Source organism: Dyella sp. (genome assembly GCF_036384435.1).
Classification (GTDB): domain Bacteria; phylum Pseudomonadota; class Gammaproteobacteria; order Xanthomonadales; family Rhodanobacteraceae; genus GSA-30.
Map to the genome: position 1 here is coordinate 1 of NZ_DASVMI010000094.1, position 57,671 is coordinate 57,671.

At 62.4% G+C, this 57,671-nt stretch carries 45 protein-coding genes (1 of these 45 running past the window's edge); 29 read left to right on the forward strand and 16 right to left on the reverse strand.

The features are described 5' to 3' along the window. Positions 1 to 161: 161 nt before the first annotated feature. The 4 genes from VF436_RS09150 to VF436_RS09165 all read right to left on the reverse strand — a co-directional run bounded on the left by VF436_RS09150 (position 162) and on the right by VF436_RS09165 (position 3,532). A complete protein-coding gene (locus VF436_RS09150) occupies positions 162 to 881 on the reverse strand; it encodes a TVP38/TMEM64 family protein (protein WP_330903704.1) in 720 nt (239 codons plus the stop codon). Next, positions 878 to 1,435, reverse strand: coding sequence for a nucleoside deaminase (locus VF436_RS09155; RefSeq protein WP_330903705.1), 558 nt, complete (start codon positions 1,433 to 1,435; stop codon positions 878 to 880). Before VF436_RS09155 ends, VF436_RS09150 begins: the two co-directional genes overlap by 4 nt. A 3-nt stretch (positions 1,436 to 1,438) precedes the next feature. Then, positions 1,439 to 3,211, reverse strand: coding sequence for a glutamine--tRNA ligase/YqeY domain fusion protein (locus VF436_RS09160; RefSeq protein WP_330903706.1), 1,773 nt, complete (start codon positions 3,209 to 3,211; stop codon positions 1,439 to 1,441). 78 nt (positions 3,212 to 3,289) lie between these two features. After that, positions 3,290 to 3,532, reverse strand: a complete 243-nt coding sequence (locus VF436_RS09165; RefSeq protein WP_330903707.1) for a hypothetical protein — start codon at positions 3,530 to 3,532, stop codon at positions 3,290 to 3,292. Between the two features lie 199 nt (positions 3,533 to 3,731). Between VF436_RS09165 and VF436_RS09170 the strand changes: the two genes are divergently transcribed. The 4 genes from VF436_RS09170 (at position 3,732) to msrA (ending at position 6,661) form a co-directional block, all read left to right on the forward strand. Continuing rightward, positions 3,732 to 4,001 carry a DUF2007 domain-containing protein gene (locus VF436_RS09170; RefSeq protein ID WP_330903708.1) on the forward strand — a complete coding sequence of 90 codons (270 nt, stop codon included), beginning with the start codon at positions 3,732 to 3,734 and terminating at the stop codon, positions 3,999 to 4,001. A gap of 237 nt (positions 4,002 to 4,238) precedes the next feature. Then, the gene (locus tag VF436_RS09175; protein WP_330903709.1) at positions 4,239 to 5,384 is read left to right on the forward strand and encodes a DUF3103 family protein; all 1,146 of its coding nucleotides are present in this window, start codon (positions 4,239 to 4,241) and stop codon (positions 5,382 to 5,384) included. A 32-nt stretch (positions 5,385 to 5,416) separates the two neighbouring features. Continuing rightward, positions 5,417 to 5,947 (forward strand): adenine phosphoribosyltransferase, encoded by a 531-nt coding sequence (locus VF436_RS09180; protein ID WP_330903710.1) that lies wholly within the window; start codon positions 5,417 to 5,419, stop codon positions 5,945 to 5,947. A gap of 60 nt (positions 5,948 to 6,007) precedes the next feature. Further along, positions 6,008 to 6,661, forward strand: coding sequence for a peptide-methionine (S)-S-oxide reductase MsrA (msrA, locus tag VF436_RS09185; RefSeq protein WP_330903711.1), 654 nt, complete (start codon positions 6,008 to 6,010; stop codon positions 6,659 to 6,661). 30 nt (positions 6,662 to 6,691) lie between these two features. Here the strand turns inward: msrA and oxyR are convergent, their stop codons facing one another. Beyond that, positions 6,692 to 7,633 (reverse strand): DNA-binding transcriptional regulator OxyR, encoded by a 942-nt coding sequence (oxyR, locus tag VF436_RS09190; RefSeq protein ID WP_330903712.1) that lies wholly within the window; start codon positions 7,631 to 7,633, stop codon positions 6,692 to 6,694. Between the two features lie 328 nt (positions 7,634 to 7,961). Between oxyR and VF436_RS09195 the strand changes: the two genes are divergently transcribed. From VF436_RS09195 to prmC, 4 genes are all read left to right on the forward strand, one after another. Beyond that, on the forward strand, positions 7,962 to 10,670 hold the full coding sequence (locus VF436_RS09195; protein ID WP_330903713.1) for a M1 family metallopeptidase: 2,709 nt from the start codon (positions 7,962 to 7,964) through the stop codon (positions 10,668 to 10,670). 186 nt (positions 10,671 to 10,856) lie between these two features. Beyond that, a complete protein-coding gene (locus VF436_RS09200) occupies positions 10,857 to 12,017 on the forward strand; it encodes an alginate lyase family protein (RefSeq protein ID WP_330903714.1) in 1,161 nt (386 codons plus the stop codon). A gap of 180 nt (positions 12,018 to 12,197) precedes the next feature. Continuing rightward, a complete protein-coding gene (locus VF436_RS09205; protein ID WP_330903715.1) occupies positions 12,198 to 16,334 on the forward strand; it encodes a hypothetical protein in 4,137 nt (1,378 codons plus the stop codon). Then, positions 16,331 to 17,149, forward strand: coding sequence for a peptide chain release factor N(5)-glutamine methyltransferase (gene prmC, locus VF436_RS09210; protein ID WP_330903716.1), 819 nt, complete (start codon positions 16,331 to 16,333; stop codon positions 17,147 to 17,149). The genes VF436_RS09205 and prmC overlap by 4 nt, the downstream gene beginning before the upstream one ends. Positions 17,150 to 17,372: 223 nt before the next feature. On the opposite strand, the gene VF436_RS09215 is transcribed toward prmC, so the two are convergent. Together VF436_RS09215 and dxs are read right to left on the reverse strand one after the other, a co-directional pair. Continuing rightward, complete coding sequence (locus VF436_RS09215; RefSeq protein WP_414649831.1) at positions 17,373 to 18,854, reverse strand: S10 family peptidase; 1,482 nt, start codon at positions 18,852 to 18,854, stop codon at positions 17,373 to 17,375. Positions 18,855 to 19,507: 653 nt separating this feature from the next. Further along, positions 19,508 to 21,397 (reverse strand): 1-deoxy-D-xylulose-5-phosphate synthase, encoded by a 1,890-nt coding sequence (gene dxs, locus VF436_RS09220; protein ID WP_330903718.1) that lies wholly within the window; start codon positions 21,395 to 21,397, stop codon positions 19,508 to 19,510. A gap of 147 nt (positions 21,398 to 21,544) precedes the next feature. Here dxs and VF436_RS09225 point away from each other — a divergent pair, with 147 nt between their 5' ends. Continuing rightward, positions 21,545 to 21,955, forward strand: coding sequence for a low affinity iron permease family protein (locus VF436_RS09225; protein ID WP_330903719.1), 411 nt, complete (start codon positions 21,545 to 21,547; stop codon positions 21,953 to 21,955). A 5-nt stretch (positions 21,956 to 21,960) separates the two neighbouring features. On the opposite strand, the gene VF436_RS09230 is transcribed toward VF436_RS09225, so the two are convergent. Further along, complete coding sequence (locus tag VF436_RS09230; protein ID WP_330903720.1) at positions 21,961 to 22,560, reverse strand: HNH endonuclease; 600 nt, start codon at positions 22,558 to 22,560, stop codon at positions 21,961 to 21,963. A gap of 248 nt (positions 22,561 to 22,808) precedes the next feature. Here VF436_RS09230 and VF436_RS09235 point away from each other — a divergent pair, with 248 nt between their 5' ends. Further along, positions 22,809 to 23,564: a SapC family protein gene (locus VF436_RS09235; RefSeq protein WP_330903721.1), complete on the forward strand. Its 756-nt coding sequence runs from the start codon at positions 22,809 to 22,811 to the stop codon at positions 23,562 to 23,564. Between the two features lie 75 nt (positions 23,565 to 23,639). Here the strand turns inward: VF436_RS09235 and VF436_RS09240 are convergent, their stop codons facing one another. The 3 genes from VF436_RS09240 to VF436_RS09250 form a co-directional block, all read right to left on the reverse strand. After that, positions 23,640 to 24,110, reverse strand: coding sequence for a GNAT family N-acetyltransferase (locus VF436_RS09240; protein WP_330903722.1), 471 nt, complete (start codon positions 24,108 to 24,110; stop codon positions 23,640 to 23,642). A gap of 273 nt (positions 24,111 to 24,383) precedes the next feature. Next, a complete protein-coding gene (locus VF436_RS09245; RefSeq protein WP_330903723.1) occupies positions 24,384 to 26,153 on the reverse strand; it encodes an acyl-CoA dehydrogenase C-terminal domain-containing protein in 1,770 nt (589 codons plus the stop codon). 47 nt (positions 26,154 to 26,200) lie between these two features. Then, on the reverse strand, positions 26,201 to 26,683 hold the full coding sequence (locus VF436_RS09250; RefSeq protein WP_330903724.1) for a hypothetical protein: 483 nt from the start codon (positions 26,681 to 26,683) through the stop codon (positions 26,201 to 26,203). A 181-nt stretch (positions 26,684 to 26,864) separates the two neighbouring features. Here VF436_RS09250 and VF436_RS09255 point away from each other — a divergent pair, with 181 nt between their 5' ends. The 9 genes from VF436_RS09255 (at position 26,865) to VF436_RS09295 (ending at position 35,488) form a co-directional block, all read left to right on the forward strand. Continuing rightward, positions 26,865 to 27,341: an SET domain-containing protein gene (locus tag VF436_RS09255; RefSeq protein ID WP_330903725.1), complete on the forward strand. Its 477-nt coding sequence runs from the start codon at positions 26,865 to 26,867 to the stop codon at positions 27,339 to 27,341. A gap of 257 nt (positions 27,342 to 27,598) precedes the next feature. Next, a complete protein-coding gene (locus VF436_RS09260; protein WP_330903726.1) occupies positions 27,599 to 28,114 on the forward strand; it encodes an RDD family protein in 516 nt (171 codons plus the stop codon). 11 nt (positions 28,115 to 28,125) lie between these two features. Beyond that, positions 28,126 to 28,806, forward strand: a complete 681-nt coding sequence (locus VF436_RS09265; protein WP_330903727.1) for an RDD family protein — start codon at positions 28,126 to 28,128, stop codon at positions 28,804 to 28,806. After that, entirely contained in the window at positions 28,803 to 29,780 is a 978-nt protein-coding gene (locus VF436_RS09270) for a stage II sporulation protein M (RefSeq protein WP_330903728.1), read from the forward strand. Before VF436_RS09265 ends, VF436_RS09270 begins: the two co-directional genes overlap by 4 nt. Then, entirely contained in the window at positions 29,770 to 31,329 is a 1,560-nt protein-coding gene (locus tag VF436_RS09275; RefSeq protein WP_330903729.1) for a DUF4129 domain-containing protein, read from the forward strand. The genes VF436_RS09270 and VF436_RS09275 overlap by 11 nt, the downstream gene beginning before the upstream one ends. After that, complete coding sequence (locus VF436_RS09280) at positions 31,326 to 32,435, forward strand: DUF4350 domain-containing protein (protein WP_330903730.1); 1,110 nt, start codon at positions 31,326 to 31,328, stop codon at positions 32,433 to 32,435. The genes VF436_RS09275 and VF436_RS09280 overlap by 4 nt, the downstream gene beginning before the upstream one ends. Next, the gene (locus tag VF436_RS09285) at positions 32,432 to 33,445 is read left to right on the forward strand and encodes a MoxR family ATPase (protein ID WP_330903731.1); all 1,014 of its coding nucleotides are present in this window, start codon (positions 32,432 to 32,434) and stop codon (positions 33,443 to 33,445) included. The genes VF436_RS09280 and VF436_RS09285 overlap by 4 nt, the downstream gene beginning before the upstream one ends. Beyond that, positions 33,445 to 34,752, forward strand: a complete 1,308-nt coding sequence (locus tag VF436_RS09290) for a DUF58 domain-containing protein (RefSeq protein ID WP_330903780.1) — start codon at positions 33,445 to 33,447, stop codon at positions 34,750 to 34,752. The genes VF436_RS09285 and VF436_RS09290 overlap by 1 nt, the downstream gene beginning before the upstream one ends. A 187-nt stretch (positions 34,753 to 34,939) precedes the next feature. Next, on the forward strand, positions 34,940 to 35,488 hold the full coding sequence (locus VF436_RS09295) for a type 1 glutamine amidotransferase domain-containing protein (protein WP_330903732.1): 549 nt from the start codon (positions 34,940 to 34,942) through the stop codon (positions 35,486 to 35,488). A 151-nt stretch (positions 35,489 to 35,639) separates the two neighbouring features. On the opposite strand, the gene fusA is transcribed toward VF436_RS09295, so the two are convergent. Continuing rightward, positions 35,640 to 37,682 carry an elongation factor G gene (gene fusA / locus VF436_RS09300; RefSeq protein WP_330903733.1) on the reverse strand — a complete coding sequence of 681 codons (2,043 nt, stop codon included), beginning with the start codon at positions 37,680 to 37,682 and terminating at the stop codon, positions 35,640 to 35,642. A 261-nt stretch (positions 37,683 to 37,943) separates the two neighbouring features. Between fusA and VF436_RS09305 the strand changes: the two genes are divergently transcribed. Continuing rightward, on the forward strand, positions 37,944 to 39,017 hold the full coding sequence (locus VF436_RS09305) for a hypothetical protein (RefSeq protein WP_330903734.1): 1,074 nt from the start codon (positions 37,944 to 37,946) through the stop codon (positions 39,015 to 39,017). Positions 39,018 to 39,095: 78 nt separating this feature from the next. Beyond that, positions 39,096 to 41,012: a hypothetical protein gene (locus VF436_RS09310; protein ID WP_330903735.1), complete on the forward strand. Its 1,917-nt coding sequence runs from the start codon at positions 39,096 to 39,098 to the stop codon at positions 41,010 to 41,012. A 163-nt stretch (positions 41,013 to 41,175) separates the two neighbouring features. On the opposite strand, the gene VF436_RS09315 is transcribed toward VF436_RS09310, so the two are convergent. Genes VF436_RS09315 through VF436_RS09325 form a run of 3 tightly spaced genes read right to left on the reverse strand, consistent with a single transcriptional unit; the run spans position 41,176 to position 45,440 of the window. Beyond that, entirely contained in the window at positions 41,176 to 43,467 is a 2,292-nt protein-coding gene (locus tag VF436_RS09315; RefSeq protein ID WP_330903736.1) for a xanthine dehydrogenase family protein molybdopterin-binding subunit, read from the reverse strand. Then, on the reverse strand, positions 43,464 to 44,057 hold the full coding sequence (locus VF436_RS09320) for a (2Fe-2S)-binding protein (RefSeq protein WP_330903737.1): 594 nt from the start codon (positions 44,055 to 44,057) through the stop codon (positions 43,464 to 43,466). Before VF436_RS09320 ends, VF436_RS09315 begins: the two co-directional genes overlap by 4 nt. Before the next feature lie 51 nt (positions 44,058 to 44,108). Next, positions 44,109 to 45,440: an APC family permease gene (locus VF436_RS09325; RefSeq protein WP_330903738.1), complete on the reverse strand. Its 1,332-nt coding sequence runs from the start codon at positions 45,438 to 45,440 to the stop codon at positions 44,109 to 44,111. A gap of 323 nt (positions 45,441 to 45,763) precedes the next feature. Between VF436_RS09325 and VF436_RS09330 the strand changes: the two genes are divergently transcribed. From VF436_RS09330 to VF436_RS09365, 8 genes are all read left to right on the forward strand, one after another. Then, positions 45,764 to 46,396, forward strand: a complete 633-nt coding sequence (locus VF436_RS09330) for an outer membrane protein (protein ID WP_330903739.1) — start codon at positions 45,764 to 45,766, stop codon at positions 46,394 to 46,396. Between the two features lie 288 nt (positions 46,397 to 46,684). Then, complete coding sequence (locus VF436_RS09335; protein ID WP_330903740.1) at positions 46,685 to 48,202, forward strand: fumarate hydratase; 1,518 nt, start codon at positions 46,685 to 46,687, stop codon at positions 48,200 to 48,202. Positions 48,203 to 48,485: 283 nt separating this feature from the next. Then, positions 48,486 to 51,092: a bifunctional aspartate kinase/diaminopimelate decarboxylase gene (locus VF436_RS09340; protein WP_330903741.1), complete on the forward strand. Its 2,607-nt coding sequence runs from the start codon at positions 48,486 to 48,488 to the stop codon at positions 51,090 to 51,092. A gap of 58 nt (positions 51,093 to 51,150) precedes the next feature. Then, complete coding sequence (gene murL / locus VF436_RS09345; protein ID WP_330903781.1) at positions 51,151 to 52,494, forward strand: UDP-N-acetyl-alpha-D-muramoyl-L-alanyl-L-glutamate epimerase; 1,344 nt, start codon at positions 51,151 to 51,153, stop codon at positions 52,492 to 52,494. Positions 52,495 to 52,498: 4 nt separating this feature from the next. Then, the gene (gene murD / locus VF436_RS09350; protein ID WP_330903742.1) at positions 52,499 to 53,857 is read left to right on the forward strand and encodes a UDP-N-acetylmuramoyl-L-alanine--D-glutamate ligase; all 1,359 of its coding nucleotides are present in this window, start codon (positions 52,499 to 52,501) and stop codon (positions 53,855 to 53,857) included. Positions 53,858 to 53,918: 61 nt separating this feature from the next. Further along, entirely contained in the window at positions 53,919 to 54,617 is a 699-nt protein-coding gene (locus tag VF436_RS09355) for an MgtC/SapB family protein (protein ID WP_330903743.1), read from the forward strand. 22 nt (positions 54,618 to 54,639) lie between these two features. After that, positions 54,640 to 55,401, forward strand: a complete 762-nt coding sequence (locus VF436_RS09360) for an AraC family transcriptional regulator (RefSeq protein WP_330903744.1) — start codon at positions 54,640 to 54,642, stop codon at positions 55,399 to 55,401. An 84-nt stretch (positions 55,402 to 55,485) separates the two neighbouring features. Next, positions 55,486 to 57,339, forward strand: coding sequence for a M3 family metallopeptidase (locus VF436_RS09365; protein WP_330903745.1), 1,854 nt, complete (start codon positions 55,486 to 55,488; stop codon positions 57,337 to 57,339). A 190-nt stretch (positions 57,340 to 57,529) separates the two neighbouring features. Here the strand turns inward: VF436_RS09365 and VF436_RS09370 are convergent, their stop codons facing one another. Beyond that, positions 57,530 to 57,671 carry the 3' end of a M13 family metallopeptidase gene (locus VF436_RS09370; RefSeq protein WP_330903746.1) on the reverse strand. Its footprint extends 1,937 nt past the window's final position, so only the last 142 of its 2,079 coding nucleotides appear in the window; the start codon falls outside the window, past its right edge; the stop codon is at positions 57,530 to 57,532.

The window sequence follows — 57,671 nt, forward strand, 5'->3', positions numbered from 1 at the left end:
CGTTGGGGGTAGGCGCGTGACCATCAGGATAGGGGGAGGGCGGTGGGGCGCAAGCGCGTACGTCTGAGGGGCGAGGAGACGTACGCGCACTTTGTCGCCAGCCTTGATGGGGGGCTCGGTGGCCGGTTTGGGCGCCCCCGCTACCCATCCTCCACCGACGCTTACTCGCCTCGCAAGGCGCGGCGCTGCCTCATAAGGCCTGCCACTCGCTGTATCAGTAGCGGCACCAGCGCGAGCAGTGCCAAGCCGCCAAGGGGGAGCAGTACTTCGTGGCTGAGCAGCAGGCTCGGGCCAATCTTGCCACTATGGCTGATGGCGGTGCTGAGGCCCGCGCCCACCGACGTTTCAAAGATCAACATCACCGTGCCACCCAGGAAGGTAGCGCCGATGAACAACCACAACGGACAGCGCAGCCAGGCCAGGCTGACGGTCACCAGGCCGAATGGCACGACCGGTACGAAGCGCAGGAACAGCGTATAGCTCACCGGATGGTGCGCGAAGCCGTGCTGGAGTTTCTCCACGATGGCCGGCGGATGCCGGCTGCCCGAGCCAAAGGCATAGCGGCTGGCCAAGTAGAGAATCAACGAGCCGAGCGTGACGCCGATCGACGAATACAGGGTCGCCTCGACGACACCGAATGCGAACCCGCCGGCGAAGATCACCACGATGGTGCCGGGAATGCCCGTGGCCATTGCCAGGGTCAGCAGGCCGATGTAGGCGATGCGGCTGACCCACGGAGCGCTGTCGATCTCGGCGCGCAGCTGGTCCTGGTGCGCGACCAGTTGCTCAGGATGCAATCGATCCAGCAAGCCCGAGCCGAACAGCGCGAGGCCGGCCAGCACCAGCAGGATGAGAGGCAGCGCGGCGCGCAACCGGCTCAATAGTTCGGTCCGATCTGGCCGTAATGGGCCAGCACGGCGCGCGCCTCGTTACGCAGTATGTCGCGGCGCACCGTGATGCCACGGCGTTCGAGCTCACCGACCCAATCGGCCGGCAGCGGTCCTTCGTCAAACTCGGTCAGTTCCTCCACGTCTTCAGCGCGCGCACCGATGAGTAATTCGTCAATGCCGGCCCAGACCGTGGCGCCGAAGCACTGGCAGCAAGGCTGGGCACTGGTGGCCAAGGTGTAGCGGCCACCGCCCTCGTTCAGGCGATAGCGCGACAGGCGCTGCTGCGCCGCCATGTAGGCGAGCATTTCCGCATGCGCGACCGAACAGGTCTGCGGCACTACACGATTGGCGGCAGCGGCAATCAGGCGCCCTTGCTCGTCGAATACCGCCGCGCCGAACGGACCGCCGGTGCCCGCATCGACGTTGCGTCGGGACAATGCGATGGCCAAGGTGATGCGTTCTTCATCGGTGACGTAGCGGCGCGATTCGTCGGCCACTTCGTCCAGCCACGGGGGCAAGGTCAGGTGAATCTGGATCGGTAGCATCAATCAGCCCGCCTGCCGGGCCCAGGTATCGCGCAGGGTTACCGCGCGATTGAACACCGGTGCCTCGCTGCGATGGTCGATGCGATCGGCCACGAAATAACCCAGGCGCTCGAACTGATAGCGCTGTTCCGGTGCTGCAGCGGCGGCCTCCGGTTCCACCCAGCCCTGAACTACGCGCTTGGCGTCCGGGTTAATGTGCTCGATCCAGGTCTTGCCGTCGGCTTCGTCGTCTGGGGCGGGCACGTTGAACAGGCGGTCGTACAAACGAACCTCGGCTGCGACCGCATGACGGGCACTTACCCAGTGGATGGTACCTTTGACCTTGCGATCGGCGCCGGGCATGCCCGAACGCGATTCCAGATCGAGCGTGCAGCGCAGTTCGACTACGTTGCCGTCGGCGTCCTTGACGAGCTCGTCGCACTTGACGATCCCCACGCCGCGCAGGCGCACCTCGCCTTCCGGTTTGAGACGGTGGAAGCCCTTGGGCGGCACTTCGGCGAAGTCCTCACGCTCGATCCACAGCTCGGGCGAGAACGGCACCTGGCGCGAGCCGAAGCTTTCGTCCTTGGGATGATTGGAGAACAGCAGCACTTCCTCGTGGCCGGCAGGCAGGTTGGTGATCGTCAGCTTCAGCGGATCGAGCACGGCCATGCGGCGGGGTGCGTGGGCATCGAGGTCCTCGCGCACGCAGTTCTCGAAGATGGCGTAGTCGATCACGCTGTTCTGCTTGCTGATGCCCAGGCGCTCGATCAACAGGCGGATACCCGCTGGCGTGAAACCACGGCGACGCAGGCCGCGCAGGGTATTCATGCGCGGATCGTCCCAGCCGTCGACGTGCTTTTCGGCAACCAGTTGCGCCAGCTTGCGCTTGCTGGTGATCGAGTAGCTCAGGTTCAGGCGCGAGAATTCGATCTGACGCGGCGTGGCCGGTTCGGTCTGGAACCCGGCATCGTGCAGGTGCTGCCACAACTCAGGATGGTTGGCCAGATCCACCTTGGCGACGAACCAGTCGTAAAGCGGGCGATGATCCTCGAATTCCAGCGTGCACAGCGAATGCGTGATGCCTTCCAGCGCATCGGAAAGGCAGTGCGCATAGTCATACATCGGATAGATCGGCCACGCATCACCGGTGTTCTGGTGGGCGATCTTGCGGATGCGATAGATCGCCGGGTCACGCATGTTCATGTTGCCCGAGGTCATGTCGATCTTCGCGCGAAGCGTCTTGCTGCCGTCGGCGAATTCGCCGGCGCGCATGCGCTTGAATAGCTCCAGGTTCTCGGCCACCGGGCGATCACGGTACGGCGAGTTGCGGCCGGGCTCGGTCAATGTGCCACGGTACTGGCGCATGTCTTCGGCGCTGAGATCATCCACGTACGCGTGGCCATCCTCGATCAGCTTGAGCGCGCCGCGATAGAACACTTCGAAATAGTCCGAGGCGTGGCGCAGGTCGTGCCATTCGTAGCCCAGCCAACGGACGTCGTCCTTGATGCCTTCGACGAACTCGGGGTCTTCCTTGCCCGGATTGGTGTCGTCCAGGCGCAGGTTACACCAGCCGATGAATTCGGCGGCGATACCGAAATTCAGGCAGATCGCCTTGGCGTGGCCGATGTGAAGGTAACCGTTGGGCTCGGGTGGGAATCGCGTGCGGATCGCGTGGTGCTTGCCCGTGGACAGGTCGTCGCGAATGATCTGGCGAATGAAGTCGCGCGGTTGGCTCTCGCCGGATGGCGTGGCAGTGGTTGCGGACGGTGGGGCCAGTGAAGATTCGGTCGACATCGACAAAACTCGGGTCTTGTAGCGGAAACGCCGGATTCTACCCGGTCTGGCGGATTTGACGATCCCGGCGCCGCTCGTTCATCCGATGACCCTGCCCCAAGCGCCTGGGCGGCCCTTGCCAAGTGCTATTGCCGGGCCTTGCTGCCGGCCGCCACCCCGCCCAAGAAACAAGGCGATTTGGGCTTGTGAAACCGCACTGTCCGCCTTGGCGGATGCCGCCGTGGCGGCGCGCGTGCGATCGGCATCCAGGCTCACCACGTCGGCGAGCAGGCGGTGGCGCACTGGCGCGGGTGTTGCGTGACCAAGCTCGTGCTGCCGCATGCCAGCCCATCATGAGGCATCGTGCAGCAGGCGCCCAGTCGCATCCACCGACGGCTAGGGGCGGGGAGCATGGTGGTGAAGCGCATGCGAAAGCGGGCTATATCGTCCATCAATGTTAAATTAGTACGCTATTACTTGCCTAGGCAAGTAATGGAGTGATTGCTTGCCGGCATCCGACTGACCGGTTAGCGTGCCAACCATGCGAATTGCCTACCGAGCCCAGAACCTCATCGATGCCCATCTGGTCAAGGACGCATTGGAGCGCGCCGACATACGGGCGTTCATCAGCGGCGAATACCTCATCGGTGCAGTGGGTCAACTGCCAGCGATGGACTACGTCGCGGTGATGGTGGCTGACGTACATCTACCGGCTGCCGAATCGATCGTGCGCGAGGTGGAGCTGCAGTTGGCAGAGGCGCGCGAGGCGCTCTGGACAGCCGACGGCTGCGGCCAGCCGGGCCTGTGTTGATCCTGCGCTGAAAGGCAGGTGCCCTGTCATTCCTCTTCCAGGACCCCTACGTCACAGTTGATGTAGCTGTACGAGTTGTCTGACCGGCATGCCGGGCCTGACTGATGGTCAGGCGAAGATGGCCGACCTCATCGTTGCATGCCGGCTTTGCAACCATTCGTTGAAAGCCATCATCACGCCATGCTGATCGATGGCATACGGCGCGCATGGATGCGCCGATCCACTTACGGAGGAGTCATGAAAAACAACAACAAACCCTTATCCCGTATGGCGATGGCCATTGGCCTGCTGGTTGCCATTCCTTGCTCTGTCGCCTGGTCGGCCACCTCGCCCATGACGGATATCAAGCGTGACGGCGCGCGTGATATCGCCTCGCTGCTCTCCGATGACGACTTTACTGCGACCTTGCAAGCGCAACTACGCAAGGCAGGTAGCCAGGACGGCGCCACTTTGCCTTTGCAGTCCCTGCTTGCTGGCTATAGCCAGCGCCATGGTCGCAGCGCCTTGACGAATCGGTTGCAGGGCATGGATATCAGGGCCAAGCATCTCAAGGGGCATGACGACTTGGCGGGTAGCCTTCTGGGCGTTCGCCTTTACCTGCCCAAGGGCGCCGTCTTGCCTGCGAACGCAAAAGACCTGCTGGTTGCCTATGAACCGGCCGGCAAGCAGCGAGACTGGACGGTCGTGCAGGCTTTTGACCGGGAAGGTCACCAGCATGTGCTGGATGCGCATCGTGCGCCGGATTTTCCCGTGCTTGTATTCGATATTGATGGTGCCAAAGACTTGCGTGCGGGCCTGCGTCTGGTCAACGATGGGTTGCGTGCACGAGGCCTGATGGCATCGGTAAGGCAGGAAAATCCCGTGGAGATCACTTCACTCGACATGATCGAGCTGAAGGACGATCAGGAGCCATGGGTATCCGGCAGTGCGGAGGTTTTTGCCCTGGTATCGGGTTTGGCGCCGGATCTTTCCAAACCATCCATCGAACTGGTCGACATGCCGTATCTCGACTACGACGCTACCCAGTACACACCCGGCCAGGACTTGATCTACTGGCGTAACTTCGGATTGGGGGCAGCCAATATCCAGTTGATGGAGCAGGACGATGAGGCTAATTACAAAGATATCCTCGCCGCCGTGCTGAAGGGCGTGGAGGACATACTGGGTAGCACGGTACCGGAGTATTCCTTCATTCCCAAGATTGCCGATGCCATTCTCAAGGCAACGCCCGATTCGTGGTGGTTGAACGACAATGATTACGTCGACTCGTTTTACCTGGTACGGAAAGGGCAGCATTACGTCAATCACGTGGGCGCTTCAGGCAACGCGACAGTCACCATGACACCGCTGACGCTTCCTGTGCAGGCGAACGCTACACCATAGGTATGCCGATTGGAGCCTGATACCATCCATGCATGGCTCCTGGCATCGTCTCTTTCGAAAACCTGATTCGCACGGTGCCCGACTTTCCCAAGTCGGGCGTTGTGTTTCGTGACATTACACCGCTGCTGGCCGATGCGGGCGGTTTCGCCCGCTGTATCGATGCGCTTGCCGAACCCTGGCAGGGCAGTGGCATCCAGGCCGTTTGTGGCATTGAGTCGCGCGGCTTCATCTTTGGCGCTGCATTGGCGCAAAAGCTTCACGCAGGCTTCGTCCCGCTTCGCAAGCCGAACAAATTGCCGCCGCCGGTGGTCACGGTCGAGTATGAACTCGAATACGGCACCGATCGCTTGCAGGCACGTAACGATGCGCTGCGTCCCGGCGAAAGAGTATTGCTGGTCGACGACGTGCTGGCGACCGGGGGCACGCTTGCGGCCGGTCGCCAACTGGTCGAAAAACTCGGTGGCATCGTATGCGGTGCCAGCGTGGTGATCGAACTGGCCGCCTTGCAGGGCCGTTCGCGGTGGCAGGGTGAGGTGACGCTGCACGCGCTGCTGCGTTATTGAAATTCGCGGTTGACGGTACTACATCGTTTTACTGTCGATCCCTGATTCTTGGAGGCTGCCATGCTTGGAATCGGTGCGTGGAAACAACGCATGCCACAACCGCAGGATGCATTACCTGGCCGTGAAACAGCCATTCATCCGATGCATTCGCATCACGTCACGGGGCGCTCATTGTCGCCCGACGCTTTTCCCGGCAGCGAAGTGCTGGTGGTCGGCATGGGCTGCTTCTGGGGCGCTGAGCGTAAGTTCTGGAATATCCCGGGCGTCTACACCACGTCGGTAGGTTACGCCGGTGGCTACACGCCTAATCCGACGTATCGCGAGGTGTGTTCGGGGCAGACCGGGCATTCGGAGGTGGTGCGGGTAGTCTATGATCCGGCTACGGTCAGCCTGGAGGCGTTGCTGCGCACGTTCTGGGAAAGCCACGATCCAACCCAGGGCATGCGCCAAGGTAACGATGTAGGCACCCAGTATCGCTCCGCGATCTATCTAGGCACCCCGGCGCAACTGGCCACGGCGGAGGCTTCGGCCAAGACCTATCAGGCCCAGCTTACTGGTTCAGGCTACGGTGCCATCACCACGGAAATAGCGCTGGCCGGTCCGTATTACCTGGCCGAAGACGAGCACCAGCAATACCTGTCCAAGCATCCGGATGGCTATTGTGGCCTTGGCGGTACCGGCGTGAGCTGCCCAATCGGGCTCGGCGCGGGCTGATCTGCAGCGCGAAGGCTTGATCGGAGACGATCAGGCCTTCGTGCGTTGTACGCGTGGGCTATCGACCTGTGGCTGCAGCAACTCCGGTGGCAGGCTGCGGATCACGTCGGCAAAGCGCTTGAGGAAAGTGGTCATGGACGAGCTCTTGCGCCATACCAGGGCCAGGCGGCGACTCGGGGCGTGACCGGAGAATTCCAGCAGGTGAACGTTGTCCGTGCGGGCCACCGGCGGCTTGATCGCAAGCGTGGGCAACAACGTAATACCCACGTTGGCCGCCACCATCTGACGCAGGGTCTCCAAGCTGGTCGCACGAAACCCTGATTTCTCCCCCGCGCCGGCCAGGTGACAGACCTCCAGCGCCTGATCGCGCATGCAATGCCCATCCTCCAGCAGTAACAGGCTTTCGTCCTCAAGATCGGCCAGTTTCAGGCGATGTTTTTTCTGCGCCAGCGGGTGCTCGTCCGGCACGGCGAGCACGAAAGGCTCTTCGAACAGAAATTCGCTGTGCAGGCTGTCCTCATGGAGCGGGAGCGCCAGCACGCCAGCGTCCAGAGAACCCTCGCGCAACATGCGGATGACTTGTTCGGTCTTTTCCTCGACGAGCAGGAGTTCCAAGCGAGGGAAGCGGTTACGTACCAGCGGCACCAGATGCGGCAGCAGATATGGCCCGAGGGTAGGAAAGACGCCCAGGCGCAATGAGCCCGATTCCGGATCGCGTGTGCGTTGCGCGATGGCCTTGATCTCGTCGATTTCGGAAAGTACGCCGCGCGCGCGACGCGCAATTTCGCGCCCTGTTTCAGTCAGCAACACTTTGCGCGGCGTACGCTCGACCAATGCAACGCCCAGTTCGTCCTCCAGTTTCTTGATCTGGGTGGATAGCGTGGGTTGGCTGACGAAGCTGGCCTCCGCTGCGCGGCCGAAATGGCGGTGTTCGGCGAGGGCGACAAGGTAATGCAGATCGCGCAAGTTCATGGGGCGGGCTATCTCATAGGCTTTGGCTATCATTATCATATTAACAATCAATTTGAGCAATGGTTTGGCGCAGCGTATCTTTCGCCTCGTCGGGACGCGGTCACTCTGGCAATCAGAGGCTCCGCCCGACGCGCACGCGCCACCCCTCCCCCGCCAGGGCGCGTGCACCAGAACCGGTAGCGACCCTTGTGGCGCTATCGGTTTTTTTTCAGGACGCGTCAGGCGACGCTCGCCCCCACGGTGAGCCTGGGCCCATGCCTTATGGCACTGTGTCTGAAGTCATGCTGCTCCTAGCGTGACGGCTCGTTTCAGCCCCGGACCCTACGCCATGCGACCATTCGCCCGTCCCCTCGCGCTTACCTTGCTTGCCGTCTGCTGCGGCTCGGCATTCGCCGCTTCGCACCCACAGAAGATCGCCGCCGTGACCGCTTCGGACCAGCCGCACGGCAAGCTGCCGCGCTGGGCCATGCCCGAGTCGTACCAGTTGAGTTTCAAGGTCGATCCGCGCCAACAGGATTTTTCAGGCAGTACAGTGATCAAGATCAACCTGACTCAGGCCTCCGATCATCTGTGGATGCACGGTCGCGAGCTGAAGGTCGCCAAGGTCGTCGTGACGGATGCCAAGGGCAAGAAATACAACGCAAAGTACGTGGAGGCGGCGCCCGATGAAGGATTGGTCAAGATCGAGTTCGGCACCGAGCTCAAGCCGCAAGAGCTGAGCTTGACCATCGACTACACCGCGCCGCTCAACCAGCAGTTGCAGGGACTTTACAAGGTCAGCCACGAGAACCAGCCGTATGCGATGACGCAGATGGAACCCATCAGCGCGCGTTACGCATTTCCGGGTTTCGATGAGCCTTCATTCAAGACGCCGTTCAACATCAGCCTGACCATTCCCGACGATGAAGTGGGCGTGGCCAATACGCGGCAGGTGAACGAACAGCCGGCTGGCGATGGATGGAAGACGTTGACCTTTTCACAGACCAAGCCGCTGCCGACCTATCTGGTGGCATTCGGCGTAGGTCCCTGGGATATCGTCAAAGGGCCGGACATCTCGCCCACGCAGTACCGCGATCACGTCACCGAGCTGCGTGGCGTAGCCGCCAAGGGCGAGGGACATCGCATGGAGCACGTGCTTGGTGAGACGCCCTCGATCATTCACACGCTGGAGGATTACTACGGCTTTGGTTATCCGTGGGACAAGCTCGACCTGCTCGCCGCGCCGGACTTTTCGGCCGGTGCGATGGAGAATCCAGGTTTGGTGACATTCCGCGACTGGTTGCTTTTGCTGGACAAGGATTCGGCTGCCAATTACGTCCGTGGTTCGTTCAATGTGACCGCGCATGAGCTGGCCCACCAGTGGACGGGCGACACGGTGACCATGGGCTGGTGGGATGACCTGTGGCTCAACGAGGCCTTTGCCACCTGGATGCAACAGAAGGTGACGCAGAAGGTGCATCCGGAGTATCGCGCCGATCTTGATCGCGTGCGCGGCGCCCAAGGCGCCATGAACAACGACAGCTTGGTCACGGCGCGCAAGATCCGCCAGGAAATCACCGGCAACGGTGATATCGAAACCGCTTTCGACGGCATTACCTACCAGAAGGGCGCGAGCGTCCTGGGTATGTTCGAGGGTTACGTCACCGAGCCGGTGTTCCAGCAGGGCATGCGGGCCTACATCCAGCAGCACAAGTTCGGTAACGCTACCGCCGACGACCTGATCGATGCGATTGCCAAAGCGGCGGGGAAGGGTGATGAATTCAAGGCAGCATTCCGCAGCTTCCTGAACCAGTCCGGCGTACCTTACGTGCAGACACGCCTGGCGCAGGAAGGCGGCAAGACGGTATTGCACCTGAGCCAGAGTCGTTACCTGCCGCTGGGCAGCGCCGGCGACGCTGATCGCGTATGGGGGGTACCCGTGTGCGTGCGTTATGCCAGCACGGGCGGCAGCAAGGTGCAGTGCGAGTTGCTGAGCCAGAAGGAAGGTTCCATGGTGCTGGCCGACGCGTCGAAGAACACCTGGGTCATGCCCAACGCCAACGGCTCGGGCTACTACCGTTTCGGCATGGATAAGGCGAGCCTGACCACGCTGGGCAAGCAGATCGGCAAGCTCGACGACGCCGAGCAACTGGCCTATGGCGACGCGGTCGGCGCGGCCTTCCGTCGTGGCGATCTCGATGCCGGCGACGTGCTTGTCGCACTCAAGCCCTTGACCGCCGCAAAGACTAGCGAAGTATCCACGGCACCGCTTACGCAGATTGCCTGGATCTACCAGAACGAAGCCGTCAACGACGCCCAGAGGGCGAAGGTTGTGGCCTGGGTCAAGAGCGCCTACCTGCCGCGCATGAAGCAGCTCGGTTATTCGCGCAAGGCCGGTGAGCCCGATAGCGATTCGCTGTTGCGTAGCACGCTCGCCGATACGCTGGCGCTCGACTACAAGGTGCCGGAAGTGCGTGCGGCTTTGCTCAAGCAAGGCGATGCCGCGCTCAAGACCCGCTCCGATGGCAGCCTTGATTTTGCCGCCGCGGACCAGGACCTGCTTGGCGCGTCGCTTGGCGTGGCCGTGCAGGAGCGTGGCAAGCCGGCACTCGATGCGCTGATGGCACAGTTCCCCAAGACCTCCGATCCAGCGCTTCGCAACGCCATGCTCGCTGGCTTGTCCGAGGTAAAAGACCCGGCTGATGCCGAGCGCGTGCGCAATTTTGCCCTCACCAAGGACGTCAAGGTGGGCGAGATGGCGGCGTTGTTGCGCGGCAACCGCGATACGCAGGCCAGCCGCGATGCGATTTGGAACTGGTCTGTCAGTAACTACGACAAGATCGTGGCGCGCACTGGCAGTTTTGCTGGCGGTCGCCTGCCGGCCTTGATGGGCGGTGGTGGTTGTTCACAGGCCGACGCCGATCGCCTGCAATCGTTCTTTCAGCCACGGCTCAAGCAGGTCACGGGCGCCGAGCGTGGCCTGGCGCAGACACGTGAGAATACCTTGTTGTGCGCGGCGTTGAAGGCCAAGCAGGACCCAGCGGCCATCACGCGCTGAGCAGGGTCCTGGGTTACGCAGCAGGGCGGCCTTGAGCCGCCCTGCTTTATTCGAGAGAAAATGCTGAAATGTTTGTGAGATCGTGGATGGATTTTGCCCGTCTGTTGGCGACTCCACGAGCTCATGCGGCTGCCTGGCTATCGTCGTCTTTGCGTCATTCCGGCGCGATTTCACAGGATGATCAACATGAAGCAATGGATAGTGCTCGCCCTCGCATGCATCGGCATGCAGAGCGCATCGGCCAGGGAAGGTGCGTTCACGCATCCGGGTATTTTTCTCGATAACACGCAGATCGATGCAGTGCGGCGCAATATCGCCGCCTCGCATGACGTCACCACCGCTGCGCTGAGCAAGCTGGCGCAATCGGACCTGGCCAGGCTCGACTACTTGCCGACCCCTCGTCATACCGTGGAGTGTGGTCCGTTCTCGAAGCCGGACCTGGGCTGCACCGACGAAACGCGCGATGCACAAGCGGCTTACACGCATGCGCTTCTATGGGCTTATCTCGGTGATGAGCGGCATGCGGCAAAAGCGATCGAAATCATGAATGCCTGGTCATCGACACTCACGGGTGGCCATACCTTGACCAACGCAGGTTTGCAGTCGTCCTGGGCCGCGGAGTTGTGGCCGCGTTCGGCCGAACTGGTGCGACACACCACGTCGTTATGGGCCCCCGGTGATATTGAGCGATTCGAGCGCATGTTACGCGAACAATACTTGCCCGATACACGCAAGATGTCCGCCTGCCACGTCATGAACTGGCAGGCTAGTGCGATTGAGGCCCGTATGAATATCGCCGTGTTCCTGGATGATGCTGCGCTTTTTGATGAGGCCGTTGAAGACTGGGAAGGGCGTCTTAAAAGTACGATCTACCTCGCCAGGGATGGCGCCTTGCCACAGAGCCATCCAGCCTGTCCCAAGCAGGGAGATGCATTGATAGCAGACTGGTTCGGGCAGAAGGTATTTTTTGACGGTCATGGGCAGGAGACCTGTCGCGATCTTGAGCACACGGCTTATGGCTTGGCAGCTTTTATTAATGCCGCCGAGACGGCACGTATCCAGGGCGTGGATCTGTATAGCCGTGGCGCTGATCGATTGAAGGCGGCCATGGAATATCACGCAAGACTCAAGAACGATCCGGTAGTGCCCAACAGCATCTGCGCGGGCAAGCTTGTAGGTGACCTTACCGGCACGCTTGAGGTGGGCTTCAATCATTATGCCAATCGTCTCGGGGAGTCTCTGCCGCAGACGGCCTCCTGGCTGCTGCCGCGTCGCCCGACGACGGGGCATTTCCATTACTTGTGGGAAACGTTGACTCACGCCGACACCGGAACTGGTGCCGAGTAATTGCCGACTCGCGGGGGCCATGAGCCCCCGCATCCAGTTGGCCTCCCGTGGACGACACCATGGATTTGACCGGTTAACCCCATTGTGGTCGTCGCCGCGTTCAATCTCTGTGGCGATGGTTGCCTATCTGCCATCACAAGCGTGACACTGGCTGAATAGCCTGACGGATCGGGAGGGCGCATGCGTCGTTGGTGGGGATGGTTGTTCTTGTCGTGGGTATGGATGTCGTCCGCTTTGGCGCAGGATGTCCCGAATGTATTGAAGGACTGGCAAGGGTGGGTGCTGCACGATGTGCCGGAGCACGGGTGTCCGCTGCCATCAAATACAACGAGCGATAGCGGCGCCCGGCAATGTCTCTGGCCGGGGCGATTGAACCTCGATGTCGGCAAGAGCGGGGCGACGTTCAACCTGACCGTTCATGTCGACGCAGCAGGCTGGTTATTGTTGCCCGGTGACGATCACGCCTGGCCGCAGCAGGTCAACGTCAACAACAAGCCGGCCACCGTGCTGGGCCGTGAGGGTACCCCCGGCATCTGGCTGGAACCGGGCGACTACACCGTGCATGGCAACCTGGCCTGGAGCGAGCGGCCGGCGCAGTTGGCCGTGCCGGCAAGCATCGGCCTGGTCGCGCTGAGCATCGATGGCATAGCCGTGCCGGATGCGGAGCGGGCCGGCGACCGGTTGACACTGGGCCAGGCATCCGATGATCGACGCGTTGCCGACGCGTTGTCGGTGAACGTCTATCGGCGCCTTCGCGATGGTGTGCCGATGACGTTGGAAACCCAGGTGCAGTTGCACGTATCGGGCAGCGCGCGCGAGCAGTCCATGGGGCCGGCGCTGCCTGAGGGTTTCGTTGCCACGTCGCTCAAGAGCGATTTACCAGTACATCTTGAAAACGACGGTCGCCTGCGGATCCAGTTGCGCCCAGGCGACTGGACCGTGACGCTGGCCGCCCGCGCGAGCGATGCCGTTCAACACGTGGCGATGCCCAAGGCCGGCGATCCATGGCCCGCGCGTGAAACCTGGAGTTATGCCGACGATCCAGCCTTGCGTCGAAGCCAGGCTAGCGGAGAGGGCACCGATGCCATCCAGGCAGGCGTGCCCGATGGATGGGAAAAGCTGCCGGCCTACATTCTGGACAAGGACAATGGTCTGGGTATCGAGCAAGGCGCCCGTGGCAATGAAGGCGGCAAGGGCGAAAAGCTCAGTCTGCGACGCGATATGTGGTTGGACTTCGATGGTGCCGGCTTGACCATGTCCGACTATCTCACGGGCGAACTGATGGACACGCAGCGACTCAACGTCGTGTCGCCGTGGCAGCTCCAACGGGTGCAGCAGGACGACAGTCCCCTGCTTGTGACCGAGGACGCCCAGGGGCAGCAAGGCGTGGAACTACGCGACAAGAGCCTGCAACTGGGAGCCGGCCTGCGTGTGGCTTCGTACGGTGGACGCCTGCCTGCTTCGGGGTGGAATGCGGTGTTCGAGTCTATTTCGACCAGCGTACACCTGCCGCACGGCTATTTGCTGCTGGCAGCCCCGGGCGCCGACCGCGCCTCCGGGACGTGGACCTCGCGCTGGACCTTGCTCGATCTGTTTATCGTTGCGTTGATCGCACTGTTGGCGGGTCGTTGGCTGGGCTGGATATGGACCTTGCCGGCGCTTGGATTCCTGGTGCTTTCCCAGCATCAGGCCGGTGCGCCATGCTGGACTGTGGCTGTCGCGTTGTTGCTGGCTTTGCTGTGGCGTGCCTTGCCTGGCCATGGCAAGTTGCGGCAAGCGGTGCGCATCGGTGCGTCGGCGTCCTTGTTGCTGGGCATTGCCTGGGCGATCCCGTTTGCCGCCGACCAGATGCGCTATGCCATGCATCCGCAACTGGAGTCGGCCAGCGGCAAAGCGAATGCATGGGTCTACGCTCCGGCCGATATGGATATCGCCGGCAACCAGAAACAAATGGTGCTCCCGCCTCCGCCGCCGCCCGTGCCTGCGGCTCCCATGATGGAGCCGCAGGCCGAACTGGCCCCTCCGCCCAAGCCATCCGTGAGCCAGGCCAAAGAGCGCCGCGTCGCCGATGCTGCTCCTGACGGGGCTGCGCGCAAGCTCGAAGCCGTGGTCGTCACCGGAAGTCGCATTTCATCATTCTCGGCGTCCACGTATGAATTCGATTCGCGCAGCGTGATCCAGGCCGGCGCCGGTATCCCCGCATGGGACGTTGGCAACAACTACCAGCTCAACTGGTCCGGTCCGGTGACGGTGGACCAGACCGTGCGTTTGGTGATCCTGCCATCATGGGGCGTGCGGTTGCTGCGTGTCGTGATGTTGCTGCTCCTGGCAGCATGGCTGGTGCGGGCGGTGCAATCGCTTTGGCGGTGTCCCAGGACCATGGGTGGTAACGGTGGTGCCAAAGCGGCCGCAGTTGCGATGACCGGACTTGTTGCGTTCTCACTATTGCCGCACGCGGCACATGCACAGACGTTGCCCGACCAGGACATGCTCGATGCATTGCGTGGGCGTCTGACCGAGGCACCCAAGTGCGCCCCGGCTTGCGCGGAGGTGGCGCAGGCGCAGATACAGGGCACGGGCAGACAGCTTTCGGTCGATATGGAAGTCCACGCCGGTGCGGTAGTTGGCCTGGCGTTACCGCACGCTGACGATGGTGTATTGCTGCAATCGGTGACCGTGGATGGTCACGCCGATGCGCCGCTCAGCCGTGATGACTCGGCGATCTGGCTGCGTGTCGAGCGTGGCGTGCATCGCGTCACGTTGCGTTATGACACCGGCAAGCTCGATACCGTGACGTTGCACTTTGCCGAAAAGCCGCAGCGCGTGCAGTTATCGGGCCAGGGCTGGACGGCCAGCGGCCTGGATGGCGAGCAATTGCTGGGTGACAGCCTCACGCTCAGTCACCCCGAGGATGCGACATCAGGTACCACGGCTACGCAGGCCAAGGCGCAGGCGTTTCCACCTTTTGTCATCGTGACACGCAGCTTGCGCCTGGATGTGGATTGGACGGTGCATACCTCGGTCGAGCGTGTTGCGCCGGACGATGGGGGCTTCAGCCTGGATCTGCCGCTGCTGTCGGGTGAGCATCCAAGCGGCCAGGATGTGCGCGTGCATGACGGCAAGATCGGTGTGACCTTCAACGCTGGCGAGAAAGAGGTGAGCTGGGACAGTCGCCTGGATCGCAGCCCTGTGTTGACGTTCGAGGCGCCGCCGTTGGGGCAGCGCGCCGAAGAGTGGGATATCGAGGCCGCGCCGATTCTGCATGTCCAGGCTGAAGGGCTGCCGGCTTCGCAAACTGATATCGGCCTGCGTTTCCAGCCCTTGCCGGGCGAGCACCTCAAGCTTACCGTCAGCCAACCCAAGGCCGTTGCCGGTCAGAATGTGGCCTTCGACAGCGTATCGGTGAACAGCCGTGTTGGCGAACGGGCAACGACGGTAACACTCGATTTGTCTGTGCGCAGCACGCGCGGTGGCGAGCATCTCATCATCGTGCCCCAGGGAGCCTCTCTGCTTGATGCGCATCGCGATGGGACCTCAATCAACCTGAGCATTCGCGACGGCAAGCTGGGTCTGCCGCTGTTGCCTGACCGACACGCTTACCAGATCAGCCTTCGTCTTCCATCGGGTGCTGCCGCGACGATGTCGACGCCTGCGTTCGATTTCCAGGCGCCGGTAGCCAATATCGAGACATCGCTGGAGCTGCCCGAGAATCGCTGGTTGCTATGGACCTGGGGCCCCACGGATGGCCCGGCGGTGTTGTACTGGTCGCAGTTGCTGGTGTTGTTGGTGGTGGCCTGGGCCTTGGCGCGGTACGCACCGACGCCGCTGCGATTTCATCAATGGCTGCTGCTTGGCCTTGGGTTCTCGGCGCTGGGCTGGTGGTCGTTCGCGTGGGTTGCGGCCTGGTTGATTGTGCTTGGGTTGCGCTACAAGCGCCTGGACCCGGCTGCGTGGCGTCCCTGGTTGTTCGATACGGTGCAAGTGCTTTTGCTGGTTTTCAGTGCTATCGCGCTGGTCGTGTTGGTCAGCGCGATTCCCCGCGGCATGCTCGGTACGCCCGATATGCATATCGATGGCGGTCAATCGTATACGGGGCATTTGCGCTGGACGATGGACCATACGGTTGGCGCGTTGCCGCATGCCGGTGTACTCAACGTGCCGCGTTGGGTGTACAACGCGGCCATGCTTGCGTGGTCCGTATGGTTGGCCAATGCATTGATCGGCTGGTTACGTTGGGCTTTTGCGGCATGGTCACAAGGTGGTTATTGGCGCAAACGTGTCCGGCATTCGCCCAAGCAGGAAGAAGGTACGGCATGACCGATGCAAGACAGGCCCTGGCCGAAGCATTGCCGCGTGTGGAGCGCGGCGATGCCGAATGGCTTTTGTTGCACGCACTGGGTAAACCGCGTAGCTGGTTGATCGCGCATGATCGCGATGAGTTGGACGAACAGGTGTTGCGCGATTACCGCGCCATGGTCGAGCGCCGGGCAGTCGGAGAGCCGGTTGCCTATATCACCGGTCAGAGAGGCTTTTGGTCTCTGGATCTGGAGGTCTCGCAGGCCGCATTGATTCCGCGCCCCGAGACCGAGCTGTTGGTAGAGCTGGCATTGGAGCGGTTGCCACCGGACGAGGCGCTGGCTGTGGCCGATCTGGGCACGGGTAGCGGAGCGATAGCCCTGGCTATTGCGCATGAACGCAGACAAGCGAAAGTGGTAGCTACCGATCGCAGTGTGGATGCGTTGGCCGTGGCTGAGCGCAACGCGCAGAGACTGGATCTGCGCGTGGAGTTCGCGCGCGGCGACTGGTTCGATGCGATTGCAGGACGGCGCTTTGCACTGGTAGTTTCCAATCCACCTTATATCGAAGCGGACGACCCTCACTTGCAGCAAGGCGACCTGCGGTTCGAGCCGCCTCGCGCGCTCGCATCGGGAGCGGATGGACTGGATGCAATTCGGCAGATCGTTCACGAAGCGCCCGGATATCTGGAGCCAGGCGGCTGGTTGTTGATGGAACACGGCTGGACCCAGGCAGCGGCTGTACGCGCCTTGCTCGATGCGCGCGGATTTGCCCAGGTTCAGACGTTTCGTGATCTTGAGTCGCGCGACAGGGTGACAGGCGGCAGATGGGGCTGAGCGCGCAGGTTGTTCTCGCCAATGAATGTGCGTCCACGCGAGGTGCATCGCGTTGTGGTGTGTTGTAAGAGCGAGTTCAATTGCGAAGCAAGCCGCGGCTGAACTCGCGGCTTGGCGGTTTGAAGAGCCCAATCTGCGATTGATCGCAGATTGCATCGCGAATGAGTTGGTTCCTACACGAAGGGCATCGCGGCCTGGCGCGGCACGCCGGGCCGGTGCGATTTTACTTGCCGCCGAACAGGGCGGCCGCGTCAGCCTTGAAGGCCTGTCCGCTGGCGGGGCGGCTGTAGAACATATGACCTCCCGGATAGACCGCCAGCTTCACGCGCTGGGTCTGGCCAAAGGCGGGCATCTGGTTGAGGATCAGTTGCGAGGTGTAGAACGGGCATGACAGATCGTTGTAGCCGTGCGCGATCAGTACTTTCATGTTCGGGTCGTTGGCGATTGCCTTGCGCAGGTCGGTCACCGGCTTGTCGTCGCTGTTGCCGCGGTCCCAGGCGCGATTGACCGCAAACGACAACGCCTCGTAATGCGCATCGGTCTTCCAGCCTACCTCGCGCGTGACGAAGTCGACCATCGCACTGGTGGCAGGCGCCAGTAGCGCCTCGAGGATCGGGTCGCCCGAGCGACGTTCGGCCGAGCCAGGGAAGGGGTCCCAGGCGGTGACGTTGGAGTCGTAGACGCTACCGATCTTCTTGTCTGATCGATGGATTTCGCGCAGGAAGGTATCCGTGTCTACCCGGCCGTCCATCTTTGCGACCAGTGACGGATCGAGACCGGTATAGGTGGAAACCTTCTGCACCAGACGGTTGACTGCGCCGGGGTCGGAGCGACCGGCCAGGAAGTCGGTGACGAATTCGGTACGTACATAGGTCTCGACGTCTTTCATGGCATCTGGCGTCAGGCGGCCCTGAGCTTCCAGATGCGCGGCAGTCATCGAGGGAAGGTTGATCATCCATGGCAGCGGCGATAGCGAATCATCGTCACCTATGGCGGCCGGATCGAGATACGGCGACACCATCACCAAGCCATTCACACCCACGCCCATTTTGGTCTGCAACGCATAGGCGATGCGTGGCGCGCGGTACCCGCCGTAGCTTTCGCCCATCACGTATTTGGGTGAGCGCAGACGACCATGATCGACCAACCAGTCGTACACCACGCGTGACAGATAATTGATATCCGACTCGGTGGAGTAGAAATCCTTCCGGGTGGCACTTTCGTCTTCCAACGAGCGCGAGAAACCAGTGCCAACCGGATCGATGAACACCAGATCGCTCATGCCCAGCCAGGTATTGGGATTGTCCTGTGTGATGGCAGCATCCGAGGGCGCATCGCCGTCCACGCCGAACTGGATACGTTTGGGCCCGATGGCCCCCATATTCAGATACACCGACGAGGCACCCGGCCCCCCGTTGAACGCGAACGTGACCGGCCGATGCGGGTCCTTTCCGGGCACCACATAAGCGGTGAACACAACTTCGGCGATCTTCTTGCCCTTGGCGTCACGCACGGCAAGGGTGCCGACTGTCGCGTCGTACGAAACCGTCTTGCCATCGACGCGAACCGTCTGATGGATGGTCTTGTCCGCAGGCAAGGGCGGCAGGTCTCCATCGGCTTTCTTGTCGCTTTCTTCGGCAGCGGGTTTCTTGTCGGCGGCGACGGCAGTGGTCCAGGGCGTCATGGTCACACAGGCGGCAAACATGGCCACTTGCCATACGGCCAAGCGGTATTTGGAAAGTTGGCGGGTCACGAAACTTTGTCTCTCGTAGGCGGTCAAGCAGAAGCTATACATGCGGCAAGTGCTGGGTCGCGCGACAGTGCCTGAAGGCATGGTCTGGCTGCACTGCGTGCCATGTTGCGCACTGGAGACGAGAGTTTGGCATTTTTCAGCCGACGGCAACGATGCCGTAAGATATGACGGGCGCCGTGATCCGATGCAGGCGGCCAAGCTATTCCCTGCTGAGCAAGATGCTTGGTGGTTCACTGATAAAACAACAGGTTGAGTATGACAAGGATTGTTCTTCTGGCGCTGAGTCTTCTCCTCGCAGGCTGCTATTACGGTAGCTCTCGCCCAGGTGGAATCGATGGCTATCAGGATTGCCTCGATGTAGAGCGCGGTTTCTTCAGCTTGAACAATCCCACGCAACGCGGTGGGCGCGGCCCTGCCCCCGTTGACCCCGTGCGTATCAGGCAGCGTTGCGGCAGGTCCATTCCGGGAAATTAGTGCATTGCCACGCGTCAATGCCCGGGAGAGCGATGCGCGCTCGTTGAACCGAAAGCCCCGGGGCTGTCTTAGGCCAACAGATCTCGACGATCTGCATCGCGATCACACGGGTGCCATCCTGAGCGTGCTGCTTAACCGACCGCGGCGCTGTGATTGCTCAGGTTCGGAAACCGGCCGAGAATCGCCGCGCGGATACTCGGCAGGTCCAGTCCTGCCATCGTCAGCACTTCCTCGCGGCTGCCGTGTTCAAGGTATGCATCGGGCAGGCCAAGGTGCAGGATGGGCTTGACGATGCCATGGGCGGCAAGGCATTCAGCCACGCCGCTGCCGGCGCCGCCTGCGACAGCGTTGTCTTCCAGGGTGACGAACGCGTCGTGTGTCCGGGCGAGACTGATGATCATCGCTTCATCAAGCGGTTTGACGAAGCGCATGTTCACCAGCGTGGCGTCCATTTCCGCGGCGATTTCCGCCGCTGGCGCCAGCATCGCGCCAAAGGACAGGATGACCAGGCCATGGCCGCGGCGGCGCATCTCGGCCTTGCCGATCGGCAAGGTGTCCAGTGTCTTGCTTATCGTAGCGCCCAAGCCGGTGCCGCGCGGATAGCGAATGGCAGCCGGACCGCTGTATTCGAAGCCGGTGGTGAGCATCGCGCGGCATTCATTTTCGTCGGCTGGTGCCATGATCACCATGTTCGGCAGGCAACGCAGGAACGACAGGTCGAAGCTGCCTGCATGGGTGGCGCCGTCCGGACCGACTACGCCGGCACGGTCAATGGCGAAGGTGACATCCAGGTTCTGCAACGCTACGTCGTGGATGGCCTGGTCATAAGCGCGTTGCAGGAAGGTGGAGTAAATGGCTACCACTGGCTTGGCGCCTTCACAGGCCATGCCGGCTGCAAGCGTAACGGCATGCTGTTCGGCGATGGCGACGTCGAAGTAACGCTCGGGATACTCCTTGGAAAAGCGCACCAGGCCCGATCCTTCGCGCATGGCCGGGGTAATGCCGAACAGGCGCTTGTCCGCAGCGGCCATATCGCATAACCAGTCGCTGAAGATATCGGTATAGGTGGGCTTGGCCGGACCGCTTTTCTTGACCAGGCCGGCTACCGGATCGAAAGGACCGACCGCGTGGTATTCGATCTGGGCCTGTTCAGCCGGGGCGTAACCCTTGCCCTTGGTGGTGATCACATGCAGCAACTGCGGGCCGGGCAGGTCTTTGACCGTGCGCAGTGCGGCCAGCAGTTGCGGGATATTGTGACCATCGATCGGGCCGGTGTAGTGGAAGCCCAGTTCCTCAAACAGCGTACTGGGTACGAACATGCCCTTGGCGTGCTCTTCCCAGCGCTTGAAGAAGCGACCAAACAAGGATTGCTTGGGAATGGCGCGCTTGGCGCGTTCGCGCCAGACATTGAGCGTACGGCTGGACATAGCGCGCGCCATCATTTTGGTCAGGGCGCCGACGTTCTCACTGATCGACATGCCGTTATCGTTGAACACGACCAGCATGTTCGGCTCCACGTCGCCACCGTGGTTGAGTGCCTCGAAAGCCATGCCGGCGGTCATGGCGCCATCGCCGATCACGGCCACGACCTTGCGAGGATCGCCCAGGCGCTGCGCGGCGATGGCCATGCCCAGGGCTGCCGATATCGAAGTAGACGAATGACCGACGCCAAAGGTGTCGTACTCGCTCTCTTCACGACGCGGGAAGGGGGCCAGTCCGTCCTTTTTCTTGATCGTCGTGATGCGGTCTCGCCGTCCGGTGAGGATCTTGTGCGGATAACACTGGTGGCCCACGTCCCATACCAGGCGATCATGCGGCGTTTCAAACACATGGTGCAGCGCCACGGTCAGTTCCACCACGCCCAATCCTGCGCCGAAGTGGCCGCCGGAGCTGGCGACCGCCTCGATCAGATACTGGCGTAGCTCATCGGCTACCGCGGGAAGCTCGTCATCGGCAACGCGGCGCAAGTCGGCCGGCGCATCGATGTGCGCCAGATGGGGGAAGCGGGCAAGGTCAGTCATGTTGCATATTGTTGGACCAGCGGCGAGGCGGGGCAAGGGCGGATAAGTGAAAAAGTCATGCCCATCGGCTTGTTAGGCCTGCTCTGCACGTGCCGCCGACGCCGGGCGCGGCAGGCTGGCGACCCATTTCCTGCAGGGATCAGCCCCATGAGCTCCAACAGCGCCTTCAGTCGATTTGCCGCTGCCACGGCACGCTATTCAGGTAAGCCCGCGACCTTCGTGACGGCGGCCATCCTGATTGTGATCTGGGCGGCGACCGGGCCGGTTTTTGGCTTTGGAGACACCTGGCAACTGGTGATCAACACGGGTACCACCATCGTCACGTTCCTGATGGTGTTTCTTATCCAGAACACCCAGAACCGGGATACGGCTGCCCTGCAGATCAAGCTCGACGAGTTGATTCGCAGCAGCCGGGCGCATAACGCCCTGCTCAACCTGGAAGAGCTCGACGAAAAGACCCTGGAGCGCATCCGGCGTCATTATTGCCACTTGGCCGAGGCGGCCCGGGGCGATCTGGCGCATTTCGAAGATAGTGCCCGAACGGGCGAAAACTCCTGAATGGCTCAGATCACCTGGCGGCGGTCGCGCGGCAGGTGATTGACCAGGAACTCCATCTGGTCGGCCAGGATGTTGCGATTGGACAGGATCAGGTGCTCGACCCAGCTGGGCCGGTATGGCACCGCCAGCAAGGGCATATGGGCCTGTTGCGGGGTACGGCTACCCTTTCGCAGGTTGCATGCCAGGCAGGCGCTGACCACGTTCTCCCATTCGTCCTTGCCGTGTTTGGAGATGGGCTGTACATGGTCGCGCGTCAATTCGCCACGACTGAAATGGTTGCCGCAGTACAGGCAGATGTAGCGGTCACGAGCGAACAGCGCGGTGTTGGTGAGGGCGGGAGCCGGATCGATGGCATGGTCGCGACAATGCCCGGTGCTGGCGACGATCGGATGCAGTTGCAATTGGCTGCGCTGACCCAGGTCGCGGTTGTGGCCGCCATGCACGGTCAGGCAAGGGTCGCCCAGGGTCCAAGCGACGGCCTCACGCACGTAGAGGCAGACCGCCTCCTGCCAGCTTATCCAGTCGAGAATACGGCCGGCGGCGTCCAGTGAGAGCACACGGGTCGAATGCAGGTCGGCAACCCGGTTTGGCACTTCCATCAGCATGTCGCGTCCTTCAGGCAAATCGAAAGGTCGGTTTTGCGATGTCACATTCCTTGGGAGCATAGACCATTTCGTATTGCAAAACTTATGCAAGCGGCTGATCAGCCTGGGCGATTCAGTCTGCGGCGGGGGGTTCTCCGGGCTGGCTGGGCACTGATATAGTGAGTATTCATCTGTAGACCCGACGCCGGGTTTTTGGGAGGGGAAGCCATCGGTGGCAGCCCCGGCACGGCGGGGCAGAGGTAAGTAACGTGGCTGAAGTTCTTTTCTACGAGCGTCCTGTGCCGCTCAACCGCACCCAGCACAAGGACCTGCGCATCAAGGGGCTGCAAAGCCTCAAGTTCGCCAGCAAGGTGCATTCCGTGCCGCTGACTGGCGTGGAGTTTTCGCTGGCTGCGCGTGACATGCCAATCCTGTTCGCCGGTTCGAGCATCGAGGACGCCGGTCCCATGGCCCTGCTGGGCCTGCGCCAGGCCGAGAACCTGTTCGTCGATGACAACGGCACCTGGGAAACCAACATGTACGTGCCGGCGTTCGTTCGCCGCTATCCGTTCGTGCTGGCCGAAAAGCCTGCCGGTGCGGAGACGGGCGATGATTTCACGGTATTCCTCGACGAGGCCTACGACGGTTTCGGCAATACCGAAGGCGAGCGTCTTTTCAAGGAAGACGGATCGGATACCGAAGTGCTGACCAACGCGGTCAATTTCCTGGGCGAGTTCCAGCAGCACGTGGCCCGCACGCAGTGGTTCATGGCGCAGTTGCGCAAGCACGACCTGCTTGAGCCACGCAACATCCGCCTGGACAAGGAAGGCAAGACGATCAACCTCAATGGCCTTTTCGTGGTCAACGAGAACAAGCTGCGCGAGTTGGATGAAAAGACCGCGCACGAGTTCCTGCGCGAAGGCGTGTTTGGCTGGATCTACTCGCACCTGGTGTCGCTGGCAAATATCGATCGCATGGCCCAGCGCCTGGATTTGCGTGAAGCGAAGGAAGCGACGAAGAACTGAGTGCTTCGGTTTTCGACGCGGTTTTCGAAGGGGCGACGCTTTGGTGTCGCCCCTTTTTCCTTGTGCGTGTCCATGTCAGACGGGCTTGGCCATGCGCAGCAGATCCATGCCGAATCCCATAGCCTCGTATAGCGCCCTGGCACGCTCGTTGCCCGGCAGCACGGCCAGCGTGAGCAGGTGACAGCGATGCTCGTGAGCCCAGGTGTGCGCATGGTCCAGCAGCGCGCGCGCCACGCCGCGGCCCTCATTGGCCTGCACCACCGCGAGGTCGGAGATATGGCCGTTGACCCGTCCGGTGAAAAAATCCTGCGTTTTTTGCAGGTGAATGAAGCCAACGCGCTCGCCATCCTGGTCCTCGGCGATAAACAGGTAGCTGTTGACCGGCTCGTCTTCCAGGTGGCGTAGGAGATCCTTGCGGATGCCATCAATGCATTCGTGACGCCTGCGCCAGGCGGGCAACGGGAAATCGACGAATCGGGGCACTAGCCCAAGGATGAAGTCGTCATCGTCTTCAGCCAAGCGGATCAGGAACGGTGTATCGCTCATGAGGAAGGAGGCAGCATGGAGGCCTGCCTGTTTTTACACCCAGGTTCGAATGGGTGGAAGTCCTGTCCCGTGCATGGGAGATGAGAGGGGGCGGGTGGCGGGGGCGCAGTGATGATTTACCTCGCCAGCCGGAGGGGGGGGCGCGACCGGCCCATGCGGCCTGTGGGGCTATTGCAGGCTCGCGGTATTGCGCCACCATCACCACCCATATCCCACCCCGGTCGATCGCCGTAAAGCCTGGCAAATGCCAGGCTTTACGGACGATGCCGGGTCTCACGCAATCTCAGGCAAGGTGCCGATTCCCGCTTCAATCGCCGCCTTGTGCATCAGGCAGCGCGGCAGGATGCGGCTGAAATAGAAGTTCGCCGTATCCAGTTTGGCCTGCTTGAATGCTGCCGGCTTGCCGGCAGCAGCCACGGCGCTGCGTGCCCACATGTAGGCCAGCGCGGCATAGCCGGAGTAGTACAGGTAATCCACCGCCGCAGCACCCAGTTCCTCCGGATTGCCCTGCACGCGCTGGGCAAGCTTGAGGGTCAGTTCGCCCCATTCCTTGGCGATGACCGAGAGCTGGCCGATGAACGGGCGCACGCTTTCGTCACTGGCGTGCTGTTGGCAGAAGCCGGCGATGTCGCTGAGGAAGTGCTTGAAACCCACGCCCTGCAACTGGAGGATCTTGCGGCCGAGCAGGTCGGCGGCCTGGATACCGGTAGTGCCTTCGTACAGTGTGATGATGCGTGCGTCACGGACGAACTGTTCCACGCCATTCTCAGCGATGTAACCGTGTCCGCCGTAGATCTGCAACGCTTCCTTGGTGCTCTCCTGCGCCAGTTCGGTGACCATGCCCTTGGCGATCGGAATCAGGAAGGCGACCAGCTCGCTGGCCTTATTGCGCTCGGCCTCGTCCGCCGCACGGGCTTCGATATCGGTCTGCAATGCGGTGTAGAGCAGCAGGGCGCGCGAGCCTTCCACGAAAGCACGCTGGGTCAGCAGCATGCGGCGGACATCGGGCTGCACCAGGAGGTTGTCGGCCGGCTTCTCTGGAAACCTCGCGCCGGAAAGTGCTCGCGATTGCAGGCGCTCACGGGCGTAGTTGAGGCTGTTCTGCAAAGCGCGCTCGGCCAGGGCCAGTCCTTGAACACCCACCGAGAGGCGTGCGGCATTCATCATGGTGAACATGGCCGCCAGACCTTTATGCGGGGCGCCGATCAAATAGCCTTCCGCACCGTCGAAATTCATCACGCAGGTCGCCGAACCGCGAATGCCCATTTTGTGTTCGATGGCGCCGGCTGCCACGGTGTTGCGCTTGCCCGGCGAGCCGTCGGCGTTCAAGGTGAACTTGGGCACGATGAACATCGAGATGCCGCGGCTACCAGCCGGAGCGTCGGGCAGGCGGGCTAGCACGAGGTGGATGATGTTCTCGGCCAGGTCATGCTCGCCGGCGCTAATGAAGATCTTCGTGCCGCTGATCTTGTAGCTGCCGTTCTCGCCCACCTCGGCACGCGTCTTGAGCAGGCCCAGGTCCGAACCGGCCTGCGGCTCGGTCAGGCACATGGTGCCGGTCCAGCGACCTTCGACGATGGGCTTGAGATAGGTGTCCTTCTGCGCATCGGTGCCGTGGATTTCCAAGGCGTGGCAGGCGCCTTCGGACAACAGCGGATACAGGCTCCAAGCCAGGTTGCCGGCCTGGAAAATTTCCATCGTGGCGGTACCCAGGGCATTGGGCAGAGCCTGTCCGCCGAATTCCTCGGCCTGGGTCAGGCCGGCCCAGCCGCCTTCGGCAAAGGCACGGAAGGCTTCCTTGAAGCCCTTCGGGGTGGTGACGGTCTGCGTGGCCTTGTCGTAATGGCAGCCTTCCTCATCACCCGAGGCGTTGGTCGGTGCCAGTACCTGCTCGCTCAGGCGGCCGGCTTCTTCCAGCACGGCGTCCAGCAGATCGCGCGTGTGGCCGTCGCCACCGGTCAGGGCGGTCAGCTTCGGCTCGGCACCGAGCACTTCGTAGAGGGCGAAACGCAGGTCGTCGAGCGGAGCCTTGTAGATCGTCATGGGATGGGAGTCCTCGAAAGCTTGGGTAGGTTGAGCCTGCTATCGCATCAGCGATAGGTATTGGGGATACCGGGGACCGGCGAGAACCAGTCGTTGCCGTGGAAGTTGAAGTCGCGCGCGACCTTTTCCTGTTCCGGCTTGGCATTGGCGCGCCCGGCCAGCGAATAGGCCAGCGAGCCTGCACTGCCCTTGCCGGCCAGCGTCTTGATCGCCGTGGTCATCTCGTTGGTTGGCAAGATGTTTATCTGGGTAACGTCACCCGCGAAGGAGGGTATATCCAGGTCAAAGCTGGCATGCAGGCGCACTGGCACGCCATCGCCGATCTTCAGTTCCCCGTCCAGGCTGTGGAACTCCATGCCGGCGTAGCTGTTGTTCTGGATGCGCACGGTCAATTGCCACTGGCCGTCGGGCCGGACACTCATCTCCTGGATCGTCACCGTGGGCGGGAACACGCTCTTCTTCGGCGGGCCGCAGGCGGCCAGGCCGGTGAGAAGGGCACCCAGGGCGATCAGGCGGAGGATTCGTTTCATGAAGTCGGACCTCAAACGATTGTTTGAATATAACAGACGAAGTGCCCATTGTGAGTGCTCGGGAGTGGCTGTCGGGGAGGAGAGTTCCCGCCTGCGCGCCTCTGGCGAGGAGGCACCTCCACTCATCCATCGATCTAGGGCATCATCCCCGACTTCCTTCAAGATCAAGACCAGACGCCTCATGACACGTCGTATCGTTGCTCGCCGCTCGCCCATCCATGGCAATGGCGTTTTTGCCGTTGAACCGATCGCCAAGGGCGACCTCGTCATCGAATACAAGGGCACGTTAATGTCCAACGACGAGGCCGACGAGCTTTATGGCGACGGCGGCGAGACTGGGCATACGTTCCTGTTCACGCTCAACGACGACTACATCATCGATGCCAACCGCAAGGGCAACACCGCGCGCTGGATCAACCACAGTTGCGATCCGAACTGCCAGGCGCTGATTGAGGAAAGCGACTCGGGCAATCCGCGCAAGGACAAGGTGATCATCGAGGCGATCCGCAAGATAAAGCCCGGTGAGGAGCTGACCTACGATTACGGCATCGTGCTGGACATGCCGCACACGGCCCGCCTGAAGAAGATCTGGGCCTGTCGCTGTGGCTCGCCCAAGTGCATTGGCACCATGCTCAAGCCCAAGCGCAAATCGGCCTGAGCGTGTGATCCATGGGAGCCGCGGCCAGAGAAATGGCCGCGGCGTCCGCGAGGGGGCGGTGCGGTAGAGGTTCGTGGCGGCCGTTTCCTGGATGCGTGGCCAGTCGTGGGGAGCGGCCTGTTTCCGCGCCGTGTTTCGTAGTGGCTGCCGAGGAGTTTGCGTCCGGATACACATTGTGGGGGTAGGGAACGGGGCCCTATACTCGTGTCGAAAGCCTGCCACGGGGGCTGGGCGTTATACGAAGGAAACGGGGATTCATGGAAGTCAATCCGTACGCGGCTCCGCAGACGCAGGTCGACGACCTTGCTGGGTTTTCCGCTGCCGATCTGGAGGCGCGCAAGGCGTCGCGAAGTCGCCGGTTGAGCGCGACCCTCATCGACGCCGTGATGCTTTGCGTTGTAGTGCTTTCAGTATTTTGCCTGGCCTTGATGAGCAGCTATTCGTCTGGTGCAAAGCGTGACGACCATTTCGCTCTTTTTATCCTGATCTTGCTCGTGCTGCTGCTGTTGATTGCCATCGTCAACTGCGTGCTGTTGCATAAATACGGACAGACGATGGGCAAGCGCATGCTTGGCATCAAGGTGGTACGCAGCAACGGTGATCGCGCTTCGCTCGGTCGCATCATCGGCCTGCGATTTCTGCCTGTGAGCTTGCTCGGCCGCATTCCGTTGATCGGCTTGCTGTTGACCCTGGTCGATTGCCTGATGATCTTTGGCAACGAACGCCGTTGCCTGCATGACGTGTTCGCGGACACGATCGTCATCCAGGCCTGATCGTCCGCGCCATGCTCGATACGATCCGCCAGATAGAAACGCCTGAAGGTGTTTTTCTGCGCCTGCGTGCCGCCGGCGCATTGCCGCGTGCTCTGGCGTGGCTGGTCGATCTGGTGATTCGAGTAACCGCTACCGTGGCCTTGACCAGCCCGTTGATGGTGCTGGGCGAAGGTGGTCGTGGGCTGTATTTCATCGTCGTTTTCGTCGTGACCTGGATGTACGGGGTCATATGCGAGGTGTGGTTCAACGGCCAGACGCTGGGCAAGCGCGCGCTGGATCTGCGCGTGGTCAGTGCCGACGGAGCACCGGTCACGCTGATGCCTTCTGTCGTGCGCAACTTGTTGCGTGTGGTCGACATCCTGCCGGGCCTCTACGGAGTAGGCCTGGTCGCCATGTTGATGGACCCTCACGCGCGCCGCTTCGGCGATATCATCGCGGGTACGATGGTAGTGCACACGGCCGAATTGCAACGCGGTTCGCAAGTACCGGTGATTCCGTCCGAGCCGTTGCCGCCGGGCCTGTCGCTGGAAGAACAGGCGGCAATCGTGGATTTCGCCGAGCGTTGCCCGCATCTCACACCGCAACGCCAACGTGAGCTGGCTGATTTGTTAACGCCCTTGACGGGCTTGTCCGGCGACGAGGGCGTGCGCCGGCTGGTCGCCTATGCCAATGACTTGTTGGGCCGGCCATGAAGCAAGAACGTTTCGTGGCCATGCATGCCGCCGAATGGGAACAACTGGAGGCCTGGCTGCGCCAGGCCGAACTGAAAGCGGGGCCCGCCATGCGCTCGCCGCAGGCGCTGGATTTCCCGGAGGCCTATCGAAGGCTATGCCATCACCTGTCGCTGGCCCTGGCCCGCGGCTACAGTCGTGAGGTCACCGAGCGATTGCAACGCGCGGTCGATCGCGGCCATCGACTGCTCTACCGGCCGCCCGCGCCACGCTGGCAGCGAGCCGCCGTATTTCTCATCGCCGGTTTTCCTCGTCTGGTACGCCAGGAGTGGCGCTGTATGGTGCTGGCGGCCTTGTTGCTCTACGTACCGGCAATCGTAACCTTTGTGCTGGTACTGCTGAAGCCGGATTTTGCACACACGGTATTCAGTGGCATGCAACTGGCCCAATTCGAGCAGATGTACGACCCGTCGAACGACCATATCGGTCGCACCAATGGCACCGACCTGGCGATGTTCGGCTTTTACATCATGCACAATGTAGGTACCGCTTTTCGTACCTTCGGGTCGGGCGTGATCGTGGGCATCGGCGCGGTCTACGTGCTGGCCCTCAACGGCGTGATCCTCGGTACGTTGGCTGGACATCTGGCCCATATCGGCTACGGCGCGCCATTCTGGCGTTTTGTCGTCGCTCATGCCGCCTTCGAACTGACTGCCATCGTCATTGCCGGAGGTGCCGGCCTGAGGCTGGGACTTACGCTGCTGGCCCCGGGGCGCCAAGCGCGGGGGCAGGCGATGGTCCGCGCGGGCTGGATCGGTGCCCAACTGGCCCTGGGTGCGTTTGCCATGCTGGTGGTGGCGGCCTTCATCGAAGCGTTCTGGTCTTCGGTGGCCTCTTTCCCGGACCTGCTCAAATACGGCAGCGCCGCGTTGCTGTGGATCTTCGTCGGCTACTGGCTGCTGCGAGGGGGAAGGGAGGCGGACGATGCAACTTGAACGCATCAGTGTCGTGTTGCGCCCACGCACGCCACGCGAAGCGGTAGATCTGGGCGTGGCTCTGCTACGCGTCCATGCGCGGGCGGTGTGGACGGCGTGGTTCGTGTTTACCTTGCCGGTCGCCGTGATCGCCATTGCGCTGGGCGTGCTCATCGGAGCGCCAGGCCTGGGACTGCTCATCCTGTGGTGGTTGCTGCCTTTATTCGACCGGTTGCCCTTGTTCGTGCTTTCACGCGCGGTCTTTGATCGCGCGCCGGCATGGCGGGATACGCTTGGTGGGCAACGGGCCATGCCGTGGCGTGGCACCTGGGCGTCGCTGACCTGGCGTCGCATCGATGCGCATCGCGCCCTGCGCCTGCCATTGGAATTGCTCGAGGGCCTGAGCCCTGCCCAGCGTGCGCCGCGTTGGCGTGTGCTGAGCCGACATATCGGCGGGTCGTCCTGGATGCTGACTGTCGGCCTGTTCGGGCTCGAATGGTTGCTGTTTTTCAGTGTCTTCATGCTGGCCGCGATGTTCATACCCAGCGAATTCATCGACGATCTGTTTCGCCAGCTTTTTGGCGGCAGCCATGGCTTGCCGCACGGAGCATGGCTGGCGGCATCCATCGTCGGCTATCTGGTCATGAGCGTGATGGAGCCGTGGTACATCGCATCGGGCTTCGGCATGTACCTGGCACGGCGTACCCAATTGGAAGCGTGGGACATCGACCTGACATTCCGGCGGATGCGCCAGCGCCTGGTTTCGGCTGCCCGTGTGCTGGTGTTGCTGGCGTGCCTGGGACTGGCGGTGCCTTCGGCGCATGCTGGCGCATTGACCCCTAACAAGCTCCTGGATCGGGCGGCATCCAGGCCGGATTCTTCCGTGCAGATCGAGGATGTCTTCGGTCCACTCGACCCTGCACGCGATCGTGAATTTTCGCAGGCTGCCCATGAAGCCGCGCAGGATCCCCGCTTCGGCCATCCAAGCAAGGAAATGGCATGGGTCAGGCGTGAACAGCCCAAGGCAGAAGAGAAACAGAAAAACGCCCCGCGTGTGCGCCACGCACCCGACAGCGGTGGCGTGAACATCATCGCCGGTGGCGTGAACATCGTGCTCTGGATCATGCTTGGACTGGTGATCGTGGCCCTGGTGATCTTTGCCTTGCGTCACTTTAAGGGAGTGCGGCTGAGACGCGGACCTGACAGGCTTGTCGCTCCCTTGGAAACCGTCGTCAGCGATGCAGTCATGCCTGAGCGCTTGCCCGATGACGTGGCGTCGGTCACGCGCAGGCTCTGGCAGGGAGGTCGGCATCGCGATGCACTGGCACTGTTGTATCGTGCATGTGTGGCGCAACTAGCCGCCGCCACCCAGGTGGCGATGCCCGACGACGCAACCGAGGCCGAAAGCCTGCGTCGGGCCCGTTCGCTCCAAGACAAGGAACGAAGCAGGCAGGCGGTGGCGATCGTGCGTACCTGGCAGTACGCAGCTTACGCCGATCGTTTTCCGACCGATGGTGAAGTCGATGCGTTGCTGACGGGCTGGCCTGCCCAGGCGGGCCCACTGCCATGAGTCGCGTGACCTGGATCGCGATAGCCATCGTGCTGGCCGTGATCGGGCTGGGCGCGGGTCTTTTCCTGACCACGTTCGAGCGCAAGCTCGTGGACAGTTATCAGCCTGCGCGCGGTCAAGCGCGATACAACGATCTGCTTGCACTCGAACTCGCCCTCAAGCGCCTGCGGCAACCCGTATCTTCGATTACCTCCCTCGATCCGGCCAAGGCTCCCCTGGATTCGGGCGACACCTTAGTGCTGGCGGCGGGGCTCACGCGCATCGAAGGTGGGGAAGCCCAGCGGCTTGATGATTGGGTGCGTGACGGAGGCCATCTCGTCCTGACGGTCGATGGCGGCGAGGAAGCTTCGCACACGGCGTTGTTCGATCGACTCAAGCTGCTCGAATCCAAGGATGGTGCCTTTGCATGCGATCAGATCGTCACGGCCCCCGGCGTCGATGGCAATTTTGATCTTTGCGCCAGGCATTTTTTTCCGCGTAAGGACTCTGACATCCAGGCATCGATTGGCGACAGCAAGCATGGTTATGCCTTTGTCCGTTTTGCCGTGGGTGACGGCACGGTCAGTGTTGTCGACACGTTCGACCCGTTGGAAAACGGTGCTCTGGGCCGCTCGCCGCAACAGCATTTCGTTCGCCGGCTGCTCGATCCAGGGTTCGGCCAAGGGCACTTCTATCTGCTGTACACGTACGACGGCCCGTCGTTCTGGGTTCGCCTGCTCACGCAAGGCTGGCCCGCGCTACTGGCATCGCTGATGTTGCTGCTCGCATGGGCGTTCATGCGTGGCCAGCGGTTGGGCCCGCTCATTCCCGCACCGCATGTGCAACGTCGCGCACTGCTTGAACATGTGCAAGCAGTGGGCGAATTCCTGTTTCGCCGCGACGCGGGCTACACCTTGCACGCCCTGGCGTGTCGCACCGTGCTTGCGCGCGTACGCCGCATGGACCCGATCTGCGAGTCGCTCGAGGGCGACGACCTGCATGCACGCCTTGGCGAGCGCTATCGCCTCGATCCCGCGCACGTGGCGCGGGCTTTCCAGTCACCCGCCAACGCGATTGCCTTTCGCGACAGCCTGGCCATCCTGGCCCGACTCAGGAACCGTCCATGACGATTGAAAATGCTACCGCCGCCGACCAGGTCGAAGCGGATGTCACACCCCTCCCACTCAGCGAACTGGGGGCGCGTACCATCGCTTTGCGCGAGCAAGTGGCCCGCGCCTTCATCGGTCAGGCTGAAGTCTTCGATCAGGTTCTGCTGGCCTTGCTCGCTGCTGGCCATGTGCTGATCGAGGGTGTGCCGGGCCTGGGCAAGACTCTGTTGGTTCGTGCGTTGGCCGCATCGGTCGGTTGTACCTTCGGCCGCATCCAGTTCACGCCCGACCTGATGCCGACGGATGTTACCGGCCACGCGGTCTACGATCCCAAGGCCGAGCGCTTCCAGATACGCCGTGGTCCTGTCTTTGCCAACATGTTGTTGGCCGACGAAATCAATCGCGCGCCAGCCAAGACACAGGCGGCCCTGCTCGAGTCGATGCAGGAAGGTCAGGTCACCATCGAGGGGCGCAGGTTCCCGTTACCGGCGCCGTTCATGGTAGTGGCCACGCAAAACCCGATCGAGCAGGAGGGCACCTATCCGTTGCCGGAGGCCCAGCTCGATCGCTTCCTTATCAAAGTGATCATCGGCTATCCCTCGCTGGATGATGAAAAACGCATGGTCGAGGAAGTGCTCAGTGGACGCATCGCCGCAGGCCTGGATGTGTCGCGGGTTGAACCAGTGCTCTCATTGCAAGAATTGCAGGCATTGCAGCAGGGTGTGGCCACGTTGCACGTTGATCCGGCGGTCATCGACTATGCCGTGCGCATCACGCGTGCGTCGCGCGAATGGCCCGGTGTGGTCGCCGGTGCCGGTCCGCGCGGCGCGCTGGCGCTGGTGCGCCTGGCGCGAGCCCAGGCGGTCATGGATGGCCGCGATTTTGTCACGCCTGACGATGTGCGCAGCGTCACCTTGCCGGCACTGCGTCATCGCTTGACGCTTGCGCCGGAGGCGCTGATCGAACGCCAGCGTCCCGACGATGTGTTGCGCGCCTTGTTACACAAGGTGGCGGCGCCGCGGCAATGATGCGTCCCGGCCCAGCCCTGCTGCTGCTCCTGCTTGCCTGGACCGCGCTCGGCGTAGCGGTGGGTACGGGTCAGGTGCCGCTGTCTGTCTGGTTGGCGTTTGGAGCGGCATGTCTGGTAATCGCGCTACTGGATGCTTGGTTGCTGTCCCGGCTGCCCAGCCCGGTCGTGACGCGTGAACTGCCGCCGGTTGTGCCGTTGGTGCCCGAATGGAAGGTCGGCCTGCGCGTGCATGCGGCAGGCGCGCGTGTCCAGGTTGTTGACCTGCATGATTTGCATCCTGGCGAGTGGCCGGTGCGTGGCATGCCCCGGCGCCTGCGCCTGGAGCCTCGGCGTGAAGTGAACCTGGACTACGCTGTTTCGCCGGGCGGCCGTGGACAATTTCAGTTTCCCGGTTGCCAGATACGTCTGCGTTCGCCGCTGCGTGGCTGGACACAGCAACGCATCGTGGGCCATCCCTCGGTGTTGCGTGTGTACCCGAACTTTGCGCCCCTTGCCGAAATGGCTGGCCTGAGCGTGGAGGTGGCATCGCGCAGCGTCGGCGCACGCTTGCAGCGTCGACGCGGCGATGGCACGGAGTTCCAGGAGCTGCGCGAATACCGCATCGGTGACAGCCTGCGCAAGATCGACTGGAAGGCTACAGCCCGTATGGGGCGGCCGATTTCCCGCGAATATCGTGACGAGCGAAACCAGCAGGTCATCTTGCTGCTCGATGGTGGCCGGCGCATGCTGGCCCAGGACGATCGCCTCTCGCACTTCGATCATGTACTCAACGCTTCGCTCGCGCTGGCTTACATCGCGTTGCGGCAGGGTGATGCGGTCGGCATGCTGTCGTGTAGCGGCCAGGACATGCGCTGGCTGCCGCCTCAGCAGGGCAATGGCGGCATGGACATGTTGCTCGGCGCCGGCTACGACTTGCAGGCACAGCCAGTAGCAACTGATTACGTGGGCGCGGCCAGCGCCTTGCAGTTGCACCAGCGTCGCCGCGCATTCGTCGTGCTGATCACCAATGTGCGCGATGAAGACGATGAAGAACTGCGCATGGCTGTGTCGTTGCTATCGCGCCGCCATCTCGTGCTGGTAGTGAGTTTGCGTGAAACGGCGCTCGATGAATCGATAGGTATGCTGGATGAGAGTGTCGAATCGGCTGTGCGCAGCGCGTCGGTGATGCATTACCTGGCTCAACGTCAGGCCATGCACGACAAATTGCAGCGCGAAGGCGTGGCAGTGCTGGACGTGACCTGCGGGGAACTCTCGGGCCGGCTCATCGAGCGTTACTTGGCTGCCAAGCGCGACGGGCGACTGTGAGTCCGGTTGCGGTCGCTTTTCCTGCAGGCCTTGCCATACGCGCTTTGCTCGCCTGCAGGTGGGCTACCTGACCACGCATGACCGACCGCACGTCGACGAACCTCACGTGCAACCGACGCCCTGCACACATCGTGTCCATCACCGCGGGTCCAGACTTCAACTGGTCTTTCGTCAATGGAGTTCGCACATGTCCGTCAACAAGCCCCTGGCTGGTCGCAAGGTCATCGTCTTGGCCACCGATGGTTTCGAATACAGTGAGTTGACCGAGCCCAAGCGCATGCTAGAGGAAGCGGGCGCTACCGTGGTTGTGGTCGCGCCCGATGACGCCAGCCAGATCAAGGGTTGGAAGGGCGGTGATTGGGCCGGTTCGGTCAAGGTCGATCATTCGCTCGACCAGGTGAATGCCGATGATTACCAGGGTCTGCTATTGCCGGGCGGCGTGATGAATCCGGACAAGCTGCGCATGAAGTCCGAGGCTGTCGCCTTGGTACGCGCATTCGGTGAGGCCGGCAAGCCGATCGCGGCCATCTGCCATGGCCCGTGGACTCTCGTCGACGCAGGACTGGTCAAGGGCCACAAAGTCACCTCGTGGCCCTCGCTGCGCAAGGATCTGGAAAATGCCGGTGCCACCTGGGAAGACAGGGAAGTGATTCGTGATGGCAATCTTGTGACTAGCCGCAAGCCCGATGACATCCCCGCGTTTGGAAAAGCATTGATCGAATTGTTGGCGGCCTGACTCACCGCCGCGGCCTTTGGCGCGATACACCACCACCGAGCCGCAGACGGGCGATAGGCCCGGAAGCCAAACGCTCATCGCGGCGGTCTTACGGCAAAGCCTTCAAGACCGCTGCGGTGCGTGCAAGTCATGGACCTGTGGCAATTCCAGATCACTCGTCTCCCAGGTGCGTGGGCTTCCATGCTTCGCTGAGCTGTTGCTGTACAGGCGCAGGCACGGGTTCGTAATGGCTCAAATCCAGACTGTAGCGACCTCTCCCACCGGTCATCGCCTTCAGTTCGGTCGGATAATCGACCAGTTCGGCCAATGGCGCTTGTGCCTTGATTACCAATTCGCCTCCATGCACGGTATCGGTTCCCATGATGCGTGCGCGTTTGTTTGCCAGTCCTCCGGTCACGTCACCTATATGTGCTTCAGGAATGGAGACCTCCATATCAACGATCGGCTCCAGTACCACGGGCCGGGCCTTGACGATCGCATCAAGGAAGGCCTTCCTGCCGGCGCTGATAAAGGCCACTTCTTTCGAATCCACGGGATGGTGTTTGCCGTCATAAACGGTGACGCGCAGATCCTGCAAGGGATAGCCAGCGATGACGCCGTGTTCCATCGCTTGGCGCACGCCCTTTTCGATGGCAGGCAGGAACTGGCCGGGAATCACTCCGCCTTTGACGGCATCGACGAACTCAAAGCCATGGCCGCGTCCGAGCGGTTCGACGCGCAGGAAGACTTCGCCGAACTGTCCGGCGCCGCCGGTCTGCTTCCTGTGGCGATGATGGCCCTCAGCCATCGCAGCGATGGTTTCGCGATAGGCGATGCGCGGCGGATGCGTGGACACCTCAACGTTGTAGCGATCCTTCATGCGTTGCAATGTCACGCGTAGATGCAGGTCGGACAAGCCACGGATCACCGTTTCGTTGAGCTCTTTGCGATGTTCCATGCGCAGGCAAGGATCTTCTTCGGATAAACGTTGCAGCGCATGCGAAAGCTTTTGCTCTTGCCCCTTGTGACGCGGTTCCAGGGCCAGCCCATACATGGGTTGCGGAAATGTCATCGGTGCGAGTCGCACGCTGTCTTCTTCATGTGAATCATGCAGTATCGCGTCGAAATGGATTTCCTCGATCTTGGCAATCGCAGCGATGTCTCCGGGAATCGCGTACGCCATTTCGTCATGGTTCTTGCCGCGAAGGCGGAACAAATGGCCGACCTTGAAAGGCTTGCGGCCGTTATCCACGAATAACTGCGTTTCACGGCGTATCGTTCCTTGCCAGACGCGAAAGATGCCCAGCTTGCCGACGAATGGATCGTTGATGATCTTGAACACGTCGGCCACGACATGCCGGGTCGGATCGATGGCAATCTCGATCGGCTCGCCGTGTTCATCCATGAAGGGCGGTGGATTGGCTTCCAGTGGGTTGGGTAGCAGGCGCGCGGCAATGTCCAGAAACTGCGGCACCCCCACGCCCGTCCGCGCCGAGACGAAACAGATCGGCACCAGATGTCCCTCGCGCAGGCATTGCTCGAAGGCATCGTGCAACTGCTGTGGGGTCAGGGCCTGCTCGCCGGCTTCCAGGTAGGTGCCCATGGTCGCTTCATTGATTTCCACGACTTGGTCGAGGATCTCCTGGTGAGCTTGGGCTAGTGAAGAAAAATCGGTGGCGCCGTTGGCATGGAAGAAGCAATCCAAGACTTGGCTGCCTCCATGTGCCGGTAGATTGACAGGCAGGCATTCCTGACCGAATTCGTCTCGCAGGTGTTGCACCAACGCTTGCAGATCCACGCCATCCATGTCGATGCGATTGATCACCAGCACGCGGGCCAGCTTGCGGTGGCGTGCGTGCTCCATCATGCGCCGCGTGCCGTGTTCGATGCCGCTGGCGGCGTTGACCACAACGGCAACGGTTTCCACGGCGGCGAATGCGGCCAGCGTACCTCCACGAAAGTCGTTGTAACCGGCCGTATCGATCAGGTTGATGTGGGTTTGTTCGTGGTCGATGGCAGCGATGCAGCTATCGATCGAATGGCCGCGGGCTTTTTCCTGGATATCGGTATCCGATTGCGTGCTGCCTCGCTCGACTGCCCCCTGGGTCTGGATGACTCCCGCGGCATGCAGCAAGGCTTCGAACAACGTGGTCTTGCCTGCGCTGGCATGGCCGGCAAGCGCAATATTGCGGATATTTTCCGTGTTGTACGACACGACGTCCCCTCCTCTGGCGGGGCGACGCATGCGTTCATGCCGGCATGAGCGGCTCCGCACGCGCCGCATGGCGGCTAGCGATGACGGGCCGTCATGGTCGTCCTCCGTGGTCGAGCGCGGGGGCGGTCATGGCGGGAAGGCGGCATAGGGCCGCCTGGGAAGCCTTGAGCCAGGCGAGGGCGCAGGTCAAGCTGCATTGCGGCGTAGGGAACCTGGGTGGCGCTTGCGGGTCTGTGAGGGATACGAGCCCATGACCTGCCGGTGGATGCTGGCGGGCAAGGTCTTTCCATTCAGGGTTGCAAGGGTCATCTCATCGAACCGTCGCCGCAGGTCGAACATCATCGCTGGGTCGAGGACGGGCATGCACGTGGGCTGGCGCCGTTGGATGCTTCCAGCCGGGAGTTGTTGCGCCATATGCGCTGGCGCGAAACCGCAGGGCCCGGCACGGGTCGGCGATGGGCGCTGACGGGGGTCGTGCTGTTGCACGCGCTGTTTGCCATGGTGACCTGGAAGGAAATGCAACTGCGCAGCGGGGCATCGTTCGAACGGCCGGTTCCGGCCGTTCGCGACAACGCCCTGCAAGTGCGCCTGATTGCCGCCGCGCCACGACCGATGGAGGCGGCACCCGTTACCGTGCCTGCGGCCCCGGTTCCTGTGCTGGCCCCGCGGCCCGCACCTGCACGCGAAAAGCCCTCCAGGCAGGCCCTGAAGGTGTTGATGCCATCGCCGAAGCCCAAACCGCAGGTACAGGCCGAGCCGTCAACCGCACCGGCCACGGCCGCATCCATACCGGCGCATCCGCGACTGAAGCTGTTCGACAAGACCGGACAGCCAGTGCTTGCTCCCGCAGCAGCAAGCACTGCGCCCGCACCGGACTATGTGCAACGCAAACCAGAAGGCGACAGTTCGGTGATGGAGCACCGCAATGCCCTCAAGCAACCACCGACGAGCTTGGACAAATATTTTCCGCCACCCGGCGAAAACATCGTGCAGTCGGGGGCGCGCAAGCTCGTGCAGAAAATCAGCAAGCCGCACAACGTGCGCCTGCCTGGTGGCATTCACCTCAAGTGCACTCTGCTGGGTGGGTGCCAGGACCCGCCTCCACCGCCTTCGGCCAAGGATGGCGACATGCGCCTGAGCATGGCTCCGGCTCAGCCGCTCGCCGATATCCCCGATGCGCCCAAGCCACCGGATGTGAACGAATGCATCGCGATTTATCGCGCGGGCAAGGCATTGCCCCAGGGCTGTCCCGTCGATACCCCCGCGCGCGCAGTGGACGCCCAGATGCGCCAATGGCAGCAGAAGAAGGAGCCGCACGATGCCGGACAGCCGTGATCTGGTTGCTCCGGCAGCTACACTAGTCGGATGCCGACACCGCCGTCAGACAAGACCACGAGTCCGATCCGTATTTCCATGCCTTCGCCACGCGAGGCGTCGGAGAGCGCGTCTGTCTATCGCCGACGGCGGCAAGAGCGTCCGAAGCAACGCTGGCTGCGTTTGCTGGCACTGTTCGGCGCGTTGTTCGTGCATCTGGCTTTCCTCGTCGGGGTGATCCTGGGGCCGGCGTATGAGCCGGTCGATCAGTCCGATCACGCGCCGCTGCAAGTGCGCCTGTTGCCGAAGAAGGCCGAAGAACCACCACCGCCGCCGCCGCCGCCCGTGCAGGGCACGCCGCCTCGGGAGATCGGGCCGCCGCACAAAGGCAATGCCACGGCAAAGATCCGTAGCCACCAGCCACGCAGCGCTGCGGCCAGTGCTAATGCGTCAACGCCATCGATTCCCGTGCCGGCGCTTGAGACGCCTAGCGTTGCGTTGGACAAGTCCGCTGCCGCCAAGCCTGAGAAGGTTGCCGCACCGATACCTCCGGTGACCTTGCCCAAGACAGCACCACCGCCACAGATCCAGCCGGTCAAGGTTGATGCGCCCGCACCGCAGGTGGCGCTTGACCAGCCGCCAATGCCCAAGCCGGTACCGCCGAAATTTCAGCCCGAGCCGGTGCGCAAGCCGCAGGCCGAGGGCAATCAGGCCATGCCGCCGCCTTCGCTCGCAGCGCCGGACATTCCTGCCCAGTCACCGCCAAAGGTGTCGCTGCCGATGTTCGCCACCGATCGGCCCGTGGTGCAACCCGTGCCACCCAGTGTCGGACAGGCAGCGCGCGCGGCGACGCCAGCAGCACCGCCGGTACCGGATATGCAGGCCATTCCTGTACCCGCGCAACCGTCGCCCTCGATCAACCTGCAACCATCGGACAACAACACCAAGCCCGTTGCGGTAGCCCGCACGAGACCTCAGATCGCCTCACCGTCGATCCATGTGGAAGAGCCACAACTGGACACGGTGCCTTTGCTACCGCAGGCTAAACCAAGCCTGGAGCGTCCGCAGGCTCCGCCGATGCAGGCGCCCTCGTTGAAAGGGACTGCCGCTGTCGACAAGCCTGTCATCGCGCGTCCGCAGCTCAGTCCGTCGGACGCATCGGCTGATCGCCCGGCATCGAACCAGGCTTCTACGCAAAACGACAAGACCTCGCCAGACCACGCCAGGACCCCCTCGCCATCGATCGCCGACACCAGTGCTCCGGATCGCGGCCGCGATGTGAGCACCGCGCCGGATGCATCGCCGCATGGCAGCGATGCAGGCACGCCCGGTGCTCGTGACGGCGCGAGCGACCAGGCGCACGCCGACTCCGGTAAGCGAGGGCTCAATCTCGATCTTCCTCCCGGTCAGGGCGCGGGTACGGGACGGGGGGGCAACGGCTCAGATCAGGGTGGTAGTGGCGCGGGTGAGGGGGAAGGCAAAGATGACGGCAAACTGGGGCAATACATCCAGCTCAAGCCACATGGTGACACCAATGTGATGTCCCACGGTACACCCAACATCGGTTACACGCCGACGCGCTTTGACAAGGACTGGACACCCGAAGGCGAGAGCTCGGTCGACACTGCGTTGCGGCGTGCGCGTGAAAAGACCACCGTGCGCCATACGTTCCATCTCGCGCCCGGCGTACGCGTGGAATGTGTGGTCATGCCTTTATTCCCGATGGCGCTATTCGGTTGCGGGGGAGGCGATCCGCCGCCCAAGCCAGTGGACGAGAAGGTTTACGAGAGGATGAGGCTGGCGCCAACCAATCCCCTGGTACCGCCGCGCCCGGCAGCGAGTGCTGCGATGCCGCCGGCACCCGTGCACTTGGACAATAGCGTCGAGTGCGCCAATGCCCGCGTCACCGGTGGCCCGATTCCTCCCGGCTGCCTCAACGATGCCCTTCCTCCCGCCCGCCCCAGGCCGGCTACCTCGGGAAGTTCATGGGTACCTGCGAGCGATCAGTTTCATTGAGTGAGGCCGCTCGCTACGCGAGCTGTGAGGCCGGCGGCTGTGCCGCCTGTGAAGGCTAAAGAGCAAGAGCGGCGCCGCTCGGACGCCTTTGCTTTTTCCTTTTTATTCTTCACAGCGCCGCAGGAGCGACTTCACAGCTCGCGCAGCGAGCGGCCTCACTCAACTAAAGCATCCTCAACAATTCGCGCATCAATGGCAGTCGCCTTACGCGTACCGCGCTGACGCGGAAAACGGCATTGGCCAAGGCCGGGGCGGCGGTGGGCATGGCCAGGAAGCTGGCGCCCGTGGGTGCGCGATCGTCGGCCGGCACGATGATGGTCTCGATGTTGTCTGGCAACTGCGCCATGCTCGCCAGTGCATAGTCCTTGAAGTTGTGCTGCTGCACCTGGCCGTCCTTGTAGGTGATGGCCAGATTCAGCGCGGTGGACAGGGCGTCGAGTGTGGCACCGGCTACCTGGTTTTCCAGGCCACGCGGATTGATGACCCTGCCCACGTCGACGGCACATACGACGCGCTCGATATTGAGCTTGTCGCCTTGCAGGGATGCCTCGATGGCGTGGGCTACATACGCGCCGTTGACGTACCAGCTGGCGATGCCCAGGCCGTTGACGGTGCGCAGCCAGCGCGACCAGTCGATGCGGTCGGCCACCTGCTTGAGCACATTGATCATGCGGCCGGTGTCCATGCTGCCACCGCCTTGCAAGGGAATCTCACGCGGTTCACCAAGCAGGCGCAGGCGCGTGTCCAACGGGTTTTCCTTAAGCACGTGCGCCGTTTCGTCGATGAAGCTCTCGACGGCGAATGCGTTGCTCAAGTGCGGCATGCCGCGGGCCGGACCGCGCGGCATCGACGAGGCTACACTGAACCAGTCGCTGCGGTAGTTGGGCACCAGTCCCGCTGGCACCTGATTGAGGTCAAGTTCCGAGGTCCACAGATTGGCATCGGGTACGCCACGTCCGGTCAGGGCCGAAGCCGACGCGGTGCGCTGGCTCCAGCTCAGGAATTGGCGCTTGCCATTCAACGCCGCGTTGATACGGATAACGCTGGCCGAGCGGTAGTAGTCATGCGTGAGGTCGTCATCGCGCGTCCACAGCAGGCGCACCGGCTTTTTGACCGCCTTGGCAATCATCACGGTCTCGACCACGTAGTCGTGATCAAGGCGGCGACCATATCCGCCTCCGACGCGCGGCACCTTGATCTCGATCTGCTCCGGCTTCAGACCCGTCAGGCGCTGCACGATGGCCGAGGCGCGCTGGGGTGCCTGGGTCGGTATCACCAGCATGGCGCGATCAGCGTCGATACGCACCATGCAATTCATCGGTTCGGCCGTGGCATGCGCCAGCCACGGCTGGGCATAAGTTGCCTCCAGGCGGCGCGCGGCCTTGCGGTTGGCTGCGTCGACGTCGCCATCGTTGCGCACGCGTGTGGTAGGGGCCTGGTCCTTGTTGTTGATCAGATCGTTTGCCTGTTGCTCGAAGGCGCCACTGTTTTCACCCTGGCTTGCGCCGGGTTTCCAGTGCACTTTCAGCTTGGCGCGTGCCTGCAAGGCGGTCCATGTATCCTGCGCTACGACGGCGACCGCAGGAGCAATCACCGTGTTGCCAGGTTGCTGGCCCGGTTCGGGCCTTAATGCGATGACATCGACAACTCCCTTGATCGCCTTCGCTGCCTGGGCGTCGAAGCTGTCGAGCGTACCGTCCGGCCACGGGCAGCGCACCAGCAGTGCTACCAGGGTATCGCTGATGCTCTGGTCGCCGGCAAACGGCAACTGGCCGGTGACCATCGCGTGCGCATCGACATCGCCGGCGGGCTGGCCGATCAGGCGATATTGATCTGGCGTCTTGGCGGCAACCGCCTGCGCGGGAGGAGCGATCTTCGCGGCTGCTTCAACCAGGCTGCCGTAGTCCAGGCGGCGGCCGTCCGGCGAAACGACCTGGCCGGCATCGGTGTGCAACCGCTCGGCGGCAACGCCCAACTGGCGCGCGGCCGCTTGCAATAGCAGCCAACGGGCGAGGGCGCCGGCCTGGCGCAGGTCGTTCCATGCGGCGGGAATCGAATCGCCGGTGCCACCCACCTGGCGCCCATAGGTCCAGCGGATATTGCCATTGTCGTTGCTGACGCCCAGGCCAAGACCGATCACGCTGACGTTCTTCCAGTCCGCATCGAGCTCGTCGGCAATGATGCGCGGAAGGGCTGTCGCCACGCCGGTACCCGTGTCCGGATCGCGCGCGCCGATCAGCACCTTGCCATCGGCATCGATGCGCACGAATGCACCCAGGTCGTACAGCTTGTCGCCAAGCATGGACAACGGAAACGGCGCGGCCGGACCGTCGGCGGCCGCGGCCACGTCTGTCCACGGAATTCCCACGATCAATGCGCCGGCTGTGCCGGCCAGTACCTTGAGGAAACGGCGACGCGCCACGCTGGCGTCGGGCAGGTCATGCTGATGGCTCATGCTTTGGTTCCACCCAGGTTGCCGGCGGCGCGCTTGATGGCGCGGCGCACGCGCGTCTGGCAGCCGCATCGGCACAGGTTCGGCAGTTGGTCGATATCGTCGTCGCCCGGATTGTGCTTGCGGTCGAGCAGTTCCTTGCCGGCCATGAGCCAGCCCGGTGTGCAGTAACCGCAGCCAAAGGCGTCCTCATCAATGAAAGCCTGCTGTAGCGGATGCAACTTGCCGTGCGCGTCGACCAGGCCCTCGACCGTGGTCACTTGCGCGATCTTCGCGTGCGCCGACCTGACCTTGCTGTCCTTGCCATCCTTCGCATTGGCAAGCTCCTCGATGGTCACCGCGATCGCCGAGGTGAGCTTGCCGTTGATCAGTACCAGGTCCGCGCCGTTACCACTGCCATGTTCGCCGGCGTATTTGGTGCCGGTCAGTTGCAGCACGTCGCGCAGGTACCACAGGAGTGGCATTTTCGGATCACCGGTGTGGCGAAACCGTTCACCGTTGATCTCCAGGTCGATGCCCTCGCGGACTTTTTCCGGCTTGATGCTGCCGCTGTCGCTCGGTGGCAGTGGCGCCCCCTGGGCTTGTAATGCCATCTCAGTGAATCTCCTCGACGAATCGGTTCATTTTGGCATCGAAACGAGATTTTAGGGCTCCGTGCGGCTGAACAGGCGGCGCCACACGATATACACGGGCACGCCGGCCAGCATGATGAGCACCCCTATGCCGGTATTGAATGGACTGGCGCGCAGGCTCTGCACGATCACCAGGCCGACTGTGGCGATGAACAAGATCGGCGGCCACGGATAACCTGGCACGCGGAAATCCAGCGGTGCATGGCCGCCATCGTGGCGGCGGTACCAGAACAGCGTGCCTACGCCGAACGCGCAGGCCAGCCAGTCGCCGAAGGTCGCGTATTCGAGCAGACGCTCATACGTGCCTGTCAGCACCAGCAGGCACGTCCATGTAGTGAGCAGGATCAGCGCTACGTTGGGTGTGCGGTGCCTAGGATGCAGGCGAGCCACGCTGCGGAAGAACAATCCATCCTCGCCCATCGCTTGCAGCACGCGGGAGCCGGCTACCAGCGTGATATTGCAAAAGCCCAGGGTGGAGATGGCGATGCCAATGGCAATCAGCTTGGCACCGATCGGTCCGGCCACGTGCTGCATCACGTCGGCGGCGGGGGTCTGGGTCTGAGCGAGGCCGGCGTGGCCCAGTACCGCGAGATAGGCGATGTTCACCAATGCGTACACCACGATCACCAGCACCATGCCCAGCACCAGCGCGCGTGGCAGGGTTCGCTGAGGATTGCGCACTTCTCCGGCGAGATTGTTGAGGTAGGTGAAGCCGCTGTAGGCGAACAGGACAGGCAGGGCGGCGCCCATGAAGCCGACATCGGCGCGAGCGGGGTCGGGCATCAGCGCCTGGCTGCTACCCACGCCGGCATACACCAGTCCGCAAACCACCAGCATCGCAATGGCCAGCAACTTGAGCAGCGTAAAGAGATTCTGGATCTGCGCGCCCAGGCGTAGCCCGAACAGGTTAATGCCTGAGACGACGACCAGGCCACCTATAGCCAGGGGATTGACGATGCTGGGAGGCAGGTCGAAGACCTTGGCCGTATAGGCAGCAAAGCCCATGGCGACCGTAGCGGTGGAGCCGGAATAGATCACCAGCAGCATGGTCCATCCGAACAGGAATCCGGCCATCGGACCAAAGGCATCGCGCAGGTAGACATAGCTGCCCCCGGCGCGCGGGCGACGTGCGCCGAGCTCGGCATAACAGAGCACACCCAGCAGGGTGAGCACCCCGGCACCTGTCCACATCAGCAGCAGGGCAAGCCCGGAGCTGGTGCGGGCCGCGGCGATATAGGCATTGACGAAAATGCCGCCGCCGATCATGCCGCCCACGACGATCAGGGCGGCGTCCCAAAGGCTCAGGCGACGGATATAGCCGTCGGATGTCGAAGGGTCGCTCATGGAGGTCCGCTTGATGAATGCGTCGCCGAGCATGGCGGCTGGTCAAGCGCGCGGCAAGACCTTCATGCAGGCTTTGCGGTGCAGGTCGTCCCGCGATGTTGGATGCCTGCCCGGTTGCATGCCGTCGCAGAGCGCGGCGTGCTTGCGCCAAACAGATTAAATGACAATATGCAATAGAAGAAGTTTTATTTTTAATAATCAGTGGGTTGCGACATTTTTTCGCTTGGTTTTGACCTGACGAAAATTTTACAATACGCAGGTCGCGAGCCGTTTCCCCCTCCCTCAGAGCTCGCAGGACGAAAAACAACTTCAAGGAGTTCCCCATGAATAAGTTTCTTTCTGCCGCCGTTCTGGCGGTGCTAGGCGCGGCTTCGGCCACGGCTTCGGCTGACGAGGGCAATTTCTTCGTCAATGGCAACATCGGCCAAGCCAATTGGCGTGACGGCAGCGCAGCCCGTTCGCTGTACGCCATCCCGGGCGTGGAGCGCGTCAAGCAGGACAACACTGGCCCGGCTGGCCAGTTGCGCGTTGGCTATCGCTGGCGCAGCGTCGTCGACTACGGCGTTGAACTGGGTTATGCCTACCTGGGCGAGCGCACCGTGAATTATTCCGGTGCCGACTTCTCCAACAACCTCAAGCAGAAGAGCCGTGGCTACATGCTTGGTGGCAACCTGAACTGGAACATCACTGATCAGTGGTATGTCTCTGGCCGTGCCGGCTGGTACCGCGGCCGGGCCGTGGCGCAGGAGCGTAACTACGATGCGGTTGGTCGTTCGGCAGGCACGCTGGCCAGCAACATGGCCACGGGTGAGTACATGGGCCTGGGCGCCGGTTACAATATCAACCAGCATTTCAGCGTTGGCCTGAATTACGACCGCTTCCACCTGCCGGGCCAGGGTGGGGTGGCTGCCACTACCGTCAACATGACCACGATTGGCGGGGAATTCCGCTACTGAGCGACCTCGCCTGGTACCGATCGGATGAAACGGCCGCTCTCTGCGGCCGTTTTTTTGCCTGGATCAAGCCCCGTCGTGTCGGCTGCCCGGGGCCTACGCTCGATATTGCATGCTCGCCATCAGCGCAGGGACTCGCGTTCCATCCATAGGCCGACCATGCGGTCCGCGATACGCCATGTTGCGGTTTCCCGGCCAGGTTTTGGGGTCCCCCGCCCCGATGCGGCACAATAGGCCGGTTGCGCGCCTGTCACGACGCGCTGTTGAATTCCCCGTCGAAAGCTGCCGCCAATGACTTCCATCAAGCAAGAAGACCTGATCCAGAGCGTCGCCGACGCCCTGCAATACATCAGCTACTACCATCCCGTCGACTACATCACCCATCTCGCCGCCGCCTATGAGCGCGAGGAAAGCCCCGCGGCCAAGGACGCGATGGCGCAGATCCTGATCAATTCGCGCATGGCCGCCGAAGGACATCGCCCGCTGTGCCAGGACACCGGCATCGTCACCGTATTCCTCAAGATTGGCATGCAGGTGCGCTGGGACGATGCGACGATGTCGGTTGACGACATGGTCAACGAAGGCGTGCGCCGCGCCTACAATGATCCGGACAACAAGTTGCGCGCCAGCGTGCTGGCCGATCCGGCCGGCAAGCGCACCAATACGAAGGACAACACACCGGCCGTCATCAATGTTTCCATCGTGCCCGGTGCTACTGTCGACGTGATCGTCGCGGCCAAGGGCGGTGGTTCGGAGGCCAAATCCAAGTTCGTCATGCTCAACCCGTCCGATTCGATCGTCGACTGGGTGCTCAAGACCGTGCCCACCATGGGGGCCGGCTGGTGCCCGCCCGGCATGTTGGGCATCGGTATCGGCGGCACCGCCGAGAAGGCGATGCTGCTTGCCAAGGAATCGTTGATGGAGCCGATCGACATCCAGGACCTGATTGCGCGAGGCCCGAGCAACCGTGCCGAGGAATTACGACTGGAACTGTATGAAAAGGTCAATGCACTGGGCATTGGTGCGCAAGGCCTGGGCGGCCTGACCACGGTGCTCGACATCAAGGTCAAGGATTACCCGACCCACGCTGCCAACCTGCCGGTGGCGATGATTCCCAATTGCGCTGCGACGCGCCACGCGCATTTCACGTTGGATGGCTCAGGTCCCGTGGCGCTCGATGCGCCCTTGCTGGAAGACTGGCCCAAGCTCACCTATGACGCCAGCAAGGGGCGTCGGGTGGATCTGGATACCGTTACGCGTGAAGACGTGGCCAGTTGGAAACCCGGTGAGGTGCTGCTGCTCAACGGCAAGCTGCTTACCGGTCGCGACGCCGCGCACAAGCGCATGGTGGACATGCTCAACAAGGGCGAGACACTGCCCGTCGATTTCACCAATCGCTTCATCTACTACGTCGGTCCGGTCGATCCGGTACGCGACGAAGTGGTGGGGCCGGCCGGTCCCACCACGGCTACGCGCATGGACAAATTCACCGAGCAGGTGCTGGCCCAGACCGGCCTGCTGGGCATGGTCGGCAAAGCCGAACGCGGTCCGGCGGCGATTGAGGCAATCAAGAAGCACCAATCGGTGTATCTGATGGCGGTCGGCGGCGCGGCCTATCTGGTTTCCAAGGCGATCAAGGCCTCGCGCGTGGTCGGTTTCGCCGACCTGGGCATGGAAGCGATCTACGAATTCGAGGTCAAGGACATGCCTGTCACCGTAGCCGTCGATTCGCTGGGCACCTCGGTGCACCAGACTGGTCCGCGCGAATGGCAGGCTCGGATCGGCAAGATTCCGGTAGTGGTGGCCTGACAACACAGGAGATGGGCGGTGGGGGCGTAGCGTTGCCGGATGAGGCAGCGTGTGGTTCGCGCCGACACAAGCACGCTGCGGTGTGGCGCAAGCAAGCGGACTTGCGCCCCCCGCAACCCATCTCCCGCCCTAAAAACCTGCGAAAGCATGGCAGCCTGGCGATGCGCGCCCATGTGTCGCATCGCTAAATAGCCTTCCATACGCCCGCGTCCTCCCATTGCATTCGGGTTGTCGCAGCGCAACACTGGCCGGATACCTTTTCCCCCAACCCACTCGAGAACTCGTGAACTCGCAAACCCTCGCGCCGCTTTCCGCGGACGCCCCCTGGATCGTGATGAAGTTCGGCGGCACCAGTGTCGCCACGCTCCCACGCTGGCAGAACATCCTGGAACTGGTAAGCAGCCGTCGCGCCGAGGGCGCGCGCGTGCTGATTGTCGTTTCGGCACTCTCCGGCATCACGGACGCACTCAAACAGATGTGCGCCGAGGGTGACAAGGGAAAACGCAGCGAGGCAGCCAAGACGATCGCGGCGCGCCACCACCAATTGCTCGAGCACATGCAGTTGTCCGCGCCAGATACTTTGGAGGCACGGCTGCGTGAACTGGCACGACTGGCCGAGGAGGGCCCGAGCAAGATGGGCGAGCTGGCCTGGGCGGCATTGGTGCAGGCTCATGGCGAGCTGATGTCCAGCGCGCTCGGTTCGGCGTTTCTCACGCATGGCGGCCTTACCACCGAATGGGTGGATGCGCGCGAATGCCTGGCTGCGGTGGCGCTACCCAACCAGAACGAACGCACCAAGCTGCTTTCGGCCATGGTTGAAGCGCGGCCGGACGCGGCAATCGCCGCGCGGCTGGCGATGCGCGGCGAAGTATTCATCACTCAAGGTTTCATCGCACGCGAAGCGCAAGGGCGCACTGTGCTGTTGGGACGTGGCGGTTCGGATACCTCCGCGTCGTACTTCGGCGCCCTGCTGCGCGCGCAGCGTGTGGAGATATGGACCGACGTGGCTGGCATGTTCACCGCCAATCCACGCCAGGTTCCCGGTGCACGCCTGTTGCAGCGACTCGATTACGAGGAGGCCCAGGAAATTGCCTCCACCGGCGCCAAGGTACTGCACCCGCGCTGCCTGTCTCCGTTGCGCGAGCCGCGCGTGCCGCTGCTGGTCAAGGACACTAATCGCCCCGAGCTCAGCGGCACGCATATCGGCCCGGAGCTGCGCGAGGAAGCGCCCAGCATCAAGGCGATCAGCACGCGAAAGGGCATCACGCTGGTATCGATGGAATCGGTCGGCATGTGGCAGCAAGTCGGCTTTCTTGCCGACGTGTTCGATCAATTCAAGCACCATGGCCTGTCGGTCGACCTGATCGGCTCGGCCGAAACCAATGTCACCGTGTCGCTGGACCCCACCGAAAATCTGCTCGATTCGGATGTCCTGGCCGCGCTCGCTGCCGATCTGGCCAAGGTGTGCCGGGTCAAGGTCATTGCACCGTGCGCCGCCGTGACCATGGTCGGGCGTGGCATGCGCTCGATGCTGCATCGCCTGCATACGGTCATGGCAGAGTTTGGCCAACACCGTGTGCATATGATTTCGCAATCGTCGAACAACCTGAATTTCACCTTCGTCGTCGACGAGAACGTGGTCGACGGACTGCTGCCGCAATTGCACGAGCAACTGGTGCGTACCGGTGCCATGCGCACCGATGATGCGACCTTGTTCGGACCCAGTTGGGAGCGCCTGTACGGCGTGACCGAGACCGGCCACGCACCGGCCTGGTGGCTGGACAAACGCGCGCAGTTGGTCAAGCTCGCTGAGGAACGCAGTCCTCGCTATGTCTACGACCTGGCCACCGTCCGCGAACGTGCCCGGGCACTCAAGGCTTCGTTGCCGGTCGACCGGATCCTGTTTGCGATCAAGGCCAATTCGCACCCCGCCATCCTCAAGGCTCTGGCCGAGGAAGGTCTCGGCATGGAATGCGTTTCGCCTGGCGAGCTCGATCTCGTCGCTGCAACCGTGCCGGCCGATACGCCGCGCCTGTTTACGCCCAATTTCGCACCGCGTGCCGACTACCGCGCCGCGCTGGAAGCTGGTGTGCTGGTGACCATCGACGCATTGCATCCGATGGAACACTGGGTCGAGACCTTCGAAGGGCGTGATATCAGCGTGCGCGTGGACCTGGGGCGTGGCCTGGGCCATCACGACAAGGTGCGCACGGGCGGCAGCACCAGCAAGTTCGGTGTGCCGCTGGACCAGCTCGATGCATTCGTGCACCTGGCCGCGGCCCGCCACGCGCGTATCGTGGGCCTGCATGCGCACCTGGGGTCGGGTGTACTCGATCCCTCGCATTGGGCCGAGGTGTTCTCGCAATTGGCGACCATTGCCGAGCGCATCCCGACGGTGGAATTCCTCAACCTGGGCGGCGGCCTGGGCGTGCCTTCGCACCCGGGCGAGCGGCCGCTCGACCTGGAGGCGGTCGGGGCGGCCCTGGCCGAGGTCAGGCGCGTCTATCCGCAATACAAACTATGGATGGAGCCAGGCCGCTTCCTGGTGGCCGAAGCGGGCGTGCTGCTGGCTCGAGTCACCCAGCTCAAAGGCAAGGGCGCCTGGCGCTATCTGGGCGTGGATGCGGGCATGCACAATTTGATTCGTCCGGCGCTTTACGATGCCTGGCACGAGATCGCCAATCTCACGCGCTTCCACGAGCCGGCCACGGCGATGTATCAAGTGGTCGGACCGATCTGCGAATCGGGCGACGTGCTGGGCAACGATCGCCGCCTGCCGGAAAGTCGCGAGGACGATGTGATCCTGATCGCCACTGCGGGCGCTTACGGTCAGGTGATGTCTTCGCCGTACAATCTGCGTGGTCCGGCCGAAGAGATCGTGCTCGACTGAACGAACATGCCCGTGTCCGAAAGGCGCGGGCATGGCGGTGTTTTTTTTGGAGAATCCGGTGACTGATGCAATCCAGCCTCGCCTGACGCAGGTTTTTCGTTTCGTGCGCTGCAGCTATGCCGATGGCGTAGCCGAGCTGGTCTATGCCTTCGATCATGGCGAGGAACTGATCGAACGCGTACGTTTTCCGCAAGCGCCTTCCGTGCCGGATACGCATCGGCAGGCCTTCGATATGGCGCTCAAGGCATTGCATCTGTTTGCAGGCGTCAGCTACTACAAGGCTGGCGTGCCGCCGCATATCGAGTTGGCCGACGGCCCGCTCGATGACGCCACCGCCGATATGCTCGATGCCTTGTATCTGCACGGGCTGGCCGAATTTGCTTATCGCAACGGCCTGGACCTGCGCGGACGCATCGCGTTTCCACGTGGTGGCCAGTCTTGCGCGCCTGCCGTGGCGCTGGGGCTACCCGCGCGCACGCTGGTGCCGATCGGTGGCGGCAAGGATTCCCTGGTCGCGGTGGAGGCGATCAAGCAGGCCGGTGGCGAAGCAACCGCCACCTGGGTGGGTCATTCCACCTTGATCGCAGCCTGTGCCGAACGCACTGGCCTGCCGACGCTCAATATCCAGCGCGAGCTGGCGCCGGGCCTGTTCGAGCTCAATCGCCTTGGCGCTTGGAATGGGCATATTCCGGTGACGGCCATCAATTCGGCCATCCTGGCGCTGGCCGCCATTCTCTATGGCCACGACAGCATCGCCTTCGCCAATGAGCGCTCGGCTTCGGCGGCCACGCTGGAGTACGAAGGCCAGCAGGTCAACCACCAGTGGAGCAAGAGCTTTGCCTTCGAGCGCTTGTTCGCTGACTGGCTGCATTCGCACGTGGCCAGCGACCTGCATTATTTCTCGTTGTTGCGACCCTATTCGGAGCTGGCGGTCACGCGTGCGTTCTCGCGGCTCACACCTTATTTCGACGTGTTCTCCAGTTGCAACCGCAACTTCAAGATCCTCGGGCCCAAGCCGGCCGATCGCTGGTGCGGGCAGTGCCCTAAGTGCCACTTCGTCTTTCTTGCGCTGGCACCGTTCCTGCCCAAGCCGCGCCTGTTGTCGATTTTTGGTCGCAACCTGCTCGATGACGAAACGCAGGCAGCCGGTTTCGACGCGCTGCTGGAGTACCTCGATCACAAGCCATTCGAATGCGTGGGGGAGGGCGCCGAGGCGCGCGCTGCGATGTACGCGTTGAGCCAGCGACCGGAGTGGCAGGAAGACATGCTGATTGCACGTTTTCGCCAGGAGATCGAGCCTCAGCTCGATGCGGCCGAGCTGGCCATTGAGCCCTGGCTGGAGGCTTCGCCCGAGCACGGTGTCCCCCAGCGCCTGCTCGGCGCGCTGGCCTCGCTCGGCTGATCGCATGCGTATCGCCGAGCTGGCCGACAAGCGGGTCGCGATCTGGGGTTTCGGGCGCGAAGGCCGCGCCGTGATCGCGGTGTTGCGCGAACGCCTGCCTGGGTTGGCCCTGACATTGTTTTGCACGACGGGTGAAGTCGCAGCGGCGAGGGCATTCGATGCGCACCTGGCGGTGCATGCCGATGAACCCGACGCACGGGTGCTGGCGGCATTCGACGTATTGGTGAAATCTCCTGGCATCTCGGCATACAAGCCCGCTTTGCTTGCCGCGCGCGAAGCCGGGCTCGTCATCACCTCGGGTACGGCGCTGTGGTTTGGCGAGCGGCCTGACGCGCATGTCGTTGCCGTGACGGGAACCAAGGGCAAGAGCACCACAACGGCACTCATCGCGCATCTGGCCCGTGCGTTGCGCGTGCGCACGGCCCTGGCGGGCAACATCGGCATGCAGATGCTCGAACTGCTCGATGGCGAGGCTGAGTTGTGGGCGGTCGAGCTCTCCAGTTTCCAGACCGGCGAAGCCGGTCCCGTACAGCTTGGCGTGATTACCAGCTTGTATGAAGAACATCTTGACTGGCACGGCTCGCGCGAACAATACGTGGCCGACAAGCTCAAGCTTGCCGACGTGTCCCGTTACGTGCTGGTCAATGCCCTGCAACCGGTGCTGCTCGACAAGACAGCGGCACATCCGCATCGCTTGTTGTTTGGCCACGCGCAAGGTTGGCATGTGAGTGATGGCTATATTCGTCGCGGCGACCAGCCGGTGTTCGCGGTAGCCGATCTTCCGGTGCCAGGCGAGCACAATGCCCTCAATGCGTGCGCTGCGCTGGCGGCGATCGAAGCGATCGGGGCAGATGCACACGCCGCGGCGCCGGCATTGGCAAGTTTTCACCCCCTGCCTCATCGGTTGCAGCCGCTGGGTGTGCACGGCGGTTGGCGTTGGATCAACGATTCCATCAGCACCACCCCGCAGGCAACCCTGGCTGCGTTGCAGAGCACAGGGCGCGTGAATGTCACCGTGATCGTCGGGGGCCACGACCGAGGCCTGGACTGGCACGATTTCATCACCAGCGTGGTAGCGCATCCATTGCACGCAATCGTGACTCAGGGAAGCAACGGGCCGCGCATTGCAAAGGCGTTGCGCGAAGCGCACTACCAGGGTCCGTTGATCGAAACGGACGGGCTTGCCCAGGCGGTCGAGGCTGCACGGCGCGTGACGCCCTCAGCGGGCACCATCGTACTATCGCCAGGGGCGCCAAGTTTCGATCAATATCGCGATTATGCCGAGCGTGGTCGCTGCTTTGCCGACATGGCCGGCTTCGACGGCAAGGCGATCATGGGGATCGAGGGTCTGGGTATTTCCTGAGCATGGTGTCGCGCAGGCTTGCGCTAGACTCCGATCATCGGGAGATACCACGGAGATGGGTATGATCGATTATCCGGACCTGCTGCTGCGGTTGATCGTGGCGGCGATATTGAGTGGCGTGATCGGTGCCAACCGCGGTCGCCTGGAATGGTCGGCCGGCCTGCGGACGCACATGCTGGTGGGTGTCGGTTCCGCGCTGGCGATCATTGTCTCGGCGTACGGTTTTCGCCACGCGTTGACGTTCGACCATGCGGTGCTCGACCCCTCGCGTATCGCCGCGCAGGTGATCAGCGGCATCGGTTTCCTGGGTGCAGGCACCATCCTGTTTTCACAGCGCGACCAGGTGGTCAGGGGCCTGACCACCGCGGCAGGCTTGTGGGCCGTGGCGACGGTAGGCCTGGCAGCTGGCGCCGGGCTGTATGCGGCAGCGGTCACCGCCACGCTGCTGCTGTGGATCATCCTGGCGATGCTCAAGCCGATCGAGCGTCGGTTCGTGCGGCCCAGGCCGCAGCATTTCGCCATTTCCATGGAATTGAGCACGGCGTCGTCGCTGTCGGTAGTGGAGCGCGTGCTGGAAGATTTTCATGCGCCAGTGCGACAGATACGCTTGCGACGCCATCAGGATGGACACGACGTGGTGGAAATTCGTTTCATGGGAGCCATCGATATGGCGCGCATGGCCGAAATCGCCGACGCATGCCGCAAGATCGACGGCGCCCAGGCCGTCAACGTTTCACAACCGGTGGTACAGCGCGGCTGAGTCAGTTCGGAGGGGTGGGGTCATGGCACCAGCGATGCGTACGCATATTTCCAGCTATATGCCGGGGCAGCAGCTCAAGCCCCACGTGCATGGCGAGGCCTGGTTGTGCCTGGTGCTCGATGGTCACTATCGCGAGCAGATCCGCTCGCGTCGCGACGAGCACGGTGCGGGCGACCTGCTGTTCTGTCCCGCGCATGAGATGCATAGTCAGGTCATCGGTGCCACAGGTGCGCACAAGCTGCTGTTTTCACCACCTCAGGCATCGCTTGACTACCTTTTCGAACAGGGTGTGCGCTTGCACGAGGCACCTTATTTGCCAGCCAGCCCGGAACTGGTAAGCGCAGGCCAACGGATGCGGCGCGAGTTATGCGTCGGTGATCGATTCGCCTCGCTCGCGCTGGAGGGCATGGCGATGGAGTTGTTGGTCGCCCTGGCCAGGTGCGGTGGCCGTGACGAACCACAGCCACCGTTGTGGCTGCGGCGCCTGCGCGAAAACCTGGACGATGAACCGGGCATGGCATGGACGTTCGACATGCTGGCGCACGACGCTGCGCGGCATCCGGTGCACGTCGCGCGAAGTTTTCGCCAGTGGTATGGCTGCACCGTGGGCGAATATCTGCGAAGGGCGCGGGTGGAGCAGGCGGCCAGGCTGTTGCGTCAAGGCAATCTGCCTTTGCTTGAGATTGCCCTGCATTGTGGATTCGCCGGGGCTGCACCCTTCGCGCGTACCTTCAAGGCGGTCTTTGGTGTATCGCCCTCTACGTATCGGCGGGCTTCGCGCTAGCCAGCGTCAACTGCGCTAACCAGCGGCAAGCCGAAGCAGCCGCGGTTGGCTACGCTGTGCACGCAGACAACACGGAGGGGCATCATGAAGAAGATCCTGGGCTGGGCCGCGACGGTCCTGGCCATGGCCGTTGCGCCCATGGTGCATGGGCAGGCAAGGGCGCAAAGCTATGCCATCGACGAACGCGCCTATTTTAAATCGCCCGATAGCGAGACGGCTCAGCGCGCCATATTAAAGGCTGCGATCGACAAGCTATCGGCGCCCGGCACGGGAGATGCCGCCGGTCTGCTAGCCTACCTGCGGCAGGTCGAGGATCTGCTCGCCATGGCGCAGCGGCATGCCGCTTACATGCACCTGCTTTCTGCGCGCGATATCGACGATCACGCGCCCGTTGATGCGGGCAACCAGATCGCCGACGATGAAAGCCGACTAGTCACCGAGGTGCGCACGACATTACGTCGCTGGGGCGCAGCGGGTTTCGAAAGCGCGCTGGCGAGGGAGCCCGCACTGGCGCGCTATCGCTATCTGTTCTGGCGCGCGGAGCGTGGCTTACCGCATGAATTGCCGCCAGACCAGCAGTCGGTACTGGACCAGATCGCCGATCCGGCATCGGATGCGCTGTGGAATGCCTATCAGCAAACCCAGCGTGGCATTGACTACGGCACGGTGCACACGAGCCACGGCGACCTGGATATCGAGAAAGATGCCAAGCTGCTTGCGCGCGACCCCGATCGCAGCGTACGCCAGCAGGCCTGGGAGCGCCGCTGGGATGCCTACGAGACGCGCTCGGGCACCTTTGCCAGCCTGCTATTGGGTGTGGTGCGTCTGGGAGACAGGGAGGCGCACCTGCAACATTTCGATGATGCGCCATCGGCTGCTTATTTCGGCCGCCAATTCGATCGCCACGACGTCGATGCCATGCTTGCCGCTGCGTCCAGTCATGCTGACCTGCTGCGCCGTTACCAGCAATGGCGCGCCGATCATGTGGCTGCCGTGACGGGCCTGAAAGATATCCAGCCCTGGGACATGGGCATGAACGAACAGGGCTATACGCCACCCGCTTTAAGCTACACCCAGATGCGTAAGCTGGCACACGAAGCCCTGACACCGTTGGGCAAGGATTACATCAGGCATTTTGATGCCTTGCTTGATCCATCGAACCGGCGCATCGATCTTTCGCCGGAACTGGGCAAGCGCGAGAACGACTCGTTCTCCATTTCAGGTCCCGGCGTGCCGGCAGGTCTGTTCGTCAGTCGTTATACCGGTGATCTTTCCGGTGCCAGCGTGATCATTCATGAGGGCGGCCACGCCATGCATGCCCAGCTCATGGATGAGCATGGCGTCTCACCGTTCTACCGTAGCGGCACGAGCTGGATGAAAGAAGCCGTGGCCATCCTCAACGAATTCCTGCTGCGTGATTATCTGTACAAGCACGCCCGCGATCCGCGCGAGCGTGCCTACTACCTGCGTTCGTTGCTCGATGACATGACGCTTGAGATATTCACTTCCGCCGAAGAGGGTGAGCTGGAGCAATCCATTTACGACGGCGTAGTGGCCGGCAAGTTGCGCAACGCCACCGATTTGGACGCGCTGACCCTGAAGATCACCAGCCGTTATGAAATCTGGCCAGCCCGGCAACCGCGCCTTGCTCACGTTTGGATGACCAAGCGATTGATGTATGAAGACCCGCTCTACCTGGTCAATTACCTGTACGCCGGTTTGCTGGCCACCCGGATGTACGCCATGGCCGAAAACAATCCGAAGGATTTCCAGCAGCGTTACACCCGCTTCCTGCAAGACGGTTTCAACGATCGCCCCGAAGTTCTGCTCAAACGCTTCTTCGGCAAGGATGTGAGGCCTGACGAACTGGTCGGCGACGACATGATGTTGATCGAGCGGAAGCTGGATGAGCTGAAGGGGATGGATGTAGCGCGGTGAGGCCGGCTGCATGGCAGCCTGTGAGGCCGCTCGCTGCGCGAGCTGTGAAGAGGAAGCCAGAAAGCGACCAGCTTGTTGCTCTTACCTCTTCACAGCGCCGCAGGCGCGGCCTCACAGGCTGCGCAGCAGCCGGCCTTACGGCTCGCCCAAGGCGAGCGGCCTCACCGGCTACTAAGAACCCAGCAAACAATCACCAGATCTTGACCCGCTGCTGCGGATCAAGAAACAGCTTCTGCCCCGGTTGTGGCTTGAACGCGTCGTACCAGCCGTCGATGTTGCGAACTGTCTGCGCGCGAAAGTTGCCCGGGGAGTGGCCGTCGGTGATCAATTGC

Excerpts from the sequence above, each read along its gene's own strand:
- VF436_RS09170 (WP_330903708.1), top strand. The coding sequence starts at position 3,732 with ATGCGAATTGCCTACCGAGCCCAGAACCTCATCGATGCCCATCTGGTC.
- VF436_RS09275 (WP_330903729.1), top strand. The coding sequence starts at position 29,770 with ATGCAACTTGAACGCATCAGTGTCGTGTTGCGCCCACGCACGCCACGC.
- VF436_RS09355 (WP_330903743.1), top strand. The coding sequence starts at position 53,919 with ATGATCGATTATCCGGACCTGCTGCTGCGGTTGATCGTGGCGGCGATA.
- VF436_RS09290 (WP_330903780.1), top strand. The coding sequence starts at position 33,445 with ATGCGTCCCGGCCCAGCCCTGCTGCTGCTCCTGCTTGCCTGGACCGCG.
- VF436_RS09240 (WP_330903722.1), bottom strand. The coding sequence starts at position 24,110 with ATGAGCGATACACCGTTCCTGATCCGCTTGGCTGAAGACGATGACGAC.
- VF436_RS09245 (WP_330903723.1), bottom strand. The coding sequence starts at position 26,153 with ATGACGATCTACAAGGCTCCGCTCGACGACCTGCGTTTCGCCCTCTAC.
- VF436_RS09330 (WP_330903739.1), top strand. The coding sequence starts at position 45,764 with ATGAATAAGTTTCTTTCTGCCGCCGTTCTGGCGGTGCTAGGCGCGGCT.
- msrA (WP_330903711.1), top strand. The coding sequence starts at position 6,008 with ATGCTTGGAATCGGTGCGTGGAAACAACGCATGCCACAACCGCAGGAT.
- VF436_RS09195 (WP_330903713.1), top strand. The coding sequence starts at position 7,962 with ATGCGACCATTCGCCCGTCCCCTCGCGCTTACCTTGCTTGCCGTCTGC.
- VF436_RS09285 (WP_330903731.1), top strand. The coding sequence starts at position 32,432 with ATGACGATTGAAAATGCTACCGCCGCCGACCAGGTCGAAGCGGATGTC.
- dxs (WP_330903718.1), bottom strand. The coding sequence starts at position 21,397 with ATGACTGACCTTGCCCGCTTCCCCCATCTGGCGCACATCGATGCGCCG.
- VF436_RS09200 (WP_330903714.1), top strand. The coding sequence starts at position 10,857 with ATGAAGCAATGGATAGTGCTCGCCCTCGCATGCATCGGCATGCAGAGC.
- VF436_RS09255 (WP_330903725.1), top strand. The coding sequence starts at position 26,865 with ATGACACGTCGTATCGTTGCTCGCCGCTCGCCCATCCATGGCAATGGC.
- VF436_RS09215 (WP_414649831.1), bottom strand. The coding sequence starts at position 18,854 with ATGTTTGCCGCCTGTGTGACCATGACGCCCTGGACCACTGCCGTCGCC.
- VF436_RS09160 (WP_330903706.1), bottom strand. The coding sequence starts at position 3,211 with ATGTCGACCGAATCTTCACTGGCCCCACCGTCCGCAACCACTGCCACG.
- murD (WP_330903742.1), top strand. The coding sequence starts at position 52,499 with ATGCGTATCGCCGAGCTGGCCGACAAGCGGGTCGCGATCTGGGGTTTC.
- VF436_RS09265 (WP_330903727.1), top strand. The coding sequence starts at position 28,126 with ATGCTCGATACGATCCGCCAGATAGAAACGCCTGAAGGTGTTTTTCTG.
- VF436_RS09310 (WP_330903735.1), top strand. The coding sequence starts at position 39,096 with ATGCCTTCGCCACGCGAGGCGTCGGAGAGCGCGTCTGTCTATCGCCGA.
- VF436_RS09280 (WP_330903730.1), top strand. The coding sequence starts at position 31,326 with ATGAGTCGCGTGACCTGGATCGCGATAGCCATCGTGCTGGCCGTGATC.
- VF436_RS09155 (WP_330903705.1), bottom strand. The coding sequence starts at position 1,435 with ATGCTACCGATCCAGATTCACCTGACCTTGCCCCCGTGGCTGGACGAA.
- VF436_RS09165 (WP_330903707.1), bottom strand. The coding sequence starts at position 3,532 with ATGCGGCAGCACGAGCTTGGTCACGCAACACCCGCGCCAGTGCGCCAC.
- VF436_RS09180 (WP_330903710.1), top strand. The coding sequence starts at position 5,417 with ATGGCTCCTGGCATCGTCTCTTTCGAAAACCTGATTCGCACGGTGCCC.
- VF436_RS09260 (WP_330903726.1), top strand. The coding sequence starts at position 27,599 with ATGGAAGTCAATCCGTACGCGGCTCCGCAGACGCAGGTCGACGACCTT.
- VF436_RS09335 (WP_330903740.1), top strand. The coding sequence starts at position 46,685 with ATGACTTCCATCAAGCAAGAAGACCTGATCCAGAGCGTCGCCGACGCC.
- VF436_RS09270 (WP_330903728.1), top strand. The coding sequence starts at position 28,803 with ATGAAGCAAGAACGTTTCGTGGCCATGCATGCCGCCGAATGGGAACAA.
- VF436_RS09315 (WP_330903736.1), bottom strand. The coding sequence starts at position 43,467 with ATGAGCCATCAGCATGACCTGCCCGACGCCAGCGTGGCGCGTCGCCGT.
- VF436_RS09225 (WP_330903719.1), top strand. The coding sequence starts at position 21,545 with ATGAGCTCCAACAGCGCCTTCAGTCGATTTGCCGCTGCCACGGCACGC.
- VF436_RS09250 (WP_330903724.1), bottom strand. The coding sequence starts at position 26,683 with ATGAAACGAATCCTCCGCCTGATCGCCCTGGGTGCCCTTCTCACCGGC.
- VF436_RS09230 (WP_330903720.1), bottom strand. The coding sequence starts at position 22,560 with ATGCTGATGGAAGTGCCAAACCGGGTTGCCGACCTGCATTCGACCCGT.
- VF436_RS09175 (WP_330903709.1), top strand. The coding sequence starts at position 4,239 with ATGAAAAACAACAACAAACCCTTATCCCGTATGGCGATGGCCATTGGC.
- VF436_RS09325 (WP_330903738.1), bottom strand. The coding sequence starts at position 45,440 with ATGAGCGACCCTTCGACATCCGACGGCTATATCCGTCGCCTGAGCCTT.
- oxyR (WP_330903712.1), bottom strand. The coding sequence starts at position 7,633 with ATGAACTTGCGCGATCTGCATTACCTTGTCGCCCTCGCCGAACACCGC.
- VF436_RS09360 (WP_330903744.1), top strand. The coding sequence starts at position 54,640 with ATGGCACCAGCGATGCGTACGCATATTTCCAGCTATATGCCGGGGCAG.
- prmC (WP_330903716.1), top strand. The coding sequence starts at position 16,331 with ATGACCGATGCAAGACAGGCCCTGGCCGAAGCATTGCCGCGTGTGGAG.
- VF436_RS09365 (WP_330903745.1), top strand. The coding sequence starts at position 55,486 with ATGAAGAAGATCCTGGGCTGGGCCGCGACGGTCCTGGCCATGGCCGTT.
- VF436_RS09320 (WP_330903737.1), bottom strand. The coding sequence starts at position 44,057 with ATGGCATTACAAGCCCAGGGGGCGCCACTGCCACCGAGCGACAGCGGC.
- VF436_RS09295 (WP_330903732.1), top strand. The coding sequence starts at position 34,940 with ATGTCCGTCAACAAGCCCCTGGCTGGTCGCAAGGTCATCGTCTTGGCC.
- VF436_RS09205 (WP_330903715.1), top strand. The coding sequence starts at position 12,198 with ATGCGTCGTTGGTGGGGATGGTTGTTCTTGTCGTGGGTATGGATGTCG.